The 57,671-nt window shown below is 75.2% G+C and carries 47 protein-coding genes and 1 pseudogene (1 of these 48 only partly in view); 15 read left to right on the forward strand and 33 right to left on the reverse strand.

Going from position 1 to position 57,671, the window contains the following annotated elements; genetic code table 11:
* Positions 1-69 precede the first annotated feature (69 nt).
* The 3 genes and pseudogenes from WDV86_RS01395 to WDV86_RS01405 all read left to right on the forward strand — a co-directional run.
* Positions 70-306: pseudogene (locus WDV86_RS01395) on the forward strand (carbohydrate ABC transporter permease); the annotation flags it as partial.
* A gap of 59 nt (positions 307-365) precedes the next feature.
* A complete protein-coding gene (locus WDV86_RS01400; RefSeq protein WP_339565797.1) occupies positions 366-1,862 on the forward strand; it encodes a mannitol dehydrogenase family protein in 1,497 nt (498 codons plus the stop codon).
* A gap of 62 nt (positions 1,863-1,924) precedes the next feature.
* Positions 1,925-3,109 carry a glycerate kinase family protein gene (locus tag WDV86_RS01405; protein ID WP_339565798.1) on the forward strand — a complete coding sequence of 395 codons (1,185 nt, stop codon included), beginning with the start codon at positions 1,925-1,927 and terminating at the stop codon, positions 3,107-3,109.
* Here WDV86_RS01405 and WDV86_RS01410 read toward each other — a convergent pair.
* From WDV86_RS01410 to WDV86_RS01420, 3 genes are all read right to left on the reverse strand, one after another.
* Positions 3,074-3,694, reverse strand: a complete 621-nt coding sequence (locus WDV86_RS01410; protein ID WP_339565799.1) for an AMIN-like domain-containing (lipo)protein — start codon at positions 3,692-3,694, stop codon at positions 3,074-3,076. The genes WDV86_RS01405 and WDV86_RS01410 overlap by 36 nt on opposite strands.
* A 350-nt stretch (positions 3,695-4,044) precedes the next feature.
* Positions 4,045-5,292, reverse strand: a complete 1,248-nt coding sequence (gene ilvA, locus WDV86_RS01415) for a threonine ammonia-lyase IlvA (RefSeq protein WP_445262898.1) — start codon at positions 5,290-5,292, stop codon at positions 4,045-4,047.
* Positions 5,293-5,492: 200 nt separating this feature from the next.
* Complete coding sequence (locus WDV86_RS01420; protein ID WP_339565800.1) at positions 5,493-6,779, reverse strand: adenylosuccinate synthase; 1,287 nt, start codon at positions 6,777-6,779, stop codon at positions 5,493-5,495.
* Positions 6,780-6,934: 155 nt separating this feature from the next.
* Between WDV86_RS01420 and WDV86_RS01425 the strand changes: the two genes are divergently transcribed.
* A complete protein-coding gene (locus WDV86_RS01425) occupies positions 6,935-8,347 on the forward strand; it encodes a glycoside hydrolase family 32 protein (protein WP_339565801.1) in 1,413 nt (470 codons plus the stop codon).
* A gap of 52 nt (positions 8,348-8,399) precedes the next feature.
* On the opposite strand, the gene WDV86_RS01430 is transcribed toward WDV86_RS01425, so the two are convergent.
* Complete coding sequence (locus tag WDV86_RS01430) at positions 8,400-8,849, reverse strand: DUF3151 domain-containing protein (RefSeq protein ID WP_339565802.1); 450 nt, start codon at positions 8,847-8,849, stop codon at positions 8,400-8,402.
* Between the two features lie 102 nt (positions 8,850-8,951).
* Here WDV86_RS01430 and WDV86_RS01435 point away from each other — a divergent pair, with 102 nt between their 5' ends.
* Positions 8,952-9,308, forward strand: coding sequence for an STAS domain-containing protein (locus tag WDV86_RS01435; protein WP_339565803.1), 357 nt, complete (start codon positions 8,952-8,954; stop codon positions 9,306-9,308).
* A gap of 49 nt (positions 9,309-9,357) precedes the next feature.
* On the opposite strand, the gene WDV86_RS01440 is transcribed toward WDV86_RS01435, so the two are convergent.
* Positions 9,358-11,514 (reverse strand): ATP-binding SpoIIE family protein phosphatase, encoded by a 2,157-nt coding sequence (locus WDV86_RS01440; protein WP_339565804.1) that lies wholly within the window; start codon positions 11,512-11,514, stop codon positions 9,358-9,360.
* Between the two features lie 81 nt (positions 11,515-11,595).
* Here WDV86_RS01440 and WDV86_RS01445 point away from each other — a divergent pair, with 81 nt between their 5' ends.
* Positions 11,596-12,027 (forward strand): STAS domain-containing protein, encoded by a 432-nt coding sequence (locus tag WDV86_RS01445; protein WP_339565805.1) that lies wholly within the window; start codon positions 11,596-11,598, stop codon positions 12,025-12,027.
* 206 nt (positions 12,028-12,233) lie between these two features.
* Here WDV86_RS01445 and fbaA read toward each other — a convergent pair whose 3' ends face one another.
* The 3 genes from fbaA to WDV86_RS01460 form a co-directional block, all read right to left on the reverse strand.
* The gene (gene fbaA, locus WDV86_RS01450; protein WP_339565806.1) at positions 12,234-13,265 is read right to left on the reverse strand and encodes a class II fructose-bisphosphate aldolase; all 1,032 of its coding nucleotides are present in this window, start codon (positions 13,263-13,265) and stop codon (positions 12,234-12,236) included.
* Between the two features lie 152 nt (positions 13,266-13,417).
* Positions 13,418-14,107, reverse strand: a complete 690-nt coding sequence (locus tag WDV86_RS01455) for a TrmH family RNA methyltransferase (RefSeq protein ID WP_445262899.1) — start codon at positions 14,105-14,107, stop codon at positions 13,418-13,420.
* A 20-nt stretch (positions 14,108-14,127) separates the two neighbouring features.
* On the reverse strand, positions 14,128-14,271 hold the full coding sequence (locus WDV86_RS01460) for a GPGG-motif small membrane protein (RefSeq protein WP_339565808.1): 144 nt from the start codon (positions 14,269-14,271) through the stop codon (positions 14,128-14,130).
* Positions 14,272-14,411: 140 nt separating this feature from the next.
* Between WDV86_RS01460 and WDV86_RS01465 the strand changes: the two genes are divergently transcribed.
* Together WDV86_RS01465 and WDV86_RS01470 are read left to right on the forward strand one after the other, a co-directional pair.
* Entirely contained in the window at positions 14,412-15,206 is a 795-nt protein-coding gene (locus tag WDV86_RS01465; RefSeq protein WP_339565809.1) for an HAD-IIA family hydrolase, read from the forward strand.
* A 186-nt stretch (positions 15,207-15,392) separates the two neighbouring features.
* Entirely contained in the window at positions 15,393-16,130 is a 738-nt protein-coding gene (locus WDV86_RS01470) for a hypothetical protein (protein ID WP_339565810.1), read from the forward strand.
* A gap of 40 nt (positions 16,131-16,170) precedes the next feature.
* On the opposite strand, the gene pyrE is transcribed toward WDV86_RS01470, so the two are convergent.
* Positions 16,171-16,797, reverse strand: a complete 627-nt coding sequence (gene pyrE, locus WDV86_RS01475) for an orotate phosphoribosyltransferase (RefSeq protein WP_339565811.1) — start codon at positions 16,795-16,797, stop codon at positions 16,171-16,173.
* 81 nt (positions 16,798-16,878) lie between these two features.
* Between pyrE and WDV86_RS01480 the strand changes: the two genes are divergently transcribed.
* On the forward strand, positions 16,879-17,910 hold the full coding sequence (locus tag WDV86_RS01480) for a hypothetical protein (RefSeq protein WP_339565812.1): 1,032 nt from the start codon (positions 16,879-16,881) through the stop codon (positions 17,908-17,910).
* A gap of 19 nt (positions 17,911-17,929) precedes the next feature.
* On the opposite strand, the gene WDV86_RS01485 is transcribed toward WDV86_RS01480, so the two are convergent.
* A complete protein-coding gene (locus tag WDV86_RS01485) occupies positions 17,930-18,718 on the reverse strand; it encodes an exodeoxyribonuclease III (protein WP_339565813.1) in 789 nt (262 codons plus the stop codon).
* Between the two features lie 79 nt (positions 18,719-18,797).
* On the opposite strand from WDV86_RS01485, the gene WDV86_RS01490 reads away from it, so the two are divergent.
* A complete protein-coding gene (locus tag WDV86_RS01490; protein ID WP_339565814.1) occupies positions 18,798-19,562 on the forward strand; it encodes an SDR family NAD(P)-dependent oxidoreductase in 765 nt (254 codons plus the stop codon).
* Positions 19,563-19,838: 276 nt separating this feature from the next.
* Here the strand turns inward: WDV86_RS01490 and clpB are convergent, their stop codons facing one another.
* Positions 19,839-22,607, reverse strand: a complete 2,769-nt coding sequence (gene clpB, locus WDV86_RS01495) for an ATP-dependent chaperone ClpB (protein ID WP_445262880.1) — start codon at positions 22,605-22,607, stop codon at positions 19,839-19,841.
* Positions 22,608-23,292: 685 nt separating this feature from the next.
* On the opposite strand from clpB, the gene WDV86_RS01500 reads away from it, so the two are divergent.
* Positions 23,293-23,466, forward strand: coding sequence for a hypothetical protein (locus tag WDV86_RS01500; RefSeq protein WP_339565815.1), 174 nt, complete (start codon positions 23,293-23,295; stop codon positions 23,464-23,466).
* Between the two features lie 484 nt (positions 23,467-23,950).
* Here WDV86_RS01500 and WDV86_RS01505 read toward each other — a convergent pair whose 3' ends face one another.
* The gene (locus WDV86_RS01505) at positions 23,951-24,649 is read right to left on the reverse strand and encodes a uridine kinase family protein (RefSeq protein WP_339565899.1); all 699 of its coding nucleotides are present in this window, start codon (positions 24,647-24,649) and stop codon (positions 23,951-23,953) included.
* 121 nt (positions 24,650-24,770) lie between these two features.
* On the opposite strand from WDV86_RS01505, the gene WDV86_RS01510 reads away from it, so the two are divergent.
* Positions 24,771-26,105 carry a DUF3500 domain-containing protein gene (locus WDV86_RS01510; RefSeq protein ID WP_339565816.1) on the forward strand — a complete coding sequence of 445 codons (1,335 nt, stop codon included), beginning with the start codon at positions 24,771-24,773 and terminating at the stop codon, positions 26,103-26,105.
* 967 nt (positions 26,106-27,072) lie between these two features.
* On the opposite strand, the gene WDV86_RS01515 is transcribed toward WDV86_RS01510, so the two are convergent.
* The 3 genes from WDV86_RS01515 to WDV86_RS01525 form a co-directional block, all read right to left on the reverse strand.
* Positions 27,073-27,723, reverse strand: coding sequence for a LysE family translocator (locus tag WDV86_RS01515; protein WP_339565817.1), 651 nt, complete (start codon positions 27,721-27,723; stop codon positions 27,073-27,075).
* A gap of 32 nt (positions 27,724-27,755) precedes the next feature.
* On the reverse strand, positions 27,756-29,477 hold the full coding sequence (locus tag WDV86_RS01520) for an ABC-F family ATP-binding cassette domain-containing protein (RefSeq protein ID WP_339565818.1): 1,722 nt from the start codon (positions 29,475-29,477) through the stop codon (positions 27,756-27,758).
* Between the two features lie 167 nt (positions 29,478-29,644).
* Positions 29,645-30,376, reverse strand: coding sequence for a tyrosine-protein phosphatase (locus WDV86_RS01525; RefSeq protein WP_339565819.1), 732 nt, complete (start codon positions 30,374-30,376; stop codon positions 29,645-29,647).
* 86 nt (positions 30,377-30,462) lie between these two features.
* On the opposite strand from WDV86_RS01525, the gene WDV86_RS01530 reads away from it, so the two are divergent.
* Positions 30,463-31,626, forward strand: coding sequence for a hypothetical protein (locus WDV86_RS01530; RefSeq protein WP_339565820.1), 1,164 nt, complete (start codon positions 30,463-30,465; stop codon positions 31,624-31,626).
* A 28-nt stretch (positions 31,627-31,654) separates the two neighbouring features.
* Here WDV86_RS01530 and WDV86_RS01535 read toward each other — a convergent pair whose 3' ends face one another.
* From WDV86_RS01535 to WDV86_RS01570, 8 genes are all read right to left on the reverse strand, one after another.
* On the reverse strand, positions 31,655-33,469 hold the full coding sequence (locus WDV86_RS01535) for a putative bifunctional diguanylate cyclase/phosphodiesterase (RefSeq protein ID WP_339565821.1): 1,815 nt from the start codon (positions 33,467-33,469) through the stop codon (positions 31,655-31,657).
* A 75-nt stretch (positions 33,470-33,544) separates the two neighbouring features.
* Complete coding sequence (locus WDV86_RS01540) at positions 33,545-34,249, reverse strand: response regulator transcription factor (RefSeq protein WP_339565822.1); 705 nt, start codon at positions 34,247-34,249, stop codon at positions 33,545-33,547.
* The gene (locus WDV86_RS01545; protein ID WP_339565823.1) at positions 34,246-35,553 is read right to left on the reverse strand and encodes a sensor histidine kinase; all 1,308 of its coding nucleotides are present in this window, start codon (positions 35,551-35,553) and stop codon (positions 34,246-34,248) included. The genes WDV86_RS01540 and WDV86_RS01545 overlap by 4 nt, the downstream gene beginning before the upstream one ends.
* Position 35,554: 1 nt before the next feature.
* Entirely contained in the window at positions 35,555-36,409 is an 855-nt protein-coding gene (locus WDV86_RS01550) for an ABC transporter permease (RefSeq protein ID WP_339565824.1), read from the reverse strand.
* Positions 36,406-37,293, reverse strand: a complete 888-nt coding sequence (locus tag WDV86_RS01555) for an ABC transporter ATP-binding protein (RefSeq protein ID WP_339565825.1) — start codon at positions 37,291-37,293, stop codon at positions 36,406-36,408. Before WDV86_RS01555 ends, WDV86_RS01550 begins: the two co-directional genes overlap by 4 nt.
* A 153-nt stretch (positions 37,294-37,446) precedes the next feature.
* Positions 37,447-38,238: a hypothetical protein gene (locus tag WDV86_RS01560; RefSeq protein ID WP_339565826.1), complete on the reverse strand. Its 792-nt coding sequence runs from the start codon at positions 38,236-38,238 to the stop codon at positions 37,447-37,449.
* Positions 38,235-38,798 (reverse strand): RNA polymerase sigma factor, encoded by a 564-nt coding sequence (locus WDV86_RS01565; RefSeq protein WP_339565827.1) that lies wholly within the window; start codon positions 38,796-38,798, stop codon positions 38,235-38,237. The genes WDV86_RS01560 and WDV86_RS01565 overlap by 4 nt, the downstream gene beginning before the upstream one ends.
* A gap of 94 nt (positions 38,799-38,892) precedes the next feature.
* The gene (locus tag WDV86_RS01570) at positions 38,893-39,423 is read right to left on the reverse strand and encodes a hypothetical protein (protein ID WP_339565828.1); all 531 of its coding nucleotides are present in this window, start codon (positions 39,421-39,423) and stop codon (positions 38,893-38,895) included.
* 401 nt (positions 39,424-39,824) lie between these two features.
* Between WDV86_RS01570 and WDV86_RS01575 the strand changes: the two genes are divergently transcribed.
* On the forward strand, positions 39,825-41,369 hold the full coding sequence (locus WDV86_RS01575; protein ID WP_339565829.1) for an alanine/glycine:cation symporter family protein: 1,545 nt from the start codon (positions 39,825-39,827) through the stop codon (positions 41,367-41,369).
* A gap of 78 nt (positions 41,370-41,447) precedes the next feature.
* On the opposite strand, the gene WDV86_RS01580 is transcribed toward WDV86_RS01575, so the two are convergent.
* On the reverse strand, positions 41,448-42,710 hold the full coding sequence (locus WDV86_RS01580; RefSeq protein ID WP_445262900.1) for an APC family permease: 1,263 nt from the start codon (positions 42,708-42,710) through the stop codon (positions 41,448-41,450).
* A 275-nt stretch (positions 42,711-42,985) separates the two neighbouring features.
* On the opposite strand from WDV86_RS01580, the gene WDV86_RS01585 reads away from it, so the two are divergent.
* Positions 42,986-43,876 (forward strand): aldose 1-epimerase family protein, encoded by an 891-nt coding sequence (locus tag WDV86_RS01585; RefSeq protein WP_339565831.1) that lies wholly within the window; start codon positions 42,986-42,988, stop codon positions 43,874-43,876.
* A 21-nt stretch (positions 43,877-43,897) separates the two neighbouring features.
* Here the strand turns inward: WDV86_RS01585 and WDV86_RS01590 are convergent, their stop codons facing one another.
* The 9 genes from WDV86_RS01590 to grpE form a co-directional block, all read right to left on the reverse strand.
* The gene (locus WDV86_RS01590; protein ID WP_339565832.1) at positions 43,898-45,910 is read right to left on the reverse strand and encodes a glycoside hydrolase family 127 protein; all 2,013 of its coding nucleotides are present in this window, start codon (positions 45,908-45,910) and stop codon (positions 43,898-43,900) included.
* Between the two features lie 3 nt (positions 45,911-45,913).
* Entirely contained in the window at positions 45,914-46,675 is a 762-nt protein-coding gene (locus WDV86_RS01595) for a carbohydrate ABC transporter permease (protein ID WP_445262901.1), read from the reverse strand.
* Between the two features lie 140 nt (positions 46,676-46,815).
* A complete protein-coding gene (locus WDV86_RS01600) occupies positions 46,816-47,784 on the reverse strand; it encodes a carbohydrate ABC transporter permease (RefSeq protein ID WP_339565834.1) in 969 nt (322 codons plus the stop codon).
* Positions 47,785-47,897: 113 nt separating this feature from the next.
* The gene (locus WDV86_RS01605) at positions 47,898-49,166 is read right to left on the reverse strand and encodes a sugar ABC transporter substrate-binding protein (protein WP_339565835.1); all 1,269 of its coding nucleotides are present in this window, start codon (positions 49,164-49,166) and stop codon (positions 47,898-47,900) included.
* A gap of 79 nt (positions 49,167-49,245) precedes the next feature.
* A complete protein-coding gene (locus WDV86_RS01610; protein WP_339565836.1) occupies positions 49,246-50,328 on the reverse strand; it encodes a LacI family DNA-binding transcriptional regulator in 1,083 nt (360 codons plus the stop codon).
* 377 nt (positions 50,329-50,705) lie between these two features.
* On the reverse strand, positions 50,706-54,866 hold the full coding sequence (locus WDV86_RS01615) for a LamG-like jellyroll fold domain-containing protein (RefSeq protein ID WP_339565837.1): 4,161 nt from the start codon (positions 54,864-54,866) through the stop codon (positions 50,706-50,708).
* A 421-nt stretch (positions 54,867-55,287) separates the two neighbouring features.
* On the reverse strand, positions 55,288-55,638 hold the full coding sequence (locus WDV86_RS01620; protein WP_445262902.1) for a heat shock protein transcriptional repressor HspR: 351 nt from the start codon (positions 55,636-55,638) through the stop codon (positions 55,288-55,290).
* Positions 55,639-55,745: 107 nt separating this feature from the next.
* On the reverse strand, positions 55,746-56,816 hold the full coding sequence (locus tag WDV86_RS01625) for a DnaJ C-terminal domain-containing protein (protein WP_339565838.1): 1,071 nt from the start codon (positions 56,814-56,816) through the stop codon (positions 55,746-55,748).
* Between the two features lie 186 nt (positions 56,817-57,002).
* Positions 57,003-57,671, reverse strand: partial view of a nucleotide exchange factor GrpE gene (gene grpE, locus WDV86_RS01630; protein ID WP_339565839.1) — the 3' portion only. Its footprint extends 45 nt past the window's final position; 669 of the gene's 714 nt are visible here — the last part of the coding sequence; the start codon falls outside the window, past its right edge; its stop codon occupies positions 57,003-57,005.

Here is a 57,671-nt window from a genome sequence, read left to right on the forward strand (position 1 = left end):
CCAGGTGTGCGCCGCCGCCACCATCGTCTCGCTGCCCGTGCTGGCGGCCGGCTTCGCCGCCCAGGACANGCCACGGCCCTGATCTGCTTCATCTTCAGCTGGCAGGAGCTGCTGCTGGCCCGCTCCCTGACGGCGGTCGTGGCGGGCACCGCACCCGTGTTCCTCACGAGCTTCGTCACCAGCCAGGGCCTGTTCCTCGCCCAGGTGTGCGCCGCCGCCACCATCGTCTCGCTGCCCGTGCTGGCGGCCGGCTTCGCCGCCCAGGACAAGCTGGTCCAGGGCCTGTCCCTCGGCGCCGTCAAGTAGGCCTCGACCCGACGCCAGCCCCGGCGCGCCGCCCGACCACGACCCCGAGAGGCACCCCCATGACCCCCCTCTCGTCCTCGACGCTGCCGTCGCTGGACTCCTTGCCGGTCCCGACCTACGACCGCGGCGCGGTGACGCCGGGGATCGTGCACTTCGGCGTCGGCGGCTTCCACCGCGCCCACCAGGCGATGTACCTGGACCGTCTGCTGGGCGCGGGCACGGCGCTGGACTGGGGCATCTGCGGCGTCGGCGTCCTGCCGGCCGACGAGAAGATGGCCGAGACCATGGCGGCCCAGGACTGCCTCTACACGCTCGTGCTCAAGCACGCCGACGGCACCTACGAGCCGCGGGTCGTCGGCTCGGTCGTGGAGTACCTCTTCGCCCCGGCGGACCCGGAGGCGGTGCTGGCGCGGATGGCGGACCCGGCCACCCGCATCGTCTCCCTCACCGTCACCGAGGGCGGGTACCACGTGCACCCGGTCACCGGGGAGCTGGACACCAGGGACCCGCGGCTGCAGGCCGACCTCGCCGGCGACACCGCGCCGACGACGACCTTCGGCTTCATCACCGAGGCGCTGCGCCGTCGCCGGGAGCAGGGCACCGGGCCGTTCACGGTGATGTCCTGCGACAACATCCAGGGCAACGGCGACGTCGCGCACCGGATGATCACGGCCTACGCCCGCGCGCGGGAGGAGCGCACGGGCGGGGACCTCGCGGACTGGGTCGAGGCGGAGGTGCCCTTCCCCAGCTCGATGGTCGACCGCATCACGCCCGTCACGACCGACGACGACCGCGCGGCGGTCGCCGAGCGCTTCGGGGTGCAGGACGCCTGGCCGGTCGTCTGCGAGCCCTTCACCCAGTGGGTGCTGGAGGACCGTTTCGTCGCCGGCCGCCCGCCGTACGAGGACGTCGGCGTCCAGGTCGTCGACGACGTCCACCCCTACGAGCGCATGAAGCTGCGCCTGCTCAACGCCAGCCACCAGGCGCTGTGCTACCTCGGCTACCTCTCGGGCTACCGGTACGCGCACGAGGTGTGCTCCGACCCGCTCTTCGCCGACTTCCTGCTCGCCTACATGGACGAGGAGGCGACGCCGACGCTGCAGCCCGTGCCCGGCGTCGACCTCGACGCCTACAAACCCGGGCTCGTCGAGCGCTTCGCCAACCCGGAGGTCCGCGACACCCTGGCGCGGCTGTGCGCCGACAGCAGCAACCGCATCCCCACGTGGCTGCTGCCCGTGGTCCGCGACAACCTCGCGAGCGGCGGCCCGGTCGGGCACGCCGCTCTCGTCGTCGCCGCCTGGGCGCGGTACGCCGAGGGCGTGGACGAGCAGGGCGAGCCGGTCGACGTCGTCGACGCCGGCGCGCAGGAGCGGGTCGCCGCGGCCCGGGCCCAGCTGGAGGGGGACGACCTCGCCTTCCTGCGGGACACCGACCTCTTCGGCGACCTCGCCGAGCAGGAGGCCTTCACCACGCCCTACCGGGCGGCCCTGGCCTCCCTGCACGCCAAGGGTGCCCGCGCGACCCTCGAGGACCACATGGGCGCCTCCCGCGGGTGACCCGGTGAGGGCGTGGGGGCCGCTGGCGCCGCGGCGGTCGTCCGGTCGCTAGCCTGCCCGCCGTGCGCGTCGTCGTGGCCGTGGACTCCTTCAAGGGCTCGCTCAGCACCCGTGAGGCCGGTGAGGCCGCGGCGGCCGGCGTGCGGGCGGCGGTGCCCGACGCCGACGTCGTCGTCGTGCCCGTCGCGGACGGCGGCGAGGGGACGGCCGAGTGCCTCGCCGACGCATGGGGCACGTCGCTGCGGACTCTCACGACCACCGACGCCCTCGGCCGCCCGTGCGCGGCGACGTGGGGGCGCTCCGCCGACGGGGCTCGCGCGGTGGTCGAGATCGCGTCCGCGAGCGGGCTTCCCGGGGTGCAGGACGTCCCGCTGCGAGCGCGGGAGGCCTCGACGCTGGGTACGGGCGCGCTGCTCGCGGCCGCGCTCGACGCGGGCGCCCGCGAGGTGCTCCTCTGCCTCGGCGGCAGCGCGACGACGGACGGCGGCGCGGGGCTGCTCGTCGGCCTCGGCGCCCGGCTGCTCGACGCGGACGGGCAGGACCTGCCGCCCGGTGGTGGGGCGCTGGCCCGGCTGGCCCGGCTGGACCTCTCGGGCCTGCACCCCCGGGCCGGCGAGGTGCGCTGGCGCCTGGCGTGCGACGTCACCAACCCGCTGCTGGGGCCGGGGGGCGCCGCCGCCGTCTACGGGCCGCAGAAGGGCGCGGGCACGCGGGACGTCGAGGTCCTCGACGCGTGCCTGGCGCGATGGGCGGCCGTCCTGCAGGAGACCACGGGGGTCGACGTCACCGGCCTGCCCGGCGTCGGGGCGGCGGGCGGCGCGCCGGCCGCGCTCGTCGCCGTCCTCGACGCGGGGCTGGAGGCCGGCGCCCCGCTCGTGCTGGCGGAGGCCGGTCTGCCGCAGCAGCTGTCGCGGGGCGCGGACCTCGTGCTGACCGGCGAGGGCTCCTGCGACGACCAGTCGGTGCAGGGCAAGGTCGTCGACGGCGTCGCCCGGGCGGTGCGGGAGGAGAGCGCCTGCGCGGCAGCGGCCGTCGTCGTGCTCGCCGGTCGCGTGGCGATCTCGCCGGCCCGGCTGGCCGAGGCGGGCGTCGACGCCGCCTTCAGCATCGCGCCGGGGCCCTCCGAGCTGGTCGACCTGCAGCGCGACGCCGCTCGGCTGCTCGCCGACGTCGCCGAGCGGGTCACGCGCCTCGTGAGCCGCGCCGGAGGCTCACCAGCGGTGCGCGACGTCCAGCACGAGGCGTGAGGTCGTGCCGTCGGTGAGGACGAAGGAGCGGAACGGCAGCCGCGCGCGGACGCCGACACCCACTGTCGTCTGGCCCTCGAAGCTGCCCGCGAGGGCGACCTGGCGGAGCGTCGAGGCGCCGCGGACGTCGACGAGCTCGCGGGCGTCGGCGGGGGCGTAGGTCGGGCGGAAGTCGTCGTCGTGCGCGGGGGCGCCGACGACGAGGAGCAGCCGCGCACCGCCCCGCAGCGGCACGCGCGCGCCGCTGCCGTCCTGGGTGACGGCGTCGACGTAGCGCACGTGATGGCCGCCGACCGGGCCGGCGACGTCGACCACCACACGGTCGAAGCAGGCGTGCCGGCCAGAGCGGACGCCCGTGACCTCGCCGTCCGCCAGCCCGGGGGCGCCCTCCGGCGTCGAGCCCCACACCGCGCGGCAGGTCGCCGCCTGAGCGGCGGCGGCTGGCCCGACGACCGAGGGGCTCACCACCGCACCGGCCGCGACGGCGAGCGCGGTGAGGACGGGGGCGCCTCTGCGTCGTCCCCGGCGGGCCCGTCGCCCGTCCGGCGAGGTCGACCCCTGCACCAGCACCGCCGCTGACCCCATGACCGCTCCTCCACCGTGCGGCGCGTCGTCGTCGACATGCCGGGAGCCGGACTGTAGTGACGCGCCGTCACCACCGCAGGGCTTTCACCCGCCCGGCCCAACGGCCTGGCCCTGCTCCGCCCCTCCCGCGCGACGTCCCGGCGCCCCCACCCCCGCGACGTGTGACCTGGACGCGCCCCCCACCCCCGACGTGTGACCTGGACGCGCAGAAGGCGTCTCGCGAGAGCGCGACAAGGTCACACGTCGCGAGGGGACGGCGACCCAGGGCGGGCGGGTGGCTCGGGGAGGGGGCAGGAGCTCGGGCTCGGGAGGAGCGGAGACGCGGGGCTCGGCCACGCACTCGCGCTCGGTCAGAGGAGGTACTGGAAGGCGGGGCTGCCCGGCTCGAGGCGCTCGACGTCGAGGCCCGTCTCGGCCATCCGACCGAGCAGGGGTGAGAGGTCCTCCGGGCGGGCGACCTCGACGCCGATGAGCGCCGGACCCGTCTCGCGGCTGTTGCGCTTGACGTACTCGAAGCGCGTGATGTCGTCGTCCGGGCCGAGCACCTCGTCCAGGAAGCGTCGCAGCGCCCCGGGCTCCTGCGCGAACTGCACGAGGAAGTAGTGCTTGAGGCCCTCGTGGACGAGCGAGCGCTCGAGGACGTCGGCGTACCGGCTGACGTCGTTGTTGCCGCCGGAGAGCACGCAGACGACGTCCTGCCCCGGCTCGAGGAGCACCTGCCGGCCGAGCGCCGACGACGCGAGCGCGCCCGCGGGCTCGGCGATGATCCCGTCGGTCTGGTACAGCGCGAGCATCTCGGTGCAGATCTGCCCCTCCGGAACGGCGACGAGCCCGGCGCCGGCCGCCTGCACCAGCGGCGTCGTCACGTGGCCGGCCGTCCGCACGGCGGCGCCGTCGACGAAGGTGTCGACGTCCACGAGCGGCACCGGTCGTCCGGCCGCGAGGGCCGCGGCCATCGACGCCGCGCCCGCGGGCTCGACGCCGACGAGCCGGGTCCCCGGGTGGCGCTCACGCAGCCACGTGCCCATGCCGGCCAGCAGACCGCCGCCCCCGACGGGCACGACCACGACGTCGGGCGCCCGGCCCAGCTGCTCGACGACCTCGCACGCGACCGTCCCCTGCCCGGCCACGGTCCGCGGGTCGTCGAAGGCCGGGACGACGACGGCGCCGCTGCGCTCGGCCTCCTCGCGCGTCGCGGTGACGGCGTCGTCGTAGACGTCGCCCACGACGACGACCTCGACCGAGGAGCCGCCGAGCGCCGCGATGCGCTCCCGCTTCTGGCGGGGCGTCGTGCGCGGGACGACGACGCGCCCCCGGACGCCGAGCTGGCGGCACGCCGCCGCCACGCCCTGCCCGTGGTTGCCCGCGCTGGCGCAGACGACGCCGCGGGCCAGCTCCTCCGGTGCCAGCTGGGCGAGCAGGTTGTAGGCGCCCCGCACCTTGTAGGAACGGACGGCCTGCAGGTCCTCGCGCTTGAGGTGCACCTGCGCCCCGGTCCGCTGCGACAGCCGCTCGGAGCGGTGCAGCGGCGTCCGCGCGACGACGCCGTCGAGCCGGCGCGCGGCCTCCTCGACGCTCGCGGCGGTGACGGGCGGCAGGTCGGCGGCCGGCCCGCTCGCGCGCGAGGAGTCGGGGACGGCCGTCGTCCGGTCCTGCGCCGTGCTCAGGCGGGTGTCGATGGGTGCCTCCTGCTCGTGCCCTGGTGCTCCTGGTGCGGCGTCGACGTCGTCGTCGTCCGCCGGGATGCTAGGCGCGCGTGGTCGCCGCGACCCCGCACCGTCCGCCCCGTGGGTGCGCCTCAGCCCAGCAGGTCGTGCCGGACGACGGACTCCTCGCGCCCGGGCCCCACCCCGATGACCGAGATCCGCGCCCCCGACATCTCCTCCAGCGCCTCGACGTAGCGCTGCGCCGCGGGCGGCAGCTCCTCCCACGTCCGGGCGCCGGAGATGTCCTCCTGCCAGCCCTCCAGCTCGGTGAGCACGGGACGGGCGTGGTGCAGGTCGGTCTGCGTGGCCGGCAGCTCGTCGAGGTGGCGGCCCTCGACCTCGTATCCGGTGCACACCGGGATGCGCTCGAGGCCGCCGAGGACGTCGAGCTTGGTGAGCACGAAGTCGGTGACGCCGTTGACGCGGGCCGCGTAGCGGGCGACCGGCGCGTCGTACCAGCCGCACCGCCGGGGGCGACCCGTCGTCGTCCCGAACTCGGCACCGGCCTCGCGCAGCGCGTCGCCCTCGGCGCCGTGCAGCTCGGTGGGGAAGGGCCCCTCCCCGACGCGCGTCGTGTACGCCTTGACGACGGCGACCACCCGCGAGACCCGGGTCGGCGGGATGCCGGAGCCGGTGCAGGCGCCGCCCGACGTCGCGCTCGACGACGTCACGAACGGGTAGGTGCCGTGGTCGACGTCGAGCATGGTCGCCTGGCCGGCCTCCAGCAGGACCGTCTCCCCGCGGTCGAGCGCCTCGTGCAGCAGCAGCCCCGTGTCGGCCACCATCGGGCGCAGCCGGTCGGCGTAGCCGAGCAGCTCCTGGACGACCTCGTCGGCCTCGACCGCGCGCCGGTTGTAGACCTTGACGAGCACGTGGTTCTTGAGCTCCAGGGCCGCCTCGACCTTCTGGCGCAGGATGCTCTCGTCGAAGACGTCCTGGACCCGCACGCCCACGCGCGACATCTTGTCCGCGTAGGTCGGCCCGATGCCGCGGCCCGTCGTCCCGATCTTGCGCTTGCCGAGGAACCGCTCGGTCACCCGGTCCAGCGTGCGGTTGTAGGGCGGGATGAGGTGGGCGCTGGAGCTGACGACGAGCTTGCCCGCGTCGACGCCCCTCGCCTCGAGCGCGTCGACCTCCTCGAAGAGCACCGCGAGGTCGACGACGACGCCGTTGCCGATGACGGGCGTCACGCCGGGCGTGAGGATGCCGCTGGGCAGCAGGTGCAGGGCGTACTTCTGGCCGTCGACGACGACGGTGTGCCCCGCGTTGTTGCCGCCGTTGAACTTCACGACGTAGTCGAGGCGATCACCGAGCTGGTCGGTGGCCTTGCCCTTCCCCTCGTCACCCCACTGGGCTCCGACGAGCACGATGGCGGGCATCGGGTTGCACCTTCTCTTCCGGCGGCCGGTCGTCGGTCACGGTGGCGGCGCGCCCAGGAGCCCGGCACAGCCGGGTGGGGAGGCTACCGCCCACGTCGACGGCGCGACGTCCGCGCCGCCCGCGCAGCGCCGCCCGTGGCCGGGAGACTGCTCGGGTGAGCGCGAGCGAGGACGCCCGTCGGGCCGCGGCGCGGACCTTCCCGAGGCTCCACGTCCGGCCCCAGCAGGGATGGGTCAACGACCCCAACGGGCTGGCCCGCGTGGACGGCAGGTACCACGTCTTCTTCCAGCACAACCCCCACTCCCCCGTCCACGACGCCATCACCTGGGGCCACGCCAGCTCGCCCGACCTCCTGCGGTGGACCGACGAGCCTGTGGCCCTGCGACCGCGTCCGGGCGGCGCGGACGCCGCCGGGTGCTGGAGCGGCTGCGTCGTCGACGACGACGGGGTCCCGACGGCCGTGTACAGCGGCGTCGGCGTCCTCGACCGGTCGGGCGCCACGTCGGTGCTGCTCGCCACGAGCGACCGGACGATGCGGGCGTGGTCGCCGGTCGAGCGACCGGCGGCGGGGATGCCCGCGCCGGGCGATCTCGAGCACGCCGTCACCGACGTGCGCGACCCCTTCGTGCTGACGCACGCGGGACGCCGGTACGCGGTGCAGGGCGCGGGGCGGCGCGGTGGGCCGGCGCAGGTCCTCCTCTACGACGCCACCGACCTGCGCCGGTGGGAGCTGCTCGGCCCGCTGCTGACGAGCGAGGACCCGGTGGCGGCCGAGCACGCCGCCGCCGACATCTGGGAGTGCCCCGACCTCGCGCGCGTGGACGGCCGCTGGGTGCTCGTGCTGTCCCGGTGGGTGCTGCCCGAGGGCGCGAGCCTGCTCGACGGCGCCGGGGAGCTGGCCGGCGCGTGCGCGCTCGTCGGCGACCTCGTGCCCGCCGAGGAGGAGGGGGACGGCCGGCACCTGCGCTTCGTGCCCGTCGCAGGTGGCGCCGTCGACCGTGGGCCGGCGTTCTACGCACCGCAGCTGCTGGTCGAGGCGCCGCAGGTGAAGGCCCCACCGGTCGAGCCCGCGGCTGACGGGTCCGGCCCGGCCGAGCCCGGTCGGACGCTCATGTGGGGCTGGTCCTGGGAGCTGGGGCGCACGGACGCGCAGCTGCGGGAGGCGGGCTGGGCGGGGGTGCTCACGTCCCCGCGGGAGCTGCGGGTGCGCGGTGACCGCCTCGTCACCGTCCCGGCGCGTGAGCTGCTGGGCCTGCGCCGCGAGGCCCTGGACCCGACGGCGCCCCTGGTCGAGCCAGCGGTCGAGGCCGTCGGCGACGGGGCCGGGCAGCTGCGGCTGGTGGGTGCGGACGGACGCGACGAGCACGTCGTCGACCTGCCGTCCGGCGGCTGGCGGCTGCTCGTCGACGGCAGCCTCGTCGAGGTCTTCCCCACGGACGGCGAGGTCCCCGCCGCGACGACGAGGGCCTACCCGCGCGACGACGACGCCTGGGTGCTCCGGGTGGACGCCGCCGGCGGCGGCGTCCGCTCCGCCCTGCGGGCCTGGCGCCTAAGTCTGCCGTCGTGAGGCCGGGGCCTCGTCGTCACGGACGACGACGAGATGCGGGGCGACGACGTCGTCAGGCCGGCGGCAGCAGCTCGGCGGACGCGGCGGGGTCGCAGTCGGCGAGGAAGGTCGCGCAGCGCTCGGCCTCGTCCTGCTCGCCGACGGCGGCGGTGGCCCGGGCGAGCGCCGCGAGCGCCCGCAGGAAGCCGCGGTTCGGCACGTGGTCGTAGGGCACGGGGCCGGCCCCGCGCCAGCCGGCGCGGCGCAGCGCGTCGAGGCCGCGGTGGTACCCGGTGCGGGCGTAGGCGTAGGCCGCGACCACCTCGCCGTCGGCCAGGGCGTCCTCGGCGAGGACAGCCCACGGCAGGCTCGCGGCCGGCGCGGCGGCCGCGACCTCGGCGGGGTGCTGGCCGCGCTCCAGAGCCGCCGCTGCGGGCTCCTCCAGCTCGCCGGAGAGCCGGGTCGCCGGCGGTCCCCCGAGCAGGTCGCGGCCGTCACGGGCGGGAGGGGTCGGCAGGCTCATGGGCGCCAGTGTGGCCCAGCGCCCGCACGACCCCGTCGCTCGGGCGGGTGCGGGAGGGGCCTCGGACGGGCGCCGTCCGAGCGGGCGTGCGAGCGTGGAGGTGTGATCGAGCTGTCCACCACCCCCACGACGGCGGTGCTCGTCGTCTCGGGGGACCTGGACCTCTCGGCGCGCGGCGAGTTCCCCGAGCTCGTCGCCCGCGTCAGCGGCCTGCGCCGCCAGCTGCTCGTCGTCGACCTCTGCGAGACGACGTTCCTCGACTCGACGGGCGCGGCCTTCCTCATCTCCCTCGCCGACGTCACCAGCCGTCGCGGCGGCGTGACGTCCCTGCGCGGCGGCGACGACCGCACGCTCTACGTGCTCGAGGTGTGCGGCGCGCTCGGCATGTTCCGGGTCGACGAGGGCCACCGCTGCGAGCCCGAGCACTCAGCGAGCCCCTGGGCGAGGTCGAGGGGCTGACACCGGCCTCGTCCCGCGCGGGACGAGGCCAGAGGCGGCGTCACCACGCCTACCCCCCGACGGGCACCCGCGCCCAGACCGTCTTGCCCGAGCGGCCGTGCCGCCACCCCCAGTCCGAGAGCCGTTGGACGACGTGCAGCCCGTAGCCGCCGGGTCCCTCGCGCCGCTCGAGCACGACGCCGGGCGGCGCGGGGTTGGAGTCGTCGACCTCGACGAGCAGGGCGCCCTCCTCCTGCGCCAGCCGCAGGCCCACCGAGCCCCAGCCGTGCAGCACGGCGTTGGCGACGAGCTCGGAGACGACCAGCTCGGCGTGCGACGTCGACGGGAGCCCCCAGAGCACCCCCGCGGCCGCCACGCGCCGTCGGGCCCGGGCCACCGACGAGGCCTCGCCGGGCAGCTGCCAGCGGCGTCGCCGGGGCCCGGGCCTCGGCGTCACGGCTGAGGGCACGCGCACCACGACGACCGCGAGGTCGTCCTCGGGGGCGTCCCCGAGGACGTCGATCAGGTGCTCGCCCGTCCCGGCCGCGTCGGTGCCCGCCACCTGCCCGCAGGCCGCGACGAGGGCGTCGACCCCCTCCCGCAGCGAGCGCGAGCGGCGGCTCACGAGGCCGTCCGTGCAGAAGGCGACGACGTCCCCAGGGCCCAGCTCGAGAGTCTCCGTGGGGCGCGGCCTGTCCCCGACGCCGACGAGGACGCCGGCGCCTCCCTCCAGCGGCGCGGCGCGGCCGGCCTGCACGAGCACGGGCGGCAGGGCGCCCGCGCGCGACCACGCCATCTCCCAGGTGCCGTCGTCCAGCTCCTCGAGCCGGGCGTAGACGAGGCTCGCCGAGCGACGCACCCGCATCCCCGTCACGAGCTGGTCGACGCGGGCGAGGACGGTCCCGGGCTCCTCCTGCTCGTGCGCCGACGCCCGCACGACCGAGCGCAGCTGGCCCATGGCGGCCGCCGCCTCGACGTCGTGCCCGACGACGTCGCCCACCACGACACCGACGACGCCGGAGCCCTCGCCGCCGGGCTGCATGACGTCGAACCAGTCGCCGCCGACCTGGGCGTGCTCACCGCCGGGGGCGTAGTAGGACCAGATGTCGAGCCCGGGGACGGACGGCAGCTCGGGGAGCATCGAGCGCTGCAGCGTCTCGGCGAGCAGCCGCTGCTGCTCGTGCAGGTCGGCCGCCGCGAGCGAGAGGCCCGTGCGGCGGGCGACCTCGACCACCAGGTCGAGGTCGGCCCCGACGTGCCGGGCGTCCCCGTGGCCACCTGCCGCGCCGGGGCCCGTGGCGCCCTCCGGGTCGACGGCACCGAGGACCAGGAGGGCCAGGACGCCGTCACGGCCGGGCACCGGCACGACGACGGCAAGCCGGCCCCCGTCGTCCGGGCGGCCGAGCCCGGCGGCGTCGAGGGCACCGGCCAGCCACGCCCCGACCGGGGTCGCGCCGGCCTCGGCGGGGTCGGTCGGCGCGTCGACCGGGCTCTCCAGGCGCACCGCCACGGGTGCGGGCCGCCGCCCGAGCACCTGCGCCGCGAGAGGGTCGCGCGCCGCCGCGTCCCCGCGGGGCAGCGGCAGCGGCCGCACGGAGGGGGGCTGCGCGCCCGAGACGGCGGCCAGCCGCACGTCGCCGCGGACGAGGACGAAGGCCGCCCACGGCCAGGTCCGCGCCAGCACCTCGACCAGCCGGCTCGCCGCGTGCGGCACGTCGAGGACGGCGACGGCCTCCCCGACGTCGGCCAGCACGGCGAGCCGGGCGCGCGCGGTCTCGGCGGCCCGCTCGGCGAGGACCCTCGCCGTGACGTCCACCTGCACGCCGACGTGGTGGCGGACGTCACCGGCCTCGTCCCGGACGGGCGTGACGCTCAGCTCCCGCCACTGCGGGGCGCCGTCCCGGTCGAGGGTCTCCAGGAGCACGCGGGCCGGCTCTCCGGCCTCGAGGCGACGGTGGACCTCGGCGAGGGCCTGCGGGTCGCCGACCTGGTCCTCCAGCCGCTGCCGGGTGAGGTCACCCGCCCCCTCCTGCGGGGACCAGCCGGCGGCCCGGGTGAAGGCCTCGTTCGCCCACACGACCGGCGCGCCGTCCTGGCGCGGGTCGCTGACGAACACCGGGACGTCCGTGGCCCGGGCGGCGACCGCTGCCAGCTCGGCGACGTCTGGGGCCGTGGCGTCGCCGGACGGGGCGGGGGGCGGGCCCTGCCGCACCACCGGGTCGACCACGCGCGGCTCCGATCGTCTAGCGTGACCGTCGTTCCGCGGCGGGGCCTGCGGCACGAGCGGAGGGTGGGTCGGAGGGTAGTGATGTCGGGCGACGGTAACACCGGGGCACCGCCCCGGAGCGGGGTGGCGACGGCCGGTGACGACACGGCCGACGCCGGGTCGGTGCACGTGATCATGGGGCAGGAGAAGACGCGGATCGTCCTGTCCGGGGAGATCGACGCGCTGCTCAGCCCCGATCTCGTCGAGGCCGCCGCCGACGCCGAGGACGCCCGGCGCCCCGTCGAGGTCGACGCCCAGCACGTCACCTTCATGGACTCCACGGGAGTCGCCTTCCTCGCCCGCCTGGCCTCCCGCTCGCACACCCGGCTGGTGCTGATCCGCCCGCCGGACGTCGTCAAGTTCCTCATCGAGGTCACCTCGATCAACGACCTGCTCGACGTCGTCGACGACGACCCGGGGGTCGACGACACGGTGCCGCAGGGCGACGACGACGGGCCCGACCAGGCCGCCTGAGCGCTGACGGCCGCCCGTCGGCGCCGTCGCCGGCCGCGCCTGGGGCGACCCCCCCCGTCACCTCGACGTCCCCTGTCACCTCGACGTCCTCGGCCACCTCGACGTCGCCAGCCCGGACACGGCGAAGGGCCCACCTGCTCGACGGCAGGAGGGCCCTTCGACCGGTCGCGGCTCCCGCTCGGGGCGCCGCGGGGCCGACCGCGAGGTCAGCGCAGCGACGTCCCGGCGCTGCGCAGGCCCTCGCAGGCCTCGACGACGCGGGCGGTCAGCCCGGCCTCGGCGGCCTTGCCCCACACGCGCGGGTCGTAGGTCTTCTTGTTGCCGACCTCGCCGTCGACCTTGAGCACGCCGTCGTAGTTGCGCAGCATGTGGTCGGCGACCGGACGGGTGAAGGCGTACTGGGTGTCGGTGTCGATGTTCATCTTGACGACGCCGTGGTCGACCGCCGCCGAGATCTCCTCGGGCAGCGAGCCCGAGCCGCCGTGGAAGACGAGCAGGAAGGGCTTGTCGTCGCCGTCCGGCTGGTGCTTCTCGGCGACCGCCTTCTGCGCCTGGGCGAGGATCTCCGGCCGCAGCTTGACGTTGCCCGGCTTGTAGACGCCGTGGACGTTGCCGAAGGTCAGGGCGGCCATGTAGACGCCCCTCTCCCCTAGGCCCAGCGCCTCGGCGGTCGCGAGCGCGTCACCCTCGGTCGTGTAGAGGTGCTCGTTGATCTCGTTGGCGACACCGTCCTCCTCGCCGCCGACGACGCCGATCTCGACCTCCAGGACGATCTTGGCGGCGGCGGCCTTCTCGAGGAGCTCGGCGCCGATGGCGAGGTTCTCGTCGAGCAGGACTGCCGAGCCGTCCCACATGTGCGACTGGAACAGCGGCTCCTGCCCGCGGTCCACCCGCTCCTGGCTGAGGGCGAGCAGCGGCCGGACGAAGGTGTCGAGCTTGTCCTTGGGGCAGTGGTCGGTGTGCAGCGCGATGTTGACGTCGTACCGCGCGGCGACGACGTGGGCGAACTCGGCCATCGCGCTCGCGCCCGCGACCATGTCCTTCACGCCCTGGCCGGAGGCGTACTCCGCGCCGCCGGTGCTGACCTGGACGATGCCGTCGCTGCCGGCGTCGGCGAAGCCCTTGATGGCGGCGTTGAGCGTCTGGCTGCTCGTGACGTTGATCGCCGGGTAGGCGAAGGACTGCTCCTTCGCGCGCTGCAGCATCTGCGCGTAGACCTCGGGGCTGGCGATGGGCATGGGCGTCTCCTCGGACGTGGCGGGCGCTCCCGCCGGGCGGCCCGCCCGGCCCCGTCAGCGGGTCCGGGCGGCGTCTGGCCTGTCTGCGGCCCGATCCTTCCACGGCGGGGCCGCCGGCCACCCGTCGTGTCGGTCACAGCCGGCGGGACGCCTCAGACCGTGCCCGACGGCGCTCCCGGCACCTGGCCGAAGACGTGCCGACGCACCCAGGCGTGCAGGGCGACGGCGGCCGCGGCGCCGGCGTTGACCGACCGGGTCGAGCCGGCCTGGTGGATGGCGAGCACGGCGTCGCACGCGGCGAGAGCCTCGTCGGTGAGCCCCCGGCTCTCCTGGCCGAGCAGCAGGACGACGCTCTCGGGCAGGTCGTAGGTCTCCAGCGGCACCGACCCGGCCGTGTTGTCCACGCCGAGCACGGGCAGGCCCTGCTGCTCCGCCCAGGCCACGAGCGCGGCCACGTCGGCGTGGTGGTGCACGTGCAGGTACCGGTCGGTGACCATCGCGCCGCGGCGGTTCCAGCGGCGGTTCCCGACGACGTGGAAGCCGGCGGCGTTGACGGCGTTCGCGCTGCGGGCGACCGACCCGATGTTCAGGTCGTGCGCCCAGTTCTCCACGGCGACGTGGACGCCGGCGCGTGATGCGTCCAGGTCGGCGCGCACCGCCTCGACGCGCCAGTAGCGGTAGCGGTCCACCACGTTGCGGCGGTCGCCGCGGGCGAGCAGCTCGGGGTCGTACCGCTCGTCGGCCGGCCAGGCCGAGGGGCCGCCCGGCCAGGGCCCGACCCCGACGACGTGCCCGTCGTCCTCGACGGGGTCGTCGGGGCCCGGCCCTGCCTCAGCAGGCAGACAGCCCACCGGCGGGCTGGCTAGCCGAGTCCGATGCCGAGGCCCGGGCCGACGACCAGGCCGACGACGATGAGGACGACGCCCCAGAGGATCTGCTTGCGGATGAGGGCGAAGACACCGGCGACGATGAGGACGACGCCGAGGATCCAGAGCAGGGTTGCCATGGTGAGACCTTCCGTGGTGATGGCTGGGAGCTTCCTGACCGCCGTCGGCGGCGCGTCGACGGTAGGCGTGATCTCCACCACGCGCGCGGCGACGGCCAGGTCGTCTGGTGCGCAGCCCCGGGGAGCGGCACGATCGCGGCATGAGCACCCCGAGCGAGGACGCCCTGCCCGAGGTCGAGTGCTGGCTCACCGACATGGACGGCGTCCTGGTCCACGAGGGCCACGCCCTGCCGGGCGCCGCCGACTTCCTCCAGCGGCTCGTCGACCGCGAGCGCCGTTTCCTCGTGCTGACCAACAACTCGATGTTCACCCCGCGCGACCTGCGGGCGCGGCTGGCGGCGTCCGGGCTGCACGTCCCGGAGGAGTGCATCTGGACCTCCGCACTCGCGACGGCGGAGTTCCTCGCCCAGCAGGTGCCGGACGGCTCGGCCTACGTCATCGGCGAGGCGGGTCTCACGACGGCGATCCACGAGGCCGGCTTCACGATGACGACCAGCTCGCCGGACTACGTCGTCCTCGGCGAGACCCGCACGTACTCCTTCACCGCGATCACGACGGCGATCCGCCTGATCGAGGGCGGCGCGCGCTTCATCGCGACCAACCCGGACCCGACCGGGCCGTCCGCCGAGGGACCGCTCCCGGCCACGGGCGCGGTCGCCGCCCTCATCACCCGGGCGACGAAGAGGGAGCCGTACGTCGTCGGCAAGCCGAACCCGATGATGTTCCGCAGCGCCATGAACCGGATCGAGGCGCACTCGGAGACCACGGCCATGGTCGGGGACCGCATGGACACCGACGTCGTCGCCGGCATCGAGGCGGGGCTGCGCACGACGCTCGTGCTGACGGGCTCGACCCGGCGCGAGGAGGTCGAGAGCTACCCCTTCCGCCCGACCCGCGTCTGCGCGTCGATCGCGGACGTCGTCGACCTCGTCTGAGGAGCGCACCGACCCGGCGATGACGCCGCGTCACCGCAGCTGATCGAAGAGGTCCGGCTTCCCGGCCGCAGCGGCACGGAGAGTGAGCGCCCAGGCCCGTGAGGCCGGGACGTCGCCTACCGTTTCCCCCCGTACACCGCGCGTCCATGTGACGTCCGCCCACGGACCGGGGGGTCCTCCGTGCGCATGACCGTCCGTCCTGGCGTCCTCGTGGCGTTGCTGCTGCCCGTCGCCGTCGTGCTCGTCGCCGTCAGCGCCGCCGTCCACCTGTGGGGCCTGGCGACCCCCGGGGGGGTGCCTTTCGACGGCTACGAGCGCCTGGTGGAGATCGTCGACGTCGACACCGAGACGACGGTGCCGACGTGGTTCTCGGCGTCGCTGCTGCTGCTCTGCGCGCTGCTGCTGCTCGACGTCACGCGCACGGCGTGGGCCGGGCGCAGCCGGTGGCGCTTCCACTGGGCCACCCTCGCCGTCGTCTTCGCCTATCTCTCGGCCGACGAGGGCAGCCGCCTGCACGAGACCGGGTCGGCGCTGCTGGACCGGGCGGGCGTCGACACGGGGCTGCGCTTCGGCTGGGTCGCCCTCGCCGTGCCGCTCGTCGCGGTCCTCGCGCTCGCGATGCTGCCTTTCGTGCGCCGGCTGCCGCGGCGGACCGCGCTCTCCTTCGTCGGCGCGGGGGTCCTCTACGTCGGCGGCGCGGCCGGCCTGGAAGTGGTGAGCGGGTTCGTCGTCGACGCGACCGGCGTCGGCAGCGCCCCGTACGTGCTCGTCTCGAGCCTCGAGGAGCTGTGCGAGATGGCCGGCGCGACCGTCTTCGCGTGGGCCGTCGCCGACCACCAGCGGCGGCACCTCGCGGCGGTGGAGGCGCAGGCGCCGCACGCCGCTCGGTCGGGGCGGGCACCCGTCGGGGCAGCCCACGCCTGAGCGGTCGTGCTGAGCGGCCGGCGGAGCAGACCGCCCGACGTCAGTCCGTCGGCCGGGTGGACTCGTCCGCGTCGAGACCGAGCTCGCCCTTGGTGTAGACGGCGAGGTAGTCGAGGCCCTGCGCCTCGATGCGCTCGCGGGCGCCGGTGTCGCGGTCGACGAGCACGGCGACGGCGAGGACGTCGGCGCCGTGGGCCCGCAGCGCCTCGACCGCCGTCATCACCGACCCACCGGTGGTCATGGTGTCCTCGACGGCCACGACCGCGCGCCCCGCGACCTCGGGCCCCTCGACCTGGCGCTGCAGCCCGTGGGCCTTGCCCTGCTTGCGGACGACGAAGGCGTCGAGCGCGCGGCCCTGGGCGGCGGCGGCGTGCAGCAGGGCGCCGGCGACGGGGTCGGCACCCATGGTCAGCCCGCCGACGGCCTCGGGCGCGAGGCCCTTGCCGTCGAGGAGCTCGAGCATCACCCGGCCCACCATCGGGGCGGCCTCGTGGTGCAGCGTGATGCGACGCAGGTCGACGTAGTAGTCCGCCTCGGCGCCGCTGGAGAGGGTGACGCGGCCGTGGACGACGGCCAGCTCACGGATGAGCGAGAGCAGCCGCGCACGGTCGGTGCTCACAGGGTCGAGCGGCAGGTCGGCCTCGGGGCGGGGGCTGGCGGCGTCCACAGGCGGCCACGCTAGCCGGTCGTCCACAGGGCGGCGCCCACCGCGGGGCCGGCGTCGGCGGCCGCGAGCACGCTCCGCCGCATGGACACGACGACGCCGCTCGACCCCCGGGCCCGCACCGACGGCACCGGCCTCTCCCTGCCGTCGACCCCGCTCGCGGGCCCGCCGCCTGCGGGCGAGCTGCCGGAGGAGGACGAGCCGTACCGGCCGCACGTCCCGCCCGACTCCCCGGACCTCCTCGCCCGGCGCCTCGCGTCCTGGCTCGTGCCGACGCTGGTCACGGCCGCCCAGCGCCTCGACGAGGCCCGGCAGCCGGTCCTGCCGCCGGTGGCGCACGGCTCCGTCGCGCTGGGGGTGCTCGAGGCGGTGTGGACGCCGCGCGTCGACGCCGCCACGACCCAGCGCGTCGTCGGGCGACTCGCGGCGGCGCACGGGACCGACGCGGACGCCGGTGTCCTCCTCGCGGCGATCTCCGCGGCCGGAGGGGAGGAGCGCTGGGCGAGCGCGCACGCGACGCGCCACCGCGTGCTGCCCTCGCCGGGCGCACCGCTGAAGGCCTCGGCCGCCCGTGCCGGCGCCCAGGTGCTGCACGAGGCCGGGGTCGGGTCGGCGGCCGCCCTGCGCGCCCTGCTGGCGGCGGCGCGCGAGCGGCCGTCGCCCGCGGCGCAGGACGAGGAGCGCTTCCCCCGCGTACCGCAGGACCTGCGGCTCGACCCGGCCCTCGCGCAGGCGCGCGAGCGGTACGACGCGATCCGGTCGGCCTGGTGCGCCGTCCCGGGGCAGGCGTCGGGACGCTCGTGGCACCGGCTCCTGCTGCTCGTCGGCGCGGAGGACGTCGTGCCCGACGAGGACGTCCGCCGCTTCGTGTCACGGTGGCACCGGCGGTTCCTGCAGCGCCGGCACCTCACGGCCGGGGCGGCGCGGGCGAGCAGCGTGCCCGACCGGTGGACCGCGGCCGACCTGCTGGAGACGGCCGCCGGTCTCGCGGGGATGTCACCGCGGCAGGTCGACCACCTCGCCTGGCGCAGCGAGCTCCTGCGCTCGGCGAGCGCCCGACGTCCCGTCGGCGCGGACGGGACGTCGGTCCCGGAGCAGCCGGCGGCGCCCTCGTGAGGGCGCCGCCACGGCGCGCTCAGCCGATCTCGACGACGACAGGCGCGTGGTCGCTGGCGCCCTTGCCCTTGCGCTCCTCGCGGTCGATCGAGGCGCCGGTCACCCGCTCGGCGAGCACCGGCGAGCACAGCGCGAAGTCGATGCGCATGCCTTCGCGGCGGGGGAAGCGCAGCTGGGTGTAGTCCCAGTAGGTGTAGGTGCCCGGGCCCGGCGCGTGTGGGCGGACGACGTCGGAGTAGCCGGCGTCGACGACGGCGCGGAAGGCCTCGCGCTCGGGCTCGGAGGTGTGCGTGCTCGTGGCGAAGACGGCGGGGTCCCAGACGTCCTCGTCGGTGGGAGCGACGTTCCAGTCCCCGCACAGCGCGACCTGCGCCTGCGGGTCCTCGGCCAGCCACGCGGCGCCGGCGTCGCGCAGGCGCGCGAGCCACTCGAGCTTGTAGGCGTAGTGCGGGTCCTCCAGGGCGCGGCCGTTGGGCACGTAGAGGCTCCACACGTCGACGCCGCCGCAGCGAGCGCCCAGGGCGCGGGCCTCGGCCTCGTCACCCTCGCCCCAGCCGGGCATGCCGGGGAAGCCGACGCGCACGTCCTCCAGGCCCACGCGCGAGAGCACGGCGACGCCGTTCCACTGGTTGAGGCCGTGGTGGGCGACCTCGTAGCCGGCGGCGCGGATCTTCTCCTCGGGGAACTGCTCGTCCTTGCACTTGGTCTCCTGGACCGCGAGGACGTCGACGTCGCTGCGTGCCAACCAGGCCACGAGGCGGTCGGCACGGGCACGGACGGAGTTGACGTTCCAGGTGGCGATGCGCACGGGCGGCGACGCTACCGGCCGCTCCGGACGATGGCTCTGGCCGTGCGGCCCACCGCTTCCCGGTCGCTACGGTGCGCCCATGGCGACGGCACTGGTCACGGGCGGCACCTCCGGCATCGGCGCGGCCTTCGCGGCCGAGCTCGCCCGCCGGGGTCACGACCTCGTCCTGGTCGCCCGCGACGCGGCCCGGCTGGAGGAGGTGGCGGGCGACCTGCGCGCTCCCGGGACGCAGGTCGAGGTGCTGCGGGCCGACCTCGCCGACCGCGCCGACGTCCAGCGGGTCGCCGACCGGCTCGAGGACGCCGGCCGCCCGGTCGACCTGCTCGTCAACAACGCCGGCTTCGGCCTGAAGGGGCGGCTGCTCGACCCCGACACGGCCGAGCAGGAGCGGGCGCTCGACGTCATGTGCCGGGCGGTGCTGGTGCTCGGCGGTGCCGCCGGCCGGGCGATGCAGGTGCGGGGGCACGGCGCCGTCCTCAACGTCTCCAGCGTCGCCGGCTTCGTGACGATGGGCGGCTACTCGGCTGTGAAGGCCTGGGTCACGAGCTACTCCGAGGGGCTGGCGAACGAGCTGAGGGGCACCGGCGTCACGGTGACGGCGCTGTGCCCAGGCTTCGTGCGTACCGAGTTCCACGAGCGCGCGTCGCTGCACATGGGCGGCCTGCCGGAGGTCGGCTGGGTCGACGTCGACGAGCTGGTGCGTGCCGCGCTGGCCGACGTCGACCGCGGGCGGGTCATCTCGGTCCCCACCGCCCGGTACGCCGTCGTGGCACAGCTGGCCCGCCACGCCCCCAAGGCCGCTGTGCGGTGGGCCTCCCGCTCGATCGTCGCCGCGCGCAGCTGACGTCTCGGGAGAGGCGGGGCACGCCCCCAGCCCCGGCAGACCGACGGCCGTGGACCCCCCCGCGGGCCACGGCCGTCAGTCCACGCCCCACCTCGCGCAGTGCCGACGGGCGGCGACGCGTAGGAGCAGTGCGGTGAGGCTAGGCCAGCCTTGGGTCGCCCTACCAGTGCCAGACCGCTCCACCGTGTCCTCACTTGTGTGGACGCGGCCCCCTGTGCACCTCGGACGGCCCACCCAGCGCGGACGGCCGCACGTGCGGAGGGGTCGCGGGCGGCCTCAGGACCGGCGTCGTCGGAGCACAAGACCGCGGGAGGCGCCGTCGCCCGCGCCGCCCCCGATGACGTCGTCGGCCGTGAGGTCCCTCTCCCGCGGGGACGACGCGCCGGCGGCGTCCGCGGGGGCCGTCCCCGAGCCGGTCTCGCCGGCGGCCGTCAGCGCCGGCACCTGCTGGCGTCGGCCCCACCCGTCGGCCTCGTCAGCCGCCAGGGCGACGTCGACGACCACCGTGTCTCCGGCCTGCACCTCCCCGGCGAGCAGCGCCCTGGCCAGGCGGTCACCGATCTCCTTCTGCACGAGCCGGCGTAGCGGCCGGGCGCCGTAGGCGGGGTCGTAGGCCTCCAGCGCGAGCCAGTCGGCGGCGGCCGGGGTGACCTCCAGGCCCAGGCGACGCTCGGCCAGCCGGGCCGCGAGCCGACCGACGGCCAGCCCGACGATGCGGCTGAGCTCCTCGGTACCCAGCGGGTCGAAGACGACGACCTCGTCGAGGCGGTTGAGGAGCTCGGGCTTGAAGGCCCGTCGCACCTCCGCCATGACGGCGTCGTGCGTGGCCTCGCGGCTCATCGCCGGGTCGACGAGGTAATGGCTGCCGAGGTTGCTCGTCAGCACCATGATCACGTTGCGGAAGTCGACGGTGCGGCCCTGCCCGTCGGTCAGCCGCCCGTCGTCGAGCACCTGCAGCAGCACGTCGAAGACGTCGGGGTGAGCCTTCTCCACCTCGTCGAGCAGGACGACGCTGTAGGGACGGCGACGCACGGCCTCGGTGAGCTGGCCGCCCTGGTCGTAGCCGACGTACCCCGGCGGGGCACCGACGAGCCGTGCGACGGAGTGCTTCTCGCCGTACTCGCTCATGTCGACGCGGACCATGGCGCGCTCGTCGTCGAAGAGGAAGTCCGCGAGCGACTTCGCGAGCTCGGTCTTGCCGACGCCGGTGGGCCCGAGGAAGAGGAAGGAGCCCGTCGGGCGGTCGGGGTCGCCGATGCCGGCGCGGCTGCGGCGCACGGCGTCCGAGACGGCCGCGACCGCGCTGCGCTGGCCGACCAGGCGCTCGCCGAGCACCTCCTCCATCCGCAGCAGCTTGCCGGTCTCGCCCTCCAGCAGGCGCCCGGTGGGGATGCCGGTCCAGGCCGCGACGACGTCGGCGACGTCGTCCGCGCCCACCCGCTGGGCGACCATCGGCTCCTGCCCGGCGAGCTCGTCCTCGGCCGCCTCGGCCTCGGCGAGCTCACGCTCCAGCGCGGGGACGTCCTGGAAACGCAGCCGGGAGGCGCTCTCCCAGTCCGTCTCCCGGACGGCACGGTCGGCGTCGCCGCGCAGCGCCTCGAGCCGGGCTCGCAGGTCGCCGACGCGGTTGACGCCGCTCTTCTCCTTCTCCCACCGGGCCGAGAGGCCGGCGAGGCGCTCGCGGCGGTCGGCGAGGTCCCCGCGCAGCCGCTCGAGGCGCTCGGCGGCGGCCGGGTCGTCCTCGGCGGCCTTGACGAGCGCCATCTCCTCCATGACGAGACGGTCGACGGAGCGGGCGAGCTCGTCGACCTCGACGGGCGAGGAGTCCAGCTCCATCCGCAGCCGGGAGGCGGCCTCGTCGACGAGGTCGATGGCCTTGTCGGGCAGCTGTCGGCCGGTGATGTAGCGGTCGGAGAGCTGGGCGGCGGCGACGAGCGCGCCGTCGGTGATGGTGACCTTGTGGTGGGCCTCGTAGCGCTCCTTGAGCCCGCGCAGGATGGTGACGGTGTCGGTGACGTCGGGCTCGCCGACGAGCACCTGCTGGAAGCGCCGCTCCAGCGCCGGGTCCTTCTCCACGCGCTCGCGGTACTCGTCGAGCGTCGTCGCGCCGACCAGGCGCAGCTCGCCGCGGGCGAGCATGGGCTTGAGCATGTTGCCGGCGTCCATGGCGCCCTCGCCGCCGGCGCCCGCGCCGACGACGGTGTGCAGCTCGTCGATGAAGGTGACGACCTGCCCGTCGGAGCCGGAGATCTCCGCGAGCACGGCCTTGAGCCGCTCCTCGAACTCCCCGCGGTACTTGGCGCCGGCGACCATCGCGGCGAGGTCCAGGCTGATGAGCCGCTTCCCGCGCAGGGACTCGGGGACGTCGCCGTCGACGATCCGCTGGGCGAGGCCCTCGACGACGGCGGTCTTGCCGACGCCGGGCTCGCCGATGAGCACGGGGTTGTTCTTCGTGCGGCGCGAGAGCACCTGGACGACACGGCGGATCTCGGCGTCACGGCCGATCACCGGGTCCAGGCGGCCGTCGCGGGCGGCCTGGGTGAGGTCGACTCCGTACGTCGAGAGGGCCTGGTAGGTGCCCTCGGGGTCGGGCGAGGTGACCTTCGCGGTGCCGCGGACCTGCGGGAGCGCCTCGAGGAGGGCCTCCCGGGTGGCCCCGGCGGAGCGCAGCAGCTCACCGGTGGCACCGCCGTCGGCGGCGAGCGCCATCAGCACGTGCTCGGTGGAGACGAAGGAGTCCCCGAGCGCACGCATCTCCTGCTGCGCGGTGGGGACGACGGCGAGCGCCCCGCGCGAGAGCTGCGGCTGGGCGACGCTCTCCCCCGCCGTCCGTGGCATCGCGGCGACGAGCGCCTGCGCCTGCTCGCGCACGCGCGACGGCGTCGCGCCGACGGCCTCGAGCAGCCCTGAGGGGACGCCCGCGGCGTCGTCGGTGAGCGCGACGAGCAGGTGCGCGGGCTCGACCTGCGGGTTGCCGGCCGCCGCCGCGGCCTGGACTGCGGCAGTGATGGCCTCGCGGGTCCTCGTCGTGAAGTCGGGGTCCACGGGTTCCTCCTCGTGCGTGCCGGCTCCCCGGCGACTGGCGACCACGACCTGGCCGGCCGCGTCGAGACTTGAGTGTAGGTCGCTCAACCTCGGTCGGCGCGTCGTCATTCCGTCGGGTGGGTGACGTGCGCGCAAGCCTCTTGTAGGTTCTCGCCGAACTTGACAGTGGTCTCACGTTCCTGTCAGCGGCGTGTCAGCGGTCTCACGAACCTGTCAGTGGGTCAGGCTGCTCGCGTGAACGGTGACCAGGTCACCCTGCGGTAAGGCGACCACGTCGGCGACGACATCACGACGACGTGGGCGCAGGCGCGCGCCGAGCTCGTCGCCGAGGGACTGCCGGTCCGGATGCCCCCGACCTACCGGGGCCAGCGCAGCTACCCGGGCCTGTTCTGGGCGGCGACCCGCCGCACGCTGGTCCACGAGCACCAGGCAGCCTCATGTCGCGGCCATGCCCGAGCTCGGCTGCTCGCGGCGGCTGGTCCGCGGCGAGCGAACACCGGCCGCGCGGTCGCTGGCGCGCTCTTCCTGGCGCAGCGGGCGATCCTCACTGACGCCGTCGGCCACGGCGCACGGCCGTCCCGCTCACGCTCGCTGGCCGGACAGCGTCCCGCTGTCGATCGTCTGCTGGAGAGCCGTCGGCGACCCAGCGACCAGTCGGACGCGGTCGGTCGCTACCTTCTGACCCGTGAGGACGGACGCGACATTCCGGTACGGCGGTGCACTCGTCATGGCCCTGGTCATCGGCTTGGGCCTTGGCTTCGCCGTGAGCCCGGGCGCCGGTGTGACCGCAGGGCTGATCGCCGGCCTGGTCTGGCTGGCAGTCGGGGTCCTTGGCCAGCGGCGATCCGCGCGTACCTGACCCGTCGGACACCGTCTGCAGCGGATCGTCGTCTGGGGCGTCGGCAGGAGAAGTTGAGGGAGAAGCTCAGGCTCCGTCCACCCCAGCCCGCCGAGCCAGCACGGCGACCTCCCGCCTTGTCGGGGCGCTGGCGGCACGCCACGGCATCACGTAGCGGGTCTGCCCATCGACAGCGACACCGCTTTCGGACACCACTTCCCGTCAGGAGCAATACCAAGCGGCGGCCGTCCCAGCAACCGACCGGCGACCGTGCAGGTCGCAGGGACCGCGTGGCGCGGCCTCGCGGTGACGCCGCCAGCAGACCCGTCCGGATGGACATCCCACGCAGGTGCCTCATGCGGGACGCCCCCAACGCCGCCGTACCCCGGTGCTGCCTCTCCCCCGCCCCGACCGACGCCCCGCCCGAGGCGGGGGTGGGGCCCGGCTGAGGAGCGCGACAAGTTCCCGAGACGTCGGCGCTGACACAGCCGTCAGACGTCGCAGGTCAGCCCACGGCGCCTACGACAGCTTCGGCGAGCTCCTCCAAGGACAGTCGGGGCGCCACCACCACCTGGTCTGCTGCGTCGTGCTGGGCGGTGCCCGCGACGACCAGGCAGGCGCGCTCCCACGGCCGCTGCTGCTCGAGGAAGGGCACCTCGTGGGCCATCCACTCGTGCCAGAAGGCCGCGGCCTCGTCCGCATCGCCGTTGGTGCCCTCGGCGACGTCTCGGGCGATGCCGCGACGCTCGGCCTCGACGACGTCGGTCTGCACCCAGATGACGGCGTCGACCAGGTCCGCCAGCTCGCGACGGCCGGCCCCGACGCCCTCCACGACGACGAGGTCCAGCCCGGCGGGCACCGTGAGCGCCCCTGGCCGCCCTCGCTCGACCCACGCCGGTGGCCGGTAGCGCACCGCTCGGCCCTGCCGCACGGGCTCGAGCACCTCGCTGGCCATCAGGTCCGACCAGTCGAAGAAGGAGTGGTGCCAGGCGACGTCGTCGGTGCGCACGACCGCCGAGGCCGCGACCGCCCGGTGCAGCTTCTCGGCCAGCACGGACTTCCCGCTGGCGCTGCGGCCGTCGACCGCGACGACGCGAGGGCGGCCCGTCGGCGTCCCGGCGACCTGGTCCAGGACGCCGAGGACCTCGGGCACGCCGGCCAGGCGCCACGGACCCGCGGCGGGCTCCCCGGCGGGCAAGGACATCACCGCCCCACCATGCCCCGCGACGTCGCTGCGCGGAGGCTCGTCGCCCCTCTCCGCTCCCGTAGTCGGCCCACACGACCCCCACAGGGTCCGCACAGGGGCCGGGCCGACCTTTGTGGGCATGACGAAGAGCACCCGGGCCCTGCTGGCCCCCCTGACCTCCGCCACCCGCCGCAGCGCGGCGACCGTCGTCTCCCTCGCCCTCGTGGGAGGTCTCGTCCTCGGTGGGTGCGCCGCCACCACGACGGACTCCTCCACGTCCGCGACGAGCGAGACCACCACCTCCCAGACGACCACCGAGACCTCGAGCTCCACCTCCACCACGGCGATCGACACCACCGCCACCGGCACCGCCGACGCGACGACGACCGCCCAGACCATCAGCGAGACCGCCGAGGCCGCGCAGGCCTTCCTCGACACCCTGACCGACGAGCAGCGTGAGGCGGTGCTGTACGCCTACGACGACGAGACGAAGAGCACGTCTTGGTCCAACTTCCCCGTGACCTTCGTCGAGCGCGCCGGCCTCAACCTCACCGACCTGACCGAGGAGCAGCAGGCCGCCGCCCTGGCGGTGATGGAGTCGCTGCTCAGCGAGGAGGCCTACGCGACCGTCGCGGGCATCATCGGCGGCGACCAGTACCTGCTGGAGGAGTCGAGCACCACCGAGGACAGCCTCGGGCAGTACTACATCGCCTTCTTCGGCGACCCCAGCGACAGCTCCGCCTTCACGGTCCAGTTCGGCGGGCACCACCTCGGCATCAACGCCACCCTCGACGGCGCCGCCGGCACCATCACCTTCGCGCCCACCCACCTCGGGGTGCAGCCGGCGGTGTACACGGACGCCGACGGCGAGGAGGTGCAGCCCTTCGACGGCATCTACACCGACGCGTTCGCCTTCTTCGACTCCCTCACCGCCGAGCAGCAGGCCACCCTCACCTCCGGCGAGGTGACCTCGTGCGCCCCCGGGGACACCTGCGACTTCGCCTCCGGCAGCGGGCTCACCGGCGCCGACCTCACCGACGAGCAGCGCGAGCTGCTGCTGGCGCTCATCGCCAACTGGGCCGGCATGGCCGACGAGGAGACCACAGAGGCCGCCCTCGCCGAGATCGAGGCCACCCTGGACGACACGGTCGTGGCCTGGTCGGGCGAGACGACCTACGACATGTCCACGGGCAACGGCATCAACTTCTCGATCTCCGGGCCGGACGTGTACATCTCCTTCCAGGCCCAGGGCGGCTCCGCCGGGGCCGACGTCGAGGGCGTCACCACGTCCGGGTGGGGCCACGTCCACACCATCTACCGCGACCCGGGCAACGACTACGCCGGCAGCGTCACCCAGGAGGCCGCCACCTCAGGCCCCGGTGCCGGCGGCGGCATGCCGGGCGGCGACGGCACCGCGCCCAGCGGTGGCCCCGGCGGCCAGCCGCCCACGGACACCGAGACGACGACCGGCTGACCGGCCCGCCGCCACGGCCCGGTCCGGTGACCGGGCCGTGGCGGCGCTGCCCGAGCCTCGGCGGGCACCGCAGGGTTGGTGAAGCCCCGGAACCCGGGACTGGCGGTAGGGCGGTCGCGCCGAGTCCGACGAAAGACCCGCTCCTGGACGCTGAGAGCGACACTTCGTCGGACTCGGCGCCACCCTGGTGAACCTCGAGGACCGCCGCGGGCGTCCGGGCAGCGCCGGCGAGTCCGCACGCTGCCGGGCGTCGACGGCGTCGCCTCGGAGGCCGACGTCGAGCGGGTCCGCTTCGACGAGGCGGACCGGCACGGTCGTCGAGCCATGGGACGCCCTGACCCTGTGCGACCAGAAGATGGCCGTCGTCCGCAACGCCCAGCAGCACGAGGCGGCGGCGTGCCTGGCCACGGTCGACCCGGGTCGGCGTCGCCGAGCGGATCGGCGTCACGGTCGTGCACGCCAACAGCTTCGAGACGTACGGCCCTTGGACCGACGCGGGCCAGGGCCCCCGCTACGACTCCCCTTCCCGGTAGCCACGCTGCCCGAGGACATCTGGGGCGAAGGCACATTTGTCTTCGCCGCGCAGCAGGTCGCCGGGTGCGCACCGCCGGTGGCCGGGGGCGACGTCTTCGGGCTGGCGACGGCCACCAGCAAGAACGGCCAGCCCGGGTCCGGAGTGGATTACGCCACCTGCGAGGGGCAGGTCGCCTTCCATGCCTGAGCGGCCTGCGTGGCGCCTTCCTGGACGCCCACCGCGAGGATCGCGCCGAGGCCTACGAGGCGAACACCGAGGTCGTGGAGCGGGCCGCCCGGCACCTGCGCGAAGAGGGCGTCGTCGTCATGGGGATGGACGGCTCGTCCGGCCGAGGCGTCACTCGCGGTGCTCAGCGACGAGAGCCGGTCCACCAGAGGTTAGGGGGCCGGCTCCTCTCGGTCTCGCCGCGAGGCGCCGGTGGGAGCAGGCCCGTCAGGACGGCCGATCGGCGACCGCGACCATCCCGCCGAGCCCGATCATCATGACCCCGCCCGTGGCACCGAGGCGTGGCAGACGCCTCGGGTCCTTCGTCAGCCAGACGCGCGCGGTGCCGGCGGCCAGCGCCCAGAAGCTGTCCAGGACCAGGGCCACGACGAGGAAGACGCCGCCGAGCACCACCACCTGGCTCCACACGGATCCCGCCGTGGCGGAGGTGAACTGCGGCAGGACCGCCACGAAGAAGACGACAGACTTGGGGTTGCTGAGTCCCACCAGGAAGCCCTCGCGGAGCACCTTGAGGGTAGGGACGGCCCGACTCAGTCCGAGCGCGTCCGGTTGCGAGGCACCGCTCACCACGTGCCGGTGCCGGATGGCCTGCACACCGAGGTAGACGAGGTACAGCGCCCCGACCGTCTTGAGGACGGTGAAGGCGACAACGGACTGAGCCACCAGTGCGCCGACGCCGACGGCGACCGCGAGCACCTGCGGCACCATCCCCAGGGCGTTGCCGACGACGCTGACCAGCCCGACGCGCCGCCCGGCAGCCAGCGAGCGCCCGACGACGAAGAGGACGCTCGGGCCAGGCACGGCGACGAGCACGACCGCGGCGAGGGTGAAGGCGACCAGGTTCGAGACGGGCGGCATGTCCGCATGGTGGTCCAGGTGCGACGCGCACGTCATCCGACATCTTCGAGCGGCTGACCAGAAGGCGAGACCTCGCGCGATCCTCCTGCCGGCGGACCGAGCGCGACCCGCTCCCCCTCCCACCGCTCGCGCAGCCATCGGTCGTGGCTGGCGAGGACGACGGCGCCCGGGTAGTCGGCGAGCGCGGCCTCCAGCTCCTCGGCGAGCGTCAGGGAGAGGTGGTTGGTCGGCTCGTCGAGGACCAGCAGCTCGGGCGGGTCGGCCACGAGGACGGCCAGGGCCAGCCGGCGCTGCTGACCGACCGACAAGGCCGAGACGGGCCGCCCGACGTCCCGCGCGGGCAGCAGCCCTGAGTCGGCGAGCGGACGGGCGCCGGCGCCGACGGCCCGTCGGTAGGTCTCGGCCGCGGTGAGAGCCGGCGCCTCCCACCGCACGTCCTGCGCGAGGACGCCGACGCGCAGCCCCGCAGGTGCGCGGCGGTCGCCGTCGTCCGGGGGCAGCCGCCCGGCCAGCACCTCGACGAGCGTCGACTTGCCGCAGCCGTTCGGGCCGTCGAGCAGCAGCCGCGCCCGCGGGCCGACGTGCACGCTGGTCGGCCGGAGCCGACCGGCGACGGCGACGTCCTCGAGCGTGACGAGCGTCTGCTCCCGGCGCCGGCGCGGTGGTCCGAGGCCGCGGAAGCCCAGCACCGGCGGCGGCACGGCGACCTGGGTGCGCTCGAGCTCCTCCAGCCGCGAGCGCGCCGAACGCACCCGGCGCGCCACGACCGTCGCGGCGCGGTCGGCGTAGAACTTCTTGGCCGCCCGCGCCTCGGTCTTCGGGGCGCTGGTGTGCATGACGTCGCGGGCGCCGACGGCGACCTCGTGGCGCAGCTCGGCCAGACGCTCCTGCTCGCGGGCGTGCTGCTCCTCCCAGCGCCGCCGCCCGTCGGCCTTGGAGCGCAGGACGGCCGAGTACCCACCGCGGTAGCTGGTGCCCTGCACCCCCACGACGTCGTCGCTGCCCCGGTGCGGGCCGACGACGGGGTCGAGGTCGACGACCCGGGTGGCGACGTCGTCGAGGAAGCGGCGGTCGTGGCTGGCGAAGAGCACCGGGCCGGCCCAGGTGCCGAGCTCGGCGGCGAGGAAGGTCAGCCCCTCGTCGTCGAGGTGGTTGGTCGGCTCGTCGAGCAGCAGCGCCGTCGGCCGGGCCACGAGCGCCGCGGCCAAGGACAGGCGCGTCCGCTGCCCACCGGAGACGTCGCCGACCCGTCGCGAGCGCGAGACGCCGGCGAGGCCGAGGCCGGCGAGGACCCGCTCGACGCGCGCGTCGAGCGACCACACGTCCGCGAGAGTGGCTGCGGCGAGGGCCTCGTCGTAGCGCCGCGCCGTCCGCTCGGGGTCGGCGCCGCCCCGCGTGAGCGCCTCGGCGACGTCGGCCAGCTCGCGCTCGACGCCGCGCGCGTCCTCGACGGCGTCGTCGAGCACCTCCGCCAGGGTCGCGTCGTCGGCGAAGGGCAGCACCTGCTGCACGAGGCGCAGGCGGTCCGGGCGGCGGACCGTCCCGGCGTCCGGCTCGTCGAGCCCGGCGACGACCCGCAGCAGCGTGCTCTTGCCGGCCCCGTTCTCCCCGACGAGGGCGACGCGGGCGCCGGCGGGGACGGCGAGCGAGACGTCGCGCAGGACGAGGCGGTCGGGGAAGCGCCGGTCGACGCGGTCGACGGCGAGGTGGTCAGCGGGGCGGCCGGCGCCAGGCCGGGCGGGTGCAGCGGTCATCGAGACCCTCGGGGGCGGAGACGGACTCCCGCCGGGGCCTCCGACCACCACGGAAGTGGTGGGGCCCTCGGGCGCGGGACGGTCGCGGTCTCAGCTCAGCACGCCGTCACGGTAGGCGCGGGGGCGGCGGTCCGTCGAGCGACTTCCCGGCTCGCCCGACGACGACGTCAGCCGGCGGACGGCGCGAGCAGGCGTGCCCGCAGGGCGGTCTCCTCCTCGGGACGCAGGCCGGCGCGACGCAGCGGGCCGAGCAGGTCCTCGGTGTCGAGCACGCGGGTCATCGCCGACGAGGCACCGTCGAAGCCGTGGTCGGCAAGCAGTCGACGCACCGCCGTCGCCTCGGCCGGGAGCTCGCCGCCACCCGTGGCGGCGGTACGCCGCTCGGTGGCGGCGTAGTCCGCGACGACGTCGTCGCGCCGGGCTCCGCAGACCTGCAGCACCATCGCGACGACCATGCCGGACCGGTCCCCACCACCTGCGCAGTGGACGAGCACCCCGCCCGGTCGGGCGTCGGCCACGGCGCGCACCGCCGCGAGGCACCGCTCGGGCCAGCGGCGCACGAAGCGGCCGTAGTACAGCGGGGTGCCGAGCAGGCCCGACCTCGTCCAGGCGTCGAGCTCCTCGTCGCCCGCCAGCCCGTCCTCGAGCGGGGCGGGCACGAGGTCGACGTCGGCGCTCCCCGGGTTGCTCGGGCGCCCGGCCGCCTCCTCGGTCGTCCGCAGGTCCACCACCGTCCGGACGCCGTGCGCGACCAGGCGCGACCAGCCGTCGTCGTCGACCCGCCACGGGGCCTCGGACCGCACGAGCCTGCCGGGCTGGACGACGCCGTCCTCGCACCGCACGCCCCCGAGGTCGCGCGCGTTCCAGAGGCCGGGCACGTCGAGGTCTTCCACCGGCACCGGCACGACCTCGCACGCACGCCGACCACCTCGGCGGGTGGGAAAGGCACATGACGCGGGCCCCTGCCCTCGACGAGGCTGCCTCGGTGAGCGCTGACCTCGACCTGCCCGTGGACGCCGACCGGCTCACCGCCGCAGCGGCCGCCGCCGTCGGCGAGCACGCGGACGTGGCGCTGCGCGAGCGTCTGCGCAGCTCACCGCGCACCGTCGTCGTCCGCGCCGACCTGACCGACGCCGGCGGTACCCGCCCCGTCGTGCTCAAGCTGTCCGTCGACGCCGGCGAGACGGGCGCCCGCGAGGAGGCGGCCCTGCGGCTGCTCGCCTCCCGAGGCGCAACCGGCGTCGTCGGTCTCCTCGGCGTCGGCGAGGACCTGCCGGTGCTCGTGCTGCAGGACCTCGGCGAGCACCCGACGCTCGCCGACCACCTGCTCGGGCGAGACGCCGACGCCGCGACGAGCGCCCTGACCGCCTGGGCGAGCGCCGTCGGGCGGCTCCAGGCCGCCACGCGCGACGACGCCGACGCCTTCGCCGCGGCGCTCGAGCGGGCGTCCCCGCTGGGCCCGCCCGCGCTCGACACCACCGCCGAGGACCTGCGGACGGCGGTCTCCGCCCTCGGCGAGCAGCTGCCGGCCCTCGGCGTCGACGTCCCGGGCGCCGTGGCCGAGGAGCTGCGGGGCCTCGGCGACCAGCTGGGCCGCAGCGAGGCACCGCGCGGTCTGGTCACGGGCGACACCTGCCCGGACAACGCCGTCCTCGTGCCGCCCGGCCCCGGCGCGCCCGACGGCGTGCGTCTGCTCGACCTCGAGGGGGCCCAGCACCGGCACGTCGCGTGGGAGGCCGCCTACCTGCTGCTGCCGTGGCCCTCGTGCTGGTGCAGCTGGCGGCTGCCGCCCGACGCGACGGCGACGGCGCTCGCCGCGTGGCGCGACGCCGTCGCCCCGACCGTCCCGGCGTCGTGCTCGCCGGCGGACCTGGACGCCGACCTCGACGCCGCCGTCGTGGCCTGGACGGTCGTCACCGCGTCCTGGTTCCTGCCCGCCGCCCTCGGCGACGACCCCGGCCCGTCCGACCCACGCCTGGACGGTCTCGTGCCGCGCCGTCGCGCGCTGCTGCCGCACCGCCTCGGCGTCGCCGCGCGCGCGGCGGACGGCCGGTGGCCGGTGCTGGCGTCCTGGTGCGAGCAGGTGCGGGAGGTCGCCGTCCGCGCCTGGGGCGAGCGTCCGCTCGAGCTCGCGCCGGCCTACCGCTGACGGCCGGCGCGGGGACGCCGCCACCGTCTCAGACCCGCTCCCGCCCAGCCGCGTCGACGCCCACGGGACGCCGCGGCGGCGGGACCGTCCGCGGCCTGCGCCCCTCGAGGGAGCGCGTGAAGACGTCGAAGGGCTGCGGGCGCCCCAGGTGGTAGCCCTGGAGGGTGCTGCAGCCGAGGTCGGTGAGCACCCGCGCCTGCTCGGCGCTCTCGACGCCCTCCGCGACGACCCCCATCCCGAGGGCCGCGCTCATGGCGGTGACCGCCTGGATGAGCCGCGCCCGCTCGGGCGACGTGTGCGCGGTCGCGGTGAAGGAGCGGTCCAGCTTCAGGCTCCCGGCCGGGAGCCGGTCCAGCCGGCTCAGCGCGGAGTACCCGGTGCCGAAGTCGTCGATGCTGACGTGCACCCCGAGGTCGCGCACGGCGCGCAGGGCCGTGAGCGCCGCGGGGGCGTCGGCGTCGACGACGGACTCGGTGACCTCCAGGACGAGCAGGTGGGCCGGCCACCCGGTCCGCGCGAGGACATCGCGGACCCGGTCGACGTACCCAGGCTCCACCAGCTCCAAGCCCGAGACGTTGACCCCGACCATGACGTCGGGGTGGCGGGTGCGCAGGGTGCTCATCTCCCGGCAGGCGAGCTCGAGGACGACGGCGCCGAGCCGGCCCACCAGGCCGTGCCGCTCGGCCAGGGCGACGAACTCGTCCGGAGGGACGGGCCCGCGCACCGGGTGGACCCAGCGCGCCAGCGCCTCGGCGCCGAACGGACCTGCGTCGAGGGCGGAGGCGGCGAAGAGCGGCTGGTAGTGCAGGTAGAGCTCGCCCTCGTCGAGCGCGCGCTCGAGGTCGGCGGCGAGCGCGGCCTCGTGCGACGCCGCGTCGTCCACGCCGCGGCTCGCCACGACGACGCGCGCACGGCCCTCGCGCTTGGCCCGGTACAGCGCGGCGTCGGCGCGGCGGACCAGCTCGGCGGGTGGTGCGGGTGCGACCCCGTCGTCGCCGACCGCGGTCTCGACCACACCGGCCGAGGCTGATCGGTGCGCGTCCGTCGCCAGGGGCGCCAGCAGCTCCGCCAGGTCCACGGCCCGCAGGTCGGGCGCGAGCACGGCGAACTCGTCCCCGCCGAAACGGGCGAGGGTGACGTCCGCCGGCAGCGCAGCCCGCCACGTGGTGGCGGTCGTGCCGAGCACGACGTCGCCTGCGGCGTGGCCGCCGGCGTCGTTCACGGCCTTGAAGTCGTCGAGGTCGAGCAGGGCCACGGACAGCACCCGCTCGTCGCGGCGGGCCGTGCGCAGCTGGGCCTCCAGGAGGACGTCGAAGCCGCGCCGGTTGGGCAGGCCGGTGAGGCTGTCGACGCCCGCGTCGGACGCGCGCCGGGCCAGCAGCCCGACCACGGCGGCGACGGCCAGCAGCGCGATGTCGACCGTGGCGACCACGCCCGCCGTGACGTCGCCGCGCCCCAGCAGGCTCGACGTCGCGGCGACCACGCCGACGGAGAGGTGCAGGAAGGCGGTCCGCCAGGGGAAGAAGAGGAAGGCGTCGATGACGACGAAGACGAAGGCCAGCGTCACCGCGAGAGCCCTGCTCGGGTCGGGCATGGCACCGACGGCCAGCGCCAGCATCACGGCCCCTCCGGCCGTGAGGACGTGGGTGCTCCCGCGCGGCAGGCGGTTGCGCAGGACGACGCTGGCCCCACCGAGGACGACCGCGACGAGCACCAGCACCAGGAGCGCCAGCCGACCGGGAGAGCTCGCCGGGAGGTCCAGCGCGAGGGCGAGGCCGCCCGCGCTCCCCGCGAAGAAGAAGACGGCCATGACGACGCACACCACGACGGGCTCCGACGTCATCGTGACGCGCGTCCACCTCTCCACCCCAGCGGCATCGGCGCCTCACCGCCCATCTTGAGTGCCCCGGGACAGCTGTCACCGGCCCCGCTGCGACGTGGACGGTCGCGCTCGGCCGGCCGGGCCGGCACCAGGCGCCGGCAGCACCCCGCGCTCGATGGCGGTCATGACGGCGGCGGTGCGGTCGTCGACGCCGAGCTTGCTGAAGACCCGCAGCAGGTGGGACTTCACCGTCGCCTCGCCGACGACCAGCTCGGCGGCGACCTGGCGGTTGCTCAGCCCGCGCGCGACGAGGGCGAGCACCTCGCGCTCCCGCGGGGTCAGCGGCTCCTGCGCCGGCTGCCGCACCCGCGAGACGAGCCGGGCCGCCACCGGCGGCGCGAGCACCGTCTCCCCGCGGGCGGCCCGGCGGACGGCGTCGACGAGCTCGGCGTGCGGGGAGTCCTTGAGCAGGTAGCCCGTCGCCCCGGCCTCGACGGCACGCAGGATGTCGGCGTCGGTGTCGTACGTCGTCAGCACGAGCACCTGGACGCGCGGGAGCGCCCGTCGCAGCGCCGCCGTCGCGGTGACGCCGTCCACCCGGGGCATCCGCAGGTCCATGAGCACGAGGTCGGGCTCGTGCTCGGCCGCCAGGGCGACGACGTCGCCGCCGTCGGCGGCCACCGCGACGACCTGCAGGTCGGGCTCGCCCTCCAGGAGCGCGACGAGCCCGGCGCGCACGACCGGGTGGTCGTCGACGACGACCACCCGCAGGGCGGTCCCGGGTGCTGCCCCGTCGCTCACGTCGCCCCCTCTCGGGCCAGCGGGGCCCGGACCTCGAGCACGCTGCCGCCGGTCTCCCGCGGGGCGAGGGTCACGCTGCCGCCGACCTCTCGCAGCCGGGAGGCCATGGCGTGCAGGCCGTACCCGCCGCCGGCGCCGCTGCCGGCGCGAGACCCGCCCGGCCCGCGGCCGTCGTCGACCACCCACAGCACGACCTCGTCGGCGGCCCCGTCGACCGACCTGGCCTCGACCTGCAGGACGACGTGACGGGCCGCGGCGTGCTGGCGGACGTTGCTCAGCCCCTCCTGCGCGGCCCGCAGCAGCACCACCTCGACCGGCGGCGGCAGCGGGGGCAGGTGGGCGGCGACGACGTCGACCGGGACGCCGGTCTCGTCCTCGGTCCGGGCCGCGAGCCGGCGCAGCGCTCCGGGCAGGCGGGCGCCGCCGGTGTCGTCCGGCGGTGCGCCGGGGGCGTCCGCGAGGTCCGCCGGCCGTCGCGCCTCGACGATCGCGCGGGCCTCGGCGAGGTTGTCCCGCGCCGTCGTCTCCAGGAGGGCCAGGCGCTCCTCGACCAGGGCGACGTCGTCGCGCCGCAGCGCGGCACGGGCCGCCTGGGCGAGCGTGACGGTGCTGAGGAAGCCCTGGGCGAGCGTGTCGTGGATCTCCCGGGCCACGCGCTCGCGCTCGGCGAGGACGCCGCGGGCCCGCTCGGCGGCGGCGAGGTCCGCGCGCGCCGCCTGCAGCTGCTGGACCATCTCGGCACGGCTCGCGCTCTCGGCCGTCATGCCGGTGATCCACAGCCCGAGCAGCAGCGCGACGGCGAGCTGGGCCACCGACTCCACGGCGACGTCGACGAGCGCCGGACCGGCCCAGCCTGCCTCGGTGGCCCGCGCGGCGCCGAGCGCGAGGGGCACCACCGCGGTGGCGAGCGCCGCGAGCGGGCGGGTGAGCAGCGTCCACAGCTGCGGGAAGAGCGCGAACAGCAGAGGGGTGACGAGCTGCAGGCCGCCGGCGCGCTGGACCAGCAGCAGCCCGACGACGACGCCGGCGAGGTAGCCGACGGCGAGCCCGTCCCGGTACCGGCCTCCGACGAGGCGCCACCCGAGGAGCAGGTAGGCCGCCCCCATCGCGACGACGGCCGCCAGGGCGGCAGGTCCGCCGGTGTCGTCGAGGGCGGTGAGGGCGAGGACCAGTCCTACGACGGCGAGGACGCCGAGCCAGGTGAGGTGCCAGCCGATGGCGGCGCGGTCGGTGAAGCCCGGCCGGGCGTGCGTCTCGGCGGCCGCCGCGTGCCGCTGCGGGCTCAGCCGGGCAGTGCTGGCCACGTCACCGGTCCCCGCGCCGGCGCCAGCGAAAGGTGGTGAGGCACAGCACGAGCCCGACGACCACCCACCCCGCGAGCACGAGCGCGACGAGGCCGAGGTCCCACGAGCCGCCCGCCTCCGCCGCCTCCATCGTCTCCGGCAGCAGGGCCGCGCGGAAGCCCTGCGTCATCCAGCGCAGCGGGAAGGCCGACGCCACCGCCTGCATCCAGCCGGGCAGCTCGGTGAAGACGAAGAAGACCCCGGAGACGAACTGCAGGACGAGGACGACGGGCGCGACGACGGCGGTGGCGGAGCGCGCCGACGACGGCACCGAGGAGTAGGCGATGCCGAGGAGCGTGCCGGCCGCCGAGCCGAGCACGGCGACCCACACCAGCGTCGCCCACCCGCTCACGCCGGTCGGCATCGGGACGTCGAAGACGAGCCAGGCGACGGCCAGCAGCACGGCGAGCTGCGCCGTCCCCGTCACCAGCACGAGCCCGACCTTGCCGAGGAAGAAGGCGGCGCGGGGCATCGGCGTCCCCTCCAGGCGTCGCAGCGCGCCGGTGTCGCGCTCGACCGCGATGGCGATGGCGAGGGACTGGAAGCTCGTGAGCAGCACACCCGAGGCGGCCATGCCCGCCGTGAAGTACTGCGTGAAGGTCACGCCGGGGGCGATGTCGTCGGTGAAGACGGAGCCGAAGATGACGAGGAGCAGCACCGGCAGGGCGAGGGTGAAGACGACGTCGTCGCGCGACCGCAGCATCTCCCGCAGCTCGAGCCCGGTGCGCGACAGCGAGGTCCGCCACGTCGAGGGCGGTCGCCGGGTCACCGTGGTGGCGCGCCGGTCCGTACGGACGGTCGCGGGCGTGGTGGTCACGAGGCCTCCAGCAGGGCCAGGTAGGTGTCCTCGAGCGTGGGACGGGTGACCGTCAGGCCGGGGACCTCGCCGGGCGACGGCCCGACCCCCTCCCGGCCGCGCCCGTCCCGGCCAGGAGTCTCGCCGGCGAGGCGGGCGACGAGGGCGGTGGGCTCGTGCGTCGTCTCGGTGCGCGGGCTGCCGTCGGCTGCGGTCCACCGGACGGTCGCGGGGGCGCGGTCACGTCCGGCGAGGGCGGCCGGCGTCCCGGTCGCGACGACGCGCCCGCCGGTGAGCACCGCGAGGCGGTCGGCCAGCACCTCGACCTCGTCGAGGTAGTGGGTCGTGAGCACGATCGTCGTCCCGTCGGCCGCGAGGCGCTGCACGAGGCCCCAGAACGAGCGCCGGGCCTCGGGGTCGAAACCGGTGGTCGGCTCGTCGAGGAAGAGCAGCTCGGGGTCGCCGACGATGCCGAGGGCGACGTCGAGGCGCCGCCGCCGGCCGCCGGAGAGGTCGCGGGCACGCGTGCGCAGCTCGTCGCCGAGCCCGACCTGCTCGGCGACCTCCTCGGCGCGCCGGCCCCTCGGGTAGAAGCCGGAGAAGTGGCGCACGGTCTCCAGCACGGTCAGCTCGGCGAGGTCACCGCTGCCCTGGGAGACGATGCCGAGGCGCGCCCGCCACGCCCGCGTCGGCCGGCCCGGGTCCTGGCCGAGGACGCGGACCTCGCCGGCGGTGCGGTCGCGGTAGCCCTCGAGCACCTCGACGGTCGTCGTCTTGCCCGCGCCGTTGGGCCCGAGCAGCGCGAAGACCTCTCCTGCGTGGACGTCGAGGTCGACGCCGTCGACGGCTCGGTGGCTCCCGTAGTGCTTGTGCAGGCCGCGGACGCGCACGGCGAGGTGCTCCATGCCGAGAAGTCTCGGCGCGCGAGGTGGCCGGCACCAGCACCGACCGGACGGTCTGCGCCTCCACCGGTCGGTGGAGGGCACGACCTGCGCTCCTCGCCGTGCCCGCCAGGCTCCGCACCTCGCGGTGCGGGCGGCGTCGGCCGCTCGGGCGCCTCAGCCGCCGAAGGCCTGCTCGTAGAGGTCGCGCAGCTCCCCGCCGTCCGGCCCCGAGCGGCCGCAGTTGGCGACGGCCAGGTCGGGCTGCTCCTCGGCGTCCGCAGCGCCGGCCGCCTGGTCTGCGCTCGATCCTGCGGTCGGCACCGTGCTGAGCAGGTAGGTGGTGCCGACGTCGTAGGTGAGGGACGCGCCGTCGACGACGGCGGTCATCGGGTCGCCCTGGGGGACGGTGAGGGTGTCCCCCACCTGCAGGTCGCCGCGGAAGACCTCGGTGACCTCCAGCCGCACCTGGCCGTCCTCGACGGCGAGGGTCTCGGCGGCGACGGCCGAGGTCGTCGCCTCCAGCGCCTGCACGTCCACCTCGGCGCACAACGACGCGGGAGCGCCGGGCTGCACCCCTCCCGCGGCGAGCGGCACGGTGCTCGCCCCGGTGCCCCGGCCGAGGCTCACGCCGGCGACGACGACGGCCGTGGCGGCCGCCAGCCCGACGACGGCGCCGAGCGCGCGCCGACGGCGGGTCGACCCGCTCGACCTCGTCTCCCGCCACGTGCGCCGGTCGGCCAGCTCGTCGGCCGCCACGACGTCGGCGTCGCCGGGCGCGACGTCCGCGTCGCCGGGCGCGACGTCGTGCTCGCCGTCGCGCACCGCGGGGTCGGTGACGGTGATGCGGGCCAGCAGCGCTGCGACGTCCTCGCGCGCCAGCGGCGGCAGGTCGGCGGCGGGGTCGAGGCCGCGCAGGTGCTCGCGCAGCTCGCGGTCCTCCTCCTCGGGCCGCTCGTCCGGGCTCATCGCGCCCCCTCCCCTCGTGCGTCCGAGCCGGCGCCGAGCGCCTCCAGCTGCTGCCTCAGCCGCGCGCGGGCGCGGGTCAGGCGCACCGCCACGGTGCCCGGGCTCGCCCCCTGCGCCGTCGCGATGGCCTTGGCGTCCATGTCTTCCCACGCCCAGAGGCGCAGGAGCTCGGCGTCCCCCGGGCGCAGCTGCGCGAGCGCGTGCTCGAGCAGGACCTTGTCGGTGGTGGTCTCGGCCGGGTCCCGCACGGGCGGCCCGGCGACGGCGTGCACGGTCTCCTTGGCCGCCACCCGCTCCTGGCGCCGGGCGCTGCGGGTGGCGTTGGCCAGCTGCAGCCGGGCGACGCCGACGGCCCACGGCACCGGCTCGTGCGGCGGCACGTCCTCGAGCCTGCGCCACAGGACGAGCAGCGTCTCGGAGAGCACGTCCTCGGCGGTCGCCTGGTCGGTGCGCCGGGCCAGGTAGCGGCGCACCGGCTCGACCACCTCGGCCACGACACGCTCCAGAGCAGCTCGGCGGTCCTCACCGCCGAGCTGCTCTGGCGTCACGTCCTCGTCCACGGGCGGCAGTCTCCCGCCCACGCGCGACGAGGTCGCGCACCCTGGAGTTCGCTGGCCCCGTCGCGGGCGGGCGAGAGCGAGGACATGACCGCGGTCACCGGGCGGAGAAGGCGTCCTCGTAGACGGCGCGCAGCTCCGGGGTCACGGGGCCGCTCTGGCCGCAGGCCTGGACGGTGCCCGCGTCCGCCGTCACGAGGTAGGTCTCGCCGACCTCGAAGACGCCCGGGGAGAGCTCGGCGGGCAGGTCGGCCTCCGGCTGCGGCACGTCGACCTGCTCGCCGGCGCCGCCGGCGAAGTCCTCGACGACGTCCAGGCGGACGACACCGTCCGCGACGTCGACGGCCGTGGCCTCGACGGCGAGGTCGTTGTCCGCGACGGCCTCGGGGGTGACCTCGGCGGCGCACGCCACGGCGGGGCCGTCCGTGGCGGGCAGGGTAAGCGTCACGGCGGGGCCGGCCGTGGCCGGGTCGGCCGAGCTCCCGGCGTCCGTGCCGGCGTCGCCGCCGGAGCCGCAGGCGGCCAGCACGCCGGCCAGGGCGAGGGCACCAGCGCCTGCGGCCAGGCGGGAGGTGCGACGGCGGCCGGTGGAGGTGCTCACGGTGGGGGTGCTCACGGTGGAGGTCATGGGGTCTGCGCTCCTCTTCGTCGGGTGACGTCGGGTCGGTGGGCTGCGGAGGCCCGCGGTGCGGATGCACCGTCAGCCCCCCATGTCCGGCCGCCGCCGAGGTCTTACGCCCCGCGCTCGACGACCTCGGCGACAGGCTCGCGCGACGACGCGTCCGCGCCACGGGGTCACCGCCGCTTCGCCCAGACGCCGAGCCGCCGGCCGCGGAGGGCGTCCGGCCGACACGTGCGCCCGCGATCACGTCGGGGTCCTTGCGCCTTCGTCACCCTGGCCTCACCCTGCTCTGTGCCGACGGCCACGTCCCGTCCACGGGGAGGTCACCGCCAGGCCGGTTGGACCGGCCCGCGCCTGTGCCGCCCCGCCGCTCGCACCACGCCCCGATGCCACCGAGAGGACAGCCCATGACCGGTATCGAGGAGTGGGTCGACGACCGCTTCGGCCCCTTCAGCGCAGCGGTGGGCAACGTCATCTTCTACTCGCTGCCGCTCGGAGACGACCTCACCCTTCCCCTCATCGTCGTCTGGCTCATCGCAGGCGGGCTCGTCTTCTCGGTCTACTTCGGGCTGCCGCAGCTGCGGTACATCCCCCTCGCCATCAAGATCATCCGCGGCAAGTACACCCGCGGCGACGAGCCAGGTGAGGTCACCCACTTCCAGGCCCTCACCTCCGCGGTCTCGGGGACGGTGGGCCTCGGCAACATCGCGGGCGTCGCCGTCGCCGTCTCCCAGGGCGGCCCCGGCGCGACCTTCTGGATGATCCTCGCGGGCCTCATCTCCATGTGCACCAAGTTCGTCGAGTGCACGCTCGGCGTGAAGTACCGAGAGATCCACGAGGACGGCTCGGTCACCGGCGGCCCCTTCCGTTACTTGCGAGTGGCTTTCGCGAAGTTCGGCGACAGCGTCCCGGCGCAGCTGCTCTCGAAGTTCCTCGTCGGCTTCTTCGCCGTCGCGATCTTGCTCTTCGGCATGGCCGGCGGCAACATGTTCCAGGCCAACCAGACTTTCGCGCAGGTCCGCAACGTCACCGGCGGCGAGGACGGCCTCTTCGGCAGCTCGCTCGCCACGCTCCTCTTCGGCCTCGCCCTCGCCGCACTCGTGGGAGCGGTGATCATCGGCGGCATCAAGTCCATCGGTGCCGTCACCGGGAGGCTCGTCCCCGCGATGGCCATCTTCTACGTCATCGCCTGCCTGACCGTCATCGCCCTCAACGTCGGGCAGGTCCCCGCCGCCATCGGTGCCATCTTCGCCGGCGCCTTCTCCCCCGAGGGCGTCGCCGGCGGCGTCCTCGGGGCGCTGATCGTCGGCTTCCGGCGCGCCGCCTTCTCGAATGAGGCCGGAGTCGGCTCCGCACCCACGGCGCACGCGGCGGTCAAGACCGACCACCCGGTCACCGAGGGCTTCGTCGCCATGCTCGAGCCCTTCGTCGACACCGTGCTCATCTGCACGATGACCGCCCTGACCATCATCATCGCCAACCCCGCGTCGTACGTCGCCGCGCGCGAGTCCGTCGCGGCGGGCGGAGCGCCACCCTCGAACGAGGCCGGCGTCATCATCACCTCGGACGCGTTCGCCGTCGTCGCGCCGTGGTTCCCGTACCTCCTCGTCGTCGCCGTGGCTCTCTTCGCCTTCTCGACGTTGGTGACCTGGAGCTACTACAGCTTGAAGGCATGGACGACGCTCTTCGGTCGGAGCAAGATCTCGGAGACGGTCTTCAAGCTCTTCTACCTGTTCTTCACGGTGGTTGGCACCCTGATCACGCTGGGGTCGGTCCTCGACTTCGCGGACTCGATGCTCTTCGCCTGCGCCCTCGTCAACATCTTCGGGCTGTACCTGCTCATGCCCGTGGTCAAGGACGAGGTCCGAAAGTTCGTGGGCGGCATCAAGAGCGGTGACATCACTGAGGTGAAGAACCCGCAGTCGCTGATCCACCCCGGCCAGAAGAACTGACCGGCGCGCCGCCCGGACCGGACCGCCCGCCCCTGCTCGCGGCCCCGCGACGTCGAGGTGCCGCGGCGGGGTGAGGGGTCAGGGACGGGCGACGGGGCGGCGGAGGAGGAGGCGGAGCACCACGCCGGCGGCGAGGACGGTGGCGCCGGTGACGACCGACGCCGGGGGAAGCGAGAGCGCCAGCACCGCGCAGCCGAGGACGCCGACGACGGCGACCGCCCGCGGGGCGAGCCGGTGCTCCGCCGTCTGCGTCAGCGCCGAGAGGTTGGCCACGAGGTAGTAGGTGAGCACCCCGAAGGAGGAGAAGCCGATGACCTCGCGCAGGTCCCCGACGAGCACCGCGACCACGACGACGACGGCGACGGCCACCTCCGCGTGGTGCGGGACCTCGTGGCGCGGGTGGACGGCCGCGAGGACGCGGGGCAGGTCGCCCTCCCGCGCCATGGCGAGCATCGTGCGGCTCACCCCGGCCAGCAGCGCCAGCAGGGCCGCGCAGCAGGCGGCCACGGCACCGACGCGGACGACGGCGCCGAGCCCGGGCCACGGCCCCGCCGCCACGACGGTCTCGAGCGGGGCGTCGGAGGCGGCCAGCGCCGCGGGACCGACGGCTGCCAGCGCCGTCACCGCCACGACGAGGTAGAGCACCAGGACGAGGGCGAGGGACGTCAGCACGGCCCGCGGGATGGTCCGGCGCGGCGAGCGCACCTCCTCGGCCAGCGTCGTCACCCGCGCGTACCCGGCGAAGGCGAAGAAGAGCAGCCCGGCGGCCTGGAGCACGCCGCGCCAGCCGTCGTCGCCGACCGCAAGCAGCTCGGTCCCGGGGACGGCCGCGGGGTCGTCGACCTGCAGCGCCGACACGACCACCACCACGAGCGCCAGCAGGACGACGACGAGCAGCACCCGTGCCGCGCGCGCCGTCCGGGTCACCCCGCGGTAGCCCACGGCCGCGAGCGCCACGACGGCGAGCGCCGCCACCGGCCGCTGCCACGGGTCGGGCACGGCGTACGCCGCGGCGGTGAGCGCCATCGCCGCGCAGCTGGCGGTCTTGCCGACGACGAAGCCCCACCCCGCGACGTACCCCCACCACGGGCCGAGCTGGCGCCGGCCGAAGAGGTAGGTCCCGCCCGAGGAGGGGTGCTGGACCGCCAGCTGCGCCGACGACGTCGCGTTGCACGCCGCGACGACGCCGGCGACGACCAGCCCGACCAGCAGTCCCGCGCCGGCCGCCGCGGCCGCCGGCGCCAGGACGGCGAAGACCCCGGCCCCGAGCATCGAGGACAGCCCGACGACGACCGCGTCGCCCGTGCCCAGCCGTCGCGCCAGCTGCCGCTGCCCGCCCACCCGTCCGCCGTCACCCACGTCGCGAGACTAGGAAGGCCCGGCAGACGCCCGGTGACGTCCCGGTGACCACCCGGAGCTTCTCCACCCGTACCGGCACTTCGACGACGAAGTGCCGGAGAAGGGGTCCCTCCGCAGCACTTCGACGGCTACTTGCCGGAGGAGGGGCCCACGCCGTGGCACTTCGACGACGAAGTGCCGGGAAGGGGGCGACCTGGCGGGGGTCCGACGCGGCCCGCGCGAGGGCGGGGAGGGGACGCGCGCGCCAGGATGGCGGCATGGACGAGGTGACCATCGCGAGCCAGGGACTCTCCGTCGTCGTCGCGCGGCAGGGCGCCGAGCTGCAGTCCCTCCGGCTGCTCCACGACGACGGCAGCGAGGGCCTCGAGCTGCTCTGGCAGGCCGGCCCGCAGTGGCGACGGCGTGCCCCGGTGCTGTTCCCGGTCGTCGGCAAGGTCGCGGACGACGAGGTCATCGTCGACGGCCGCCGCTACCCGATGGGCCAGCACGGCTTCGCCCGTGACCTCCCGCACGAGGTTCTCGAGGCCTCGCCGTCGCGCGTCGTCCTGCGGCTGGCCGACGACGGCACCACCCGCGAGCACTACCCCTTCGGCTTCGCCCTCACGACGACGTTCGAGGTCCAGGGGCGCTCGCTGACGGCGCGCTGGGCCGTCGAGACGACCGGCGAGACGCCGATGCCCTTCTCGCTCGGCTGGCACCCGGCCTTCCGCTGGCCGCTGGCCCCCGGCGTCCCGAAGGGCAAGCACGTGGTCCTCTTCGAGGAGCCCGAGCCCGCCGACGTCCGCCGGGTGCGCGGTGGCCCGCTCACCGAGCCGGTGCCGACGCCCGTCCTCGGCGACCTCCTGCCGCTCTCGGACGGTCTCTTCTCGGACGACGCCGTCGTCTTCGACGACCTGCGCAGCACCGCCGTCACCTTCACCGGCCCCGGCGCACCCACGCTGCGCCTGCACCTCGACGGCTTCCCGCAGCTCGGCGTGTGGTCCAGGCCCACGGGGGCGGACTTCCTGTGCCTGGAGCCGTGGGCCGGCCTGGCCTCCCCCGAGGGCTGGCAGGGCGAGCTGCGCGACAAGCCCTACGGCCAGGTCGTCGCCCCGGGCGAGGTCTTCGAGGTCGGCTGCACGGTGACGGTCGAGCGACCCGGGAGCTGACCTGGCGTCCCTGCGCCGTCGTCAGCCCTGCGCCGTCGTCAGCCCTGCGNNNNCCGGCAGCCAGATGCGCATCGTCGTCGCGCCTCGCTCGGCCCACCGGTGGTAGGGCACGAGCGGGACGTCGACCTCCTCGCCGGCCGCGCCCGTGCCGTCGTCCGCGGCGTAGGGCTGCGCCCCGGGCCCGCCGAGGCCCGTCGGCGCCGCTCCGGCGCGTCGTCCCCGCACGACCGCCCCGTCACCGTCCCGCCGCAGCGGACCGCTGGCCAGGACCTCGAGGTCGCCCACGTCGAGCTCCGGCGGCAGGTCCACCGACTCCGCGCACAGCACGACCGGCCCGAGCTCGACGGCCACGCACCCCCGCACCGCGTCCACCCGCGGGTCCGGCCGTGTCCACCGCGCCTCGACGGGCAGGCAGAGCCGCAGCTGCTCTCCCGCCCGCAGCACGCGCCGCACCTCGACGAGGCCGGGCTCGGCCGGCGTCTCCCCCGAGTCGTCGTGCAGGACGGCTCCCCTGGCCCACCCGGGCACCCGCAGCCGCAGCGCCACGGGCCGGTCGGGCGCCTCGACGACCGTGACCTCGACCTCCCCGTCCTCGGGGTAGCGCGTGCGCACCCGCAGCGCGAGCTCGCCGCCCGCGTCCAGGGCCACCCGCACGTCGGCCGAGGCGTGCTGCAGCAGCGAGACCGCGTCCCCCTCGACGGCGACGGCGTAGGCCTGCCAGGAGGCGAGGGTCCGCGCCACGTTGGTGGGGCAGCAGGAGACCTCGAACCAGGGCGCACGGACGCCGCCCTCGGCCCGGCGGTTGACCTCGTCGAGGCGCACGTCCTCGCCGGCGGTCCGCTGCTGCAGCGGGTTGGCGTAGAAGAAGCTGCACCCGTCCGGCCCCGGCGAGACGGCGACGACGTTGTAGAGCGTCCGCTCGACGAGGTCGGCGTACCGCGCGTCGCCCGTGGCGAGGAAGAGCCTCCACGAGACCATCACCGAGGCGATGCCGGCGCACGTCTCGCAGTAGGCCCGGTCCGGCGGCAGCTCCCAGTCCTCCCCGAAGCCCTCGTCCTGGTGGCGCGAGCCCATGCCGCCGGTCAGGTAGGTGCGCCGCTCCACCGAGCGGTCCCACTGCCGCACCACCGCCGCGAGCAGCTCCTCGTCGCCGGTGTCGACGGCGACGTCCACGGCACCGGCGGACAGGTACAGCGCGCGGACGGCGTGCCCGCGCCAGGCGTCCGCGTCCCGCACGGGGACGTCGTCCTGGAAGTACGTGGGCCCGAGCAGGGGGATGTGCCCCAGCAGCCCCCGGCCGCGCCGGTCGACGAACAGCGCCGCCTGCTCGGTGTACCGCTGCTCACCGGTCAGGCGGCCCAGCTCCGCGAGCGCCACCTCGACCTCCGGGTGCCCGCAGATGCCCTCGCGGCCCTGCGGGCCGAACTCCGCGCAGACCTGGTCGGCGGCGCGGCGGGCGACGTCGACGAGCGGGTCGTCGGGGTGCGTGCGCCCGCGGGCCACGGCCGCCTGGACGAGGTGGCCGACGCAGTAGAGCTCGTGACCCATCTCCAGGTCGCTCCACCGCGGCGGCAGCCCGGGGTGGCCGAAGCAGGTGTTGAGGTACCCGTCGGCGTCCTGCGCCGCCGCGACCCGCGCGGTGAGGCGCCCCAGGAGCGCCTCCGCCTCGGGGTCACCGGTGCGCGCGCACTCCCAGGCCAGGCCCTCCATGAGCTTGTAGACCTCGGAGTCGGAGAACTGCCACCCGGGCCGTTCGACCCCCGGGGCGCCCGTCGTGCCCTCGGCGACCCGGTCGAAGTTGGCCAGCCAGCCGAGGCGCTCCATCCAGGCGGCGCAGTGCTGGAAGGTCTCGGCTGCGTTGACGGCCTGCAGCCGGCCCCAGAAGCCGTCACCGGCCAGGCGCACCTCGCCGAGCCCGGCGCCGCGACGGCCCGCCGGGCGCGGCACCACGGGGCGGGCCGCCGCGGGGTCGGCGCCGGCGGCCTCGGCCGACGAGCGCTGGGTCAGGGTCTGCGTCGTCGGACCAGCAGTCATGGATCAGTCCTTCACGGCCCCGGCGGTCACGCCGGCGGCCACGTAGCGCTGCGCGAGCACGATGAGCACGGCGGCGGGGATGGAGGCGACGACGGCGGTGGCCATGATGGCGTTCCACTGCGTCGTGTTGTTGCCGATGTAGGCGTAGATGCTCAGCGTGATGGGGATGTGCTCGCCGTTGCGGTTGAGGGTGGAGGCGAAGACGAAGTCCGACCACGCCCAGAGGAACGCGAAGAGCGAGACGGTGATGATGCTGTTGCGCGAGAGCGGTAGCACCACCGAGCGGAAGGTGCGCCAGGTGCTCGCGCCGTCCACCTTCGCCGCGTTGAGCAGCTCGTCGGGGATCGCCGACATCAGCGCCGTGAAGAGCAGCACGGCGAAGGGGACGGCGATCGTCGAGTCGGCGATGACGAGCCCCCACACCTCGTTGAGCAGCCCGAGGCGCACGTACACCGTGTAGAAGCCCATCGCCATGACGACGGCCGGGATCATCTGCGCGACGAGGAGCAGGAAGCCGAGCGTCCCGACCCCGAAGGGCTTGAGCTTGGCGAGCGCGAACCCGGCGGGTGCCGCGACGACGACCGTGAGCAGCACGGTTCCGAGGCCGACGAAGAGGCTGGTCCCCAAGGCCGGCAGCTGCTGGGCGAAGACCGCCTGGTAGCCGTCGAAGGTCGGGTCGAGGGGGAGCAGGCTCGGCGGGGTGCGTCGCAGGTCCGAGGTGCGCGTGAGCGAGACGTTGAAGATCCAGTAGGCGGGGAAGAGCATGACGCCGGTGAGCAGCACGCCGACGACGGTCCGCCACCAGGCCACCTTCGGCCGGCGGACGCCTCTCGTGCCCTGCCCGCTTGCTGACGTCGCCCCGCCCGAGGTCTGCGCGCCGCTGCGTGGGCGCGTCGTGACGCCGCTCACGACCGGGCCTGCCGACGCTGGATGAGCAGGTACAGCAAGCCGCCCAGCATGGCGACGACGATGAGCAGGTTGCCCACGGCGGCCGCGGGCGAGAAGTCGGGCTGCCCGGTGCCGAAGGCCTCGCGGTAGGACCAGATGGCGAGCGTGGTCGAGGCCGAGCCGGGCCCGCCCGTGGTCATGATCCAGATGATGTCCACCACCTTCAGCGTGTAGACGAGCCCCAGCAGCAGCGTGATGGCCGACACGGGCGCCAGGAGCGGGAACGTGATGCGCCAGAACTGCTGCCGCGGCGTGGCCCCGTCCAGCGCGGCCGCCTCGTAGAGGTCGCCCGGGATGTTCTGCAGCCCGGAGTAGAGGATGACGAGGTTGAACGGGATGCCCAGCCAGATGTTGGCGAGGGTGACCGACGCGAGCGCCCAGCCCGGCGAGGTCAGCCAGTTGATCTGGGAGACGCCGAAGAGCGACAGCGCCCAGTTGACGACGCCGTTCTCGCTGTTGAGCATCCAGGCCCAGGCCGACGCCGAGACGATGAGGGGCAGCAGCCACGGCACGAGGAACAGGGCGCGCAGCACGGGCGAGAGCGGGAAGCTCGTGCGGAAGAAGACCGCGAGGGCCAGCCCGATGGCGAACTGGAAGACCAGGGACACGCCGGTGAAGACGAGGGTGTTGAAGACGGCCTGGCTGAAGGTGCGGTCCGTCAGGATGTCGCGGTAGTTCGCCAGGCCGACGAAGTCGGCGTCGCCCGTCACGAAGGCGCGGATCGTGTAGTCGTGCAGGCTCAGGTCGACGTTGCGCGCCAGCGGGTAGACGTAGAAGGCGACGAGGTAGACCAGCAGGGGCAGCAGGAACAGCAGCGCCGTCCACCGGCCGCCGCCGCGTCCGGGCCGGCGTCGCCGTCCGGGTGCGGGGTCCACCACGGGGCGCTGCGTGGCTCCCGCGGTGGCGGACAGGGGTGTCGTGGTCATGGCTGGGTCCTTCGAGCGCTCTGCGGCGGCGGCGGCCGGCGGACCGACCGGCCGGTGGTGGTGGTGCGGCGGGACGCGGGGGATGCCCCGCCGCACCACGATCGGGGCGGGCGTCAGCCCGCGGTGGCGGCCTCGGCGTCCGTCTGCGCCTGCGCCAGCGCCTCCTGCGGGCTGAGGCTGCCGGACAGCGAGAGCTGGACGGCGGTCCACAGCTGCTCGGAGATCAGCGGGTAGTCGGTGCCGAGGTTGTCGCTCGTGCGGCCGCGGGCGGAGCGGACGGCCTCGACCCAGGGCTCGAGGGCGGCGTCCTCGGTGAGCAGCGCCTCCTGGCCGTCCTCGGTCGGGGGGATGTAGTAGGCGAAGGTGTTCGCCGTCTCGACCGCGCCGTCGGTGCTCGTCATGCAGTCGATGACCTGGGACGTGACGTCGTAGCGGGACGTGTCGTCCTGGACCGGCGCGACGGCGAACTCACCGCCGGTCGGCGTCGGCGCGACGCCGCCGTCCTGGCCGGGGATCTGGATGATGCCCGTCTCGAAGTCGGCGTCCAGGGCGCTGTTGACCTGCCAGGTGCCGTTCTCGGCGAAGGCGAAGTCCCCGGTGAGGAACTCCTCCCACACCGTGTTCTGGCTGTTGTTGATGACCGTGTTGGGGGCGAGGCCCTGGCCCAGCCAGTCGGTCCAGAGCTGCAGCGCCGCGACGGCCTCGGGCGAGTCCAGGTCGGTGAGGTCGGCGCCGGCCCCCCAGAACCAGGGCAGGAACTGGAAGGAGCCCTCCTCGGTGCCGATGGCGGAGAAGGTGATGCCGCCGGAGCCCTGCGCCGTGACGGCCTCCAGGGCGGCGGTCAGCGAGGCCCAGTCGGTGATGGAGGCCGGGTCGACGCCGGCGGCCGCGAGGGTGTCGGCGTTGTAGTAGAGCGCGAGCGTGTTGGCGCCGATCGGGACGCCGTAGGCCGAGCCGTCGATCTCGCCGGCGCCCAGGAGGTTCGGGTCGATGCTCGAGGTGTCGAGGCCGAGCTCGTCGGTCGTGGTGAGGATGCCCGTCTCGGCCAGGGTCGAGACGGCCGGGTTGTCGAGCAGGATGACGTCGGGAGACGTGCCCTCCTGCGCCGAGAGCAGCGCCTGGTTGGTCAGCGCCGTCGTGTCGTAGGCGGTGCGCTCGATGGTGACGCCGGCCTCGTCGCCGCAGGCCTCCACGCGCATGGCCCAGTCCGAGGACGCGTCGTGCTGGGGGTAGGGGTCCCACCAGGTGTAGGTGCCGCCGGCGGCGTCTGCGGAGCCGTCGGTGCCCGAGCCCGAGCCGCCGCCGCAGGCGGCGGTGGCGAGCAGGGAGAGCGTGGCTCCGGCGACGAGGGCGACGCGGGTGGAGCGGGAGCGGATGTTCACGGGTGTTCCTCCTCGAACGTGGTGAACGCTGACGGCGCGAGCAGGCCGTCGGTGTGCGGTGCGGTGGTGGGTCGTGCGGTCAGGGGGCGTGAGCCCCGGCGGGGGGACGTCTGGCGTGGGGACGGTCGGCGCGGGGGCGGTCAGCAGGCAGCCGGGGCGCGGCCGTGCTTCCCCGGTCGGTGAGGGAGGGGGGGATCAGGTGGACGACGTGCGGGGTGGCCGCCGCCGTCCCCTCGATCCGGCGCACCAGCTGGCGGACGGCCAGCTGACCCAGCTGGTCCGGCGCGCTCTCGACCGCCGAGAAGGGCAGCGAGAAGGTGCGGGCGAACTCGCGGGAGTACCGGCCGACGACCGAGACGTCGTCGGGGGAGGTGAGCCCGCGCTCGGCCAGGACGGACGGCAGGGCCGAGGCAGCCGCCTCGTTGTTGAGCAGGAGGCCGGTCACCTGCGGGTGGGCGTCGAGCAACGCGTGCAGGGCCCGGCCGACGTCGGGCTGCGTGGACGGCGCGAACGCTGCGGCCAGCGTGACGCCGCGCTGCGCGGCCTCCTCCTCCGCGGCGCTCTGCAGGCGCCAGACGTAGGCCCCGCCCCGCTCGAGGACGTGCTCGGGCTGGTTGACCAGGAGCAGGTCCCGGTGCCCGAGCTCGTGCAGGTGGGCGACCATGTGCCGCCCCGTCTCGTGGAAGTCGAGGTCGAAGACGTCGACGCCCGAGCAGTCGGCGGGCAGCCCGACGAGCGCGCCCGGCTGCTGCGCGGAGCGCAGGACCGGGAGCCGGGTGTCGTGCTCGGCGACGTTGAGCAGCACGACACCGTCGACCATGCGGGAGGTGAGCACGCGCCGCAGCGAGGCGGGGCCGTCCGGCTCGTTGACGAGCAGGACGTCGTAGCCGAGGCCACGCGCGGTGTTCGAGACGCCGAGGAAGTACTGCATCATCGCCGGCGCGAACTCGTCGTCGAGGAACTGGGCGAGCAGCCCCAACGTCTTGGTCTGGGAGGTCGCGAGGGCCCGGGCGCCCGCGTTCGGGGTGTAGCCGAGCTCCTCCACGGCCGCGGCGACCCGGAGCCTGACCTCCTCGGAGAGGGACCGCTTGCCCGAGAGGGCGTAGGAGGCGGTGCTGCGCGAGACGCCCGCGACGCGGGCGACGTCACCGATGGTCGCCATGCCTCCTCCTCACCTGTCTGCGGGACGGACACCCGCGGCGCATCCTCGAGCGCTCGTGGTCGTCGTCGACCCTGGTGCTGCTGGCCTCGCCGGGTCGTCGTCGAACCGGTTCGCTGTTGGTGTCCCCATGGGAGCACGGGCCCGGTCGGGCGGTCAACCCGTGTGACCACATCGTGTCGAACCGGTTCGTCGATCGGGTGAGAGGCCCGCCTCACCGGCTCCTCCCGAGCCGGACTTCTCCCCCGGAGCACCTGCCCACGAGCGGCCCCTGACCACTCCTGGCCAGCTCCTGGACGCGACAGCGGGGGCGACCTGACCAGGGCCGCCCCCGCTGTCTCGGGCCGGCGAGCGGGGGGCTCGCCGACCAGCTCTGGACGTCAGTCGACCTGGAGCACCCGGTCGACGACGTGGGCCACCTGCACCTGGCCACGGTTGATGTCGAGGCGGTCGGCCTCGACCTCGGCGACGACGTCACCGGCCGTGTCGAGCAGCCGCACCGTGCCGCCGTCCACGCTCACGACGAGCGTGCTCCCGCCCGCCGTCGTGAGCCGCGCGCCGTCGGAGGCGAGCACCTGCTCGCTCGTCAGGGTGGCGCCGACGACGACGTGGTCGAGCAGCAGCGCCTCGAGGTCGTCGACGGGGAACTGCGCCCGCGACTGCAGCCGCTGCGCCGCCGCGGTCTCTGTCGGGATGCGACGGCCGTAGACCTCCTGGAGGAAGGCCATGACGGCACCGTCGTCGGGCAGGAAGGCCGTGGCCGGGGCGGCCGGGTCGCCGAGCACCGCCACCGGGGAGTCCGGCTTGTGCCGCAGGACCCGCTCGACGGCGACCGACAGCAGGTCGAAGTCCTCGCTGTCGGCGTCGCGTCGCTCCGGGCCCGAGGTGTCCTCCCGCAGGACGTCCAGCAGCGAGACGTCCGTCGCCCACTCCGGCTGCTCCTGCAGGGGCTCACCGGCCAGCGGCGAGACGACCAGCCGGTCGAGGATCGGCGCCAGCTCCGGCTCCAGGAAGATCCCCGGCCACGTCTGCGACGCGTAGGTCTCCCCGTCCCAGTTCGGCTGCACCTCGGAACGGACCTGCAGCGTGTTGGTCCCCGCCTCGAGGTCCAGCAGCACCGTCCGCTCGAAGAAGTTATTCTCGTGGAACGTCGGGACGAACGCCTCGCGCTGCGGCTCGCCGCCGTTCACGGTGATGTCGGCGAAGCGCACCATCGGGTTCGGGTTGTAGTGCGTGCCCGGCACCTGCTCGGGGTTGGAGAAGCGCATCACGACGGCGTGCCGGCCGGCCTCGGCCGCCTCGACCTCCAGCGTCAGCGTGTTCTCGTTCCCGGGCTCGCCGCCGACGCCGTCGACGGCCTGGCCGCCGCTGGCCAGGCTGAGGTCGACGACCTCGGCCGTGCCCGCCGTGGTCCCGGCCTCCGCCTCGTAGGCGGTGGACGGCAGGGCATCCGGCGCCGGCGTGACGGCGAGCCGGTCCAGGTGGACGGGCTCGGCCCCGGCTCCCGCGACGGTGACCTTGTTGACGCCCCTGGCCAGGTGAACCGGGACCGTCGAGGTGCCGTCGACCTCGGCGACCTGGTCGTCGCCGACCGCCAGGGTCGCCGCGCCGTCGCCGGCGACGTCCACCTCGAGGAGGTGCGCCTCGCCCTCGGCCGCGTAGACCCAGAAGACCGCCTCCTCGCCCTGCTCCAGCACCGCGGAACCGGCGCCCGAGACGTCCTGGGCGACGACGCCCTCGGGCACCACGTAGGAGGTGCTGGCACCGCCGTCGAGCTGGGCGTGCTCGGCCTCGTAGACCGAGCTCGGGTCGGCGTCCGGCTTCTGCAGGACGATGCGGTCGATGATCGCGTCACCCACCGTCTGGCCCGTGCCGTCGAGGCTCTGCGCCGCCAGCGTGATGGTGTGCTCGCCCGCCGTCAGGTCGACCGTCGTGTCGGCGTGGTCCCAGACCACCCACTTGTAGCCCAGCGGCAGGAAGAGCTCCTGCTCGGCGGCGCCGTCGACCCGCACGAACACGTTGGTGGGGCCCTGCTCCTGCACCCGGAAGAAGGTGTTGAGGGTGCTGGAGAAGACCTGCAGGTCGTAGGCGCCGTCCTCGGGGACGTCGACCGTGAAGGTCAGCTCGCCGTCGGAGCCGGTGCGCAGGCCGCCGACGTTGTACATGCCCGAGGTGAAGAAGCCCGCCACATTGCCGGGGCGACCCTCGGGGCCGTTGCGGCTGTAGCCGGAGCCGGTGTACTCGGCGTCCTCGGCCTCGTAGCTGCCCTCCCAGGTGATCTGCGGCGTCGCCGTCGTCTCGCCGACACCGGCTGGGGTGATGATCACCTCGTAGGCGGAGGACTCGGTCAGCTCCGGCAGGTAGGCCCCGCCGAAGTCGACGCCCACGACCCCGTCGACGACGTCGGCGGTGTACTCCGCGACGTGCCGGGGCTCGGGGGAGTCACCCAGCTGCCCCGTCCAGGGGATCTCCTCGACGGTGACGCGCACCTGGTCGCCGAAGATGTCGGCGGGCACGTCCTGGACGGAGACGTAGGACGACCCGTCGGCCCCGCCGAGCAGCGTGCGGGAGATCTTCTGCTCCTCGTCCAGCGCCGAGACGCCCTGCAGCGTGTAGCTCTGGCCGGGCTGCGGGGGCGTGACCGCGACGGTGCGCCCCGTCATGCGGCTGTAGGCGTTGTAGAGCCACCACTGGCCGTTGCCCTGGTTGGCCCCCACGGCCGAGTCGGAGAGGTTGCCGTTGATGTTCCAGAAGGCGATCATCGCCTGGACCTTCGACTCCTCGACGCCGGAGATCCACTGGATCATCTGGCCGGGCACCGAGGTGTGGTAGTTGAAGGCGTACTCGTTGATGTTGATCGGCAGGTCGACGCCCTCCAGCGGGGTGCCGGGGTAGATCTCGTCCTCCCAGCCGCGGAACCGCTCGACGGAGCGCTTGACCGTGGCCGGGTCGCTCAGCTCGTGCCAGGTGACGATGTCCGGCGCCGTCCCGGCGGCCACCGTGTGCTCCATGAAGCCACGGACCTGGTTGAAGAGCAGGCTCGTGCCCGGGCCGGCGATGCGGACCCCGGGCAGCTTCTCGGAGATCAGGGCGTGCGAGCGGTCCCAGGCGGCGAAGAAGTCCGTCGGGTCGTTCAGCCAGCTCGTGCCGTCGTAGCTCCACTGGCCCGTGCCGAACATGTTGCCCTCGGGCTCGTTGAACGGCTCGATGACGACGTTCTCGAGCAGCTCGGGGTCCAGGGCCGCGATCTGGTCGAGCTGCATCTCCATGACCTCGAAGTACCCGTCGAGCTTCTCCTGCGGCGTGTCCCCGGGCCACTGGTAGGGGAAGCCGCGGTAGTAGTCGGTGGTGCGCACGTAGACGTCGCCGTCGGTGGTGCGGGCCAGCTGCTCGAGCACCTCGAGGGCGTCCGAGCCCGGGTGCTGGGCGCCGTCCTGGCCCTTGGTGGCGATGGTCTGGACGCCCATGCCCTCGATGAGGGCGTCGGAGGGCACGCCGTCGGCGTAGAGGCCGTAGAGCAGGCCCGAGGCCCCGCCGGTGAACTCGCCCGTGTCCTCGCCGAGGTGGACGGTCAGCTGCCCCTCGCGGACGACCTCGACGCTGGCGGTGACGGCGCGGCCGGCGGCGGTGCCCCCGACGGTGAAGCGACCGGGTGCGGCGTAGGCGCTGGGGTCGACCTCGTCCCAGACGACGGGGACGGCGCGGGGGAAGCCGTCGGACCAGGTGCCCTCGATGGTCGGGGGCAGGTCCGGGGCGCGCCCCGTCTCGGTCCGCACGTCGACCTCGGTGCGGGCGAGGTCCTGCAGCTCGGGCACCTCGCCGGGGACGAGCTCGGCGACCTGGTCGGGGGCGAGCGCGGCGGCGAAGACCTGGAAGTCGTCCACCGCGCCGCTGAAGAGGGGGTCGCCGTAGAAGGAGCGGCCGATGTAGCCGGCGTCGGTGGCGGCCTGGGTGAGCAGCTCGGAGGCGGTGGTCGTGGTCGGGACCTCGCCGACGAGCGCGCCGTCCAGGTAGGTGCGCAGGGTGTCGCTCCCGGCGTCCAGGACGGTGGTCAGCGTGACCCACCGGTCCAGCGGCTGGGACGCCAGACCGGTGACCTGCGCCTCCCCGCTGCCGCCCGTCGTCGTCAGGGCGGTGCGCACGACCCCGTTGTTGTTGGAGGGCGTGGTGAACAGGTAGCGGCTGGTGCCGGAGCCGAGGGCCGACGCCCACTGCCACTGGCCGCCGGTGCCGTTCCAGCGGGTGCGGATGCTGACCGTCACGTCGCCGGTGACGCCGTCCATCACCGAGCGCGGCAGGCGCACGTAGGCACCCGTCGCGGGCTGCCCGCCCGGCAGGTCGAGAGCGCCGTCGTCGACGCCGTCGACCCGCTCGGCGGTGCCGGGGTTGACCAGCGTGCCGTCGCGCCCGGCGCCGCTGACGTCCGTCACGGTGCCGGAGACGGCACCGTCGAAGGTGTAATGCACCGTCGGCTGCGGCAGCTCGGCCGCTGCGGCGGGGCTGACGACCAGCAGACCGCTGGCCAGCAGGCCTCCGGTCACCGAGGCCACCACCGTGGCCCGGGAGCGACGACCCCGCGTCAGGGTCGTCGGTCGTGCACTGTCCAGCGTCATCGCTGAGCCTTCCGTTCGTCGGTCGACGGGTTCCCGGTTGCTCTACCGCCAGAGGCGTCCGCCCCCGTGGGGCGACCGGCGAGCAGCACGACGCCTCGCGCGCCGCGCCCACCGATCCCTACTGTCGAACCGGTTCGACACTGCAGTGTGCGACACCGGCTACGAGCGGTAGGGGTGGTCCGAGCATCGCCGGGGCGGGCGGCAGAGTCAAGACCCGGTTCACCGCGGCCTCCCCGGCCGGCGCGACCTCGACGAGCAGCGCCAAGCACCGGGGCGTGAGGTGCTGGCCTGCGTCGTCGCCCCGGTCACGGCGCGGAACGACCACAGGCGGTGACCATGGTCACGGGCCTCAGCGTCGGCGCGGGTCCCAGAGGACGAGCGCGCCGGTGCGTACGCGGCTGGGGCGGCGGCCGAGGGTGCCCGCGACGACGTCGCCGGAGGGGTCGGCGGTGAAGACGCGGCGGGCGGCGCCCACGAGGCCGCGGAGCCGCTCGACCTCGCCGGCGAGGGAGCGCACCTGGCGTTCCAGCTCGAGGATCCGCTTGATGCCGGCGAGGTTGACGCCGTCCTCCTGGGACAGGCGCTGGACCTCGCGGAGGGTGGCGACGTCGCGCAGGCTGTAGCGCCGGCCGCGGCCGGCGGTGCGCCGCGGCTCGACGAGCCCGAGGCGGTCGTACTGCCGCAGCGTCTGGGGGTGCATGCCGGCCAGCTCGGCGGCGACCGAGATGGGCAGGACGGCGGCGTCGACGTCGACCTCGCCCGAGGGCGCGGGGCCCCCGGCGCCGGGGCCGCCCGTCGACGCCGGGCTCACCGGCGCGCCCCGGCCCCGTCGCGCGCGCCCGCGGCGGCGAGCAGGTCGGCTCGGACCCCGCCGTCCTGCGCGTCCGGCGTCGCAGCCGCGAAGGCCTCGACGGCGGCGCGCGCCTCCTCCGAGAGCCGCTGCGGCACCGTGACCTGGAGGGTGACGAGGAGGTCGCCGCTGGTCGTTCCGGTGGTGATGCCCCGGCCGCGGGCGCGCAGCACCCGACCGGACGGCGATCCCGCCGGCACCCGCAGCCGCACGGTGCCGCCGTCCAGCAGCGGCGCCTCGACGTCGGCGCCGAGCGCGGCCTCGACGAAGGTGACCGGGAGCGTGACCCGCACGTGGTCGCCGTCGCGGGTGAAGACGGGGTGCGGGCTGACGGTGACCGAGATGACCAGGTCCCCGGGCGGGACGCCGGGGCCGCCGGAGGAGCCCTTGCCGCGCAGGCGGATCTTCTGGCCGTCCTTGACCCCGGCGGGGATGCGCGCCGTCACCGACGTGCCGTCGCCGGCACGCAGCGTGGTCGTGGAACCCCGTGCCGCCGTGAGGAAGTCGAGGGTGGTGGTGGCCTGGACGTCACCGCCCCTGGGCGGCGCGGACCCGGCGCCGGGTCGACCGGCCGGGCCGGCGCCCGCCTGGCCGAAGAGCCCGCCTAGGAGGTCCTCGAAACCCGGTGGGACACCGCCACCACCGGGCTGGCCGCCCTGGCGGGGGCCGTAGCTGCGGGCGCGCGGCCCACCGGGCGCCGCCCCCTGGTTGAACAGGCCCCCGAAGAGGTCCTCGAAGCCGCCGGCCGCGCCGCCGCCCGGGCCGCCGCTGCCGGCGCTGAAGCGGGCACCGCCGGCCATGGCGCGGATGGCGTCGTACTCCTGGCGCTTCTCGGGGTCGGACAGGACGGCGTAGGCCTCGCCGACCTCCTTGAACCGCTGCTCGGCCTTGGCATCCCCCGGGTTCTGGTCGGGGTGCAGCTCGCGGGCGAGCTTGCGGTAGCGCTTCTTGATGTCGCCGGCGTCGGCGTCCTTGGGCACGCCGAGCTCGGCGTAGAAGTCCTTCTCGATCCAGTCCTGCCCGGCCAAGGCCGCTCCTCACCTGCGGGGTGGCCGGGGTCGCTCCCGGCCTGTGCTGCTGTCGCGGTCGTGCTCACCTCGCCGACGTGAGCCGTGCCGCCCCGCCCGGCTCGAAGGGCCGGGCGGGGCGGCGAGGCTGTCGGGAGAGGTCGCACCGGCGCGGCCCACCAGGGGCCACGCCGGCGCGAGCCTTCCCTACTGCGGGTCGGCCACCGCCACGCGCGCCGCACGGACCACCCGCTCACCGACCTTGTAGCCGGGCTGGAGCACCTGGGTCACGGTCGTGACCTCGATGCCGTCGGCGTGGCCGTGCATGAGGGCCTCGTGCACGGCGGGGTCGAAGGCCTCCCCCGCGTCGCCGTAGCGCTCCAGGCCGAGGCGCTGCAGCGTCTGCTCCAGCTTGTCGGCGATGGCGGCCGCTGGGCCGTCGACCAGGCCGCCGTGGGTGCGGGCGAGGACGACGTCGTCGAGCACGGGCAGCAGGGCCTCGAAGACCGAGGTCTTGCCCGCCGTCGTGGCGACGTCCCGGTCCCGGTCGACGCGCCGGCGGTAGTTGACGTACTCGGCCTGCAGCCGCTGGAGGTCGCCGAGACGTTCCTCGGCGAGCTGCTGCGCGGACTGCAGGGCCTCGTCGGCGCCCGTGCCGCTGCCGATGACGTCCTCGGCCGTCAGGTCCGAGGCCGTGGTGTCGGCCGGGTCACCGGCGGGCTCGGTCGTCGGCACGGCCTCGGGGTCGACGTCGGGCTGCTCGCCCTGCGGCGTCTCCTCGGGGGTCGCGCCCTGCGGCGTCTCGTCCTCCGGGCCGGCCGGCTGCTCCCGCAGCCGACCGGTCACGGGGTCGAAGCGACGGCGGTCACGGATGAC

It is taken from the genome of Pseudokineococcus sp. 1T1Z-3 (genome assembly GCF_037482365.1).
GTDB lineage: Bacteria > Actinomycetota > Actinomycetes > Actinomycetales > Quadrisphaeraceae > Pseudokineococcus.

Excerpts from the sequence above, each read along its gene's own strand:
- WDV86_RS01600 (WP_339565834.1), bottom strand. The coding sequence starts at position 47,784 with ATGACCACGACACCCCTGTCCGCCACCGCGGGAGCCACGCAGCGCCCC.
- WDV86_RS01610 (WP_339565836.1), bottom strand. The coding sequence starts at position 50,328 with ATGGCGACCATCGGTGACGTCGCCCGCGTCGCGGGCGTCTCGCGCAGC.
- WDV86_RS01575 (WP_339565829.1), top strand. The coding sequence starts at position 39,825 with ATGACCGGTATCGAGGAGTGGGTCGACGACCGCTTCGGCCCCTTCAGC.
- WDV86_RS01400 (WP_339565797.1), top strand. The coding sequence starts at position 366 with ATGACCCCCCTCTCGTCCTCGACGCTGCCGTCGCTGGACTCCTTGCCG.
- WDV86_RS01460 (WP_339565808.1), bottom strand. The coding sequence starts at position 14,271 with ATGGCAACCCTGCTCTGGATCCTCGGCGTCGTCCTCATCGTCGCCGGT.
- WDV86_RS01510 (WP_339565816.1), top strand. The coding sequence starts at position 24,771 with ATGACGAAGAGCACCCGGGCCCTGCTGGCCCCCCTGACCTCCGCCACC.
- WDV86_RS01490 (WP_339565814.1), top strand. The coding sequence starts at position 18,798 with ATGGCGACGGCACTGGTCACGGGCGGCACCTCCGGCATCGGCGCGGCC.
- WDV86_RS01480 (WP_339565812.1), top strand. The coding sequence starts at position 16,879 with ATGGACACGACGACGCCGCTCGACCCCCGGGCCCGCACCGACGGCACC.
- WDV86_RS01620 (WP_445262902.1), bottom strand. The coding sequence starts at position 55,638 with ATGCACCCCCAGACGCTGCGGCAGTACGACCGCCTCGGGCTCGTCGAG.
- WDV86_RS01515 (WP_339565817.1), bottom strand. The coding sequence starts at position 27,723 with ATGCCGCCCGTCTCGAACCTGGTCGCCTTCACCCTCGCCGCGGTCGTG.
- WDV86_RS01470 (WP_339565810.1), top strand. The coding sequence starts at position 15,393 with ATGACCGTCCGTCCTGGCGTCCTCGTGGCGTTGCTGCTGCCCGTCGCC.
- WDV86_RS01430 (WP_339565802.1), bottom strand. The coding sequence starts at position 8,849 with ATGAGCCTGCCGACCCCTCCCGCCCGTGACGGCCGCGACCTGCTCGGG.
- WDV86_RS01570 (WP_339565828.1), bottom strand. The coding sequence starts at position 39,423 with ATGACCTCCACCGTGAGCACCCCCACCGTGAGCACCTCCACCGGCCGC.
- WDV86_RS01505 (WP_339565899.1), bottom strand. The coding sequence starts at position 24,649 with ATGTCCTTGCCCGCCGGGGAGCCCGCCGCGGGTCCGTGGCGCCTGGCC.
- WDV86_RS01595 (WP_445262901.1), bottom strand. The coding sequence starts at position 46,675 with ATGCTCTTCCCCGCCTACTGGATCTTCAACGTCTCGCTCACGCGCACC.
- WDV86_RS01520 (WP_339565818.1), bottom strand. The coding sequence starts at position 29,477 with ATGACCGCTGCACCCGCCCGGCCTGGCGCCGGCCGCCCCGCTGACCAC.
- WDV86_RS01410 (WP_339565799.1), bottom strand. The coding sequence starts at position 3,694 with ATGGGGTCAGCGGCGGTGCTGGTGCAGGGGTCGACCTCGCCGGACGGG.
- fbaA (WP_339565806.1), bottom strand. The coding sequence starts at position 13,265 with ATGCCCATCGCCAGCCCCGAGGTCTACGCGCAGATGCTGCAGCGCGCG.
- WDV86_RS01560 (WP_339565826.1), bottom strand. The coding sequence starts at position 38,238 with ATGAGCCCGGACGAGCGGCCCGAGGAGGAGGACCGCGAGCTGCGCGAG.
- WDV86_RS01555 (WP_339565825.1), bottom strand. The coding sequence starts at position 37,293 with ATGGAGCACCTCGCCGTGCGCGTCCGCGGCCTGCACAAGCACTACGGG.
- WDV86_RS01535 (WP_339565821.1), bottom strand. The coding sequence starts at position 33,469 with ATGACGTCGGAGCCCGTCGTGGTGTGCGTCGTCATGGCCGTCTTCTTC.
- WDV86_RS01585 (WP_339565831.1), top strand. The coding sequence starts at position 42,986 with ATGGACGAGGTGACCATCGCGAGCCAGGGACTCTCCGTCGTCGTCGCG.
- WDV86_RS01445 (WP_339565805.1), top strand. The coding sequence starts at position 11,596 with ATGTCGGGCGACGGTAACACCGGGGCACCGCCCCGGAGCGGGGTGGCG.
- WDV86_RS01420 (WP_339565800.1), bottom strand. The coding sequence starts at position 6,779 with ATGCCCGCCATCGTGCTCGTCGGAGCCCAGTGGGGTGACGAGGGGAAG.
- WDV86_RS01465 (WP_339565809.1), top strand. The coding sequence starts at position 14,412 with ATGAGCACCCCGAGCGAGGACGCCCTGCCCGAGGTCGAGTGCTGGCTC.